The sequence below is a fragment of the Phocaeicola sp. genome (assembly GCF_057861905.1).
In genome coordinates, this window is sequence record NZ_DBMACV010000016.1 from 1 (window position 1) to 52055 (window position 52055).

A 52055-nucleotide genomic window follows, 5' to 3' on the forward strand; every position below is an offset into this window, starting at 1 on the left:
TGTTAATTTGTAATTAATTGTTTGTCAGACTTAAATATACAAAATAATTCGGTGATTACCAACTTTTAAAGATACTTTCTTATCCCGAACTCACGTAATTAGTTGGCTAATTTGAACAATATTTTTTAGTCTATAGATATTGTTATAGATAAAGCTTTGTCACGAACAAACGTTATTGGGGCAAGTATTGGTTCCAGTCCGGTGTCTGTGTGATACCAAATCCGGCATTGATTTCAGCATTTGGTACAGGGTAGCAGAACTGTGCAATATCGAAGTTGGTATACTTGTACGAAACCTGATCTTCGACGTTTGCATATACATCAGCCTTTTCACCCCAGCGGCGTAAGTCGTAGAAGCGGAAACCTTCCTGGAACAATTCGCGGGCACGTTCGTCTTTCAGGAATGCAAATACTTCGTCTTTTGTATTGCCCAAATCATCGGTACTGGTAATCTGTGAGTTTCTCTTGGCAACAGTCAGCAGTGCTTCCTTGGCACCGTTCAGGTCGGGCTGTGCGGCACGCAGTTTCGATTCGGCGATAATCAGTTCCATTTCGGGAGCATTGACGATGTAGTTGGTTGCGTATGCCGTGTTTCCTCCTCCGTACCAGAATTTACCACCGTATTGTAGCTGGGTATACGAGCCTTTCTTGATGGTAGGAAGATAAAGTGAACCTCTACAGTCAGTGTCTGCTATCAGGTTACGCATGCGCTGGCTTGGCAGACCTCCGTAGGTAGTCCATACGTTTCCGCAAGAGTTGGCAGACCAACTGTTGTTTACATCAATAGCCAGACGGAAGATACATTCCGAATTGCTGTCGCCACCGGCATACAGCTCTTTGTAGTCATCTACAGTATAAGCTTCTACCTTTTTACCTGAATGCAGGAGTGCATTCGATGCATATTTCTCGGCGTTGCTGAAGTCTTCCATATATAAATAGGTACGTGCCATCAGGCCTTCGACTGCTGCCATAGAAAGATACTGGTTGGCTCCTCTTCCTTCGGTTCCACTTTCAGTGTAACAAGTCAGGGCATTGTTAAAGTCGTCCAGTATAGCCTGGTAGCATTGTCCAACAGTCGAACGGTTCACTTCTTCGAAAGCTTTTACCGGTTCATCGACAATCACCACACCGATGGCATCACTATTATCAGTCGTTCCGTTTACCTTTATCTGCTTGCCGAAAATATTGGTCATGTACAGCATGGCATATCCTCTCAGTCCGTAGGCTTCGGCCATATATTGTTTCAATGCGGCTTTGTCGGCGTCAGCAACGGTTGCTTCCAGTTCCTTTCCCGCCTTGATGATACGTGAAGCATTATCTATTATTTTATAACCATATTCCCAAATACTGCTCAGGTATGTATCATCAGGGGTTACGTTATAGTGGTTGATGGTTATCCAGTGGCTGGCAGAGCCGTTCAGGTAAGCCATGTCGCCAGCCATATCGCCGATGGTAAGCGAATAGTTTCCGGCAAAATAGGACGTGAACAATTGATAATAAGTTCCGTTCAGTGCATATTTCAGGTTGTCTACACTTGTCAGTCCGCTGTCGACATCTATTCCTTCGTTGTACTCTGTATCGAAGAAATTGCTGCAGGAAGCAAAGCTCCCGGCCAGGGCTGAACAGATAAGCAGGCGAGTGATAAACTTCTTCATATTTCGTTCTTGTTTGATTCGTTAAACATATTTATTTAAAATCCGAGGGTGATTCCGGCAAGGAATGTTCTTGTAGATGGATACTGGTATGCAATCAGTCCGCTTGTATATGTTTCAGGATCGTAACCTACGAAATCCTTTGCCTTGAATGTATAGATGTTGTCAACAGATACATAGATGCGCATGTTGTCTATCAGCGCTTTTTTCAAAAGTCCTTTAGGCAGTGTATATCCCAGTTGCAGATTCTTTACGCGCAAGAAGTTTCCGCTATACAGAAAACGTGAAGAATGATTATTTTCTCCTGAAGTGTTTCCATATATATACTTTGGAACATCGGTATAACGGTTGTTTTCAGTCCATGCATTCTCATACAGATAAGTTGTTGGAGTAATGTTTCCTTTACTGCCGGCTGATAGATAGGAACGGTTTGAGGCGGCATAGACTTTACCACCCAGACGGTAATTGAAGTCGGCCGAGAAGTCGAAGTTCTTCCATTGTACGCGTGTGCCGAAACCACCATAGGCTTTAGGGTCGGCCGAACCAAGGTAACGTTTAGCACATTCGTTCCAGTTGGTTGTGGTTTCGTCGCCTGTAGCATTTTTATACCACAATGGTGCACCCGTATCCGGGTCTACACCTGCATACTCTACCATATAGAACTGTCTTAACGGGTAACCTTCCTGTTTGATGGTATAAGTATCTTCGATTGGTTTTCCACCAGAAAGCTCAGTGATTCTGTTTTGGTTGAGTGTAACATTGGCGTATGCAGTCCATGTCCAACCTTTGGTTTGCAGGATGGTGCCGTTCAGACCAATTTCTACACCTCGGTTTCTCATCGATCCGATGTTCTGATATACTTCGCTCAAGCCGGTAACCTGAGAAACAGGCAGCTCAAACAGCATGTTGGAAGTAGCCTCGTTGTAGAAATCTACAGTCAGGTTCCATTTCCTGACAAGTGTAATATCCAGTCCGATGTTCAGCTTCTTGCTGGTTTCCCATCCCAGGTCAGGAAGATTCAGTGATTCAGGAACGATACCCGGCGTGCTGTCATAGTTGTAGCCGGCGCTATAGAAACCACGCGCTGCATACCAGTCAATATCCTGATTACCTACCGTTCCGTAGCTTGCACGCAGTGACAGGTTGGTCAAGACCTCATTGTCTTTCAGAAATTCCTCTTCAGAAATACGCCATTTGCCGCCTAAAGACCAGAAGTTACCCCAGCGGTTGTTTTGTCCGAATACAGACGAACCGTCACGACGGAAGCTTACCTGTCCGTAATACTTGCCCTGATAGTCGTAGCTGGCATTCAGAAAGAAAGAAGCCAGACGTGCCTGACGGGTAACATACGACGGATTGCCGTAAGAAGAACCGGCCATATTCAGTTCTCGATACCCTCTCAGCGGGAAATTAATTCCAGCATATTTTTCATTCCAGTAATTCTTCCACTGTGCTTCCTGTCCGAGCATAATGTTCAGATTATGCTTTTCATTGAAAGTATGCATCCAGTTCAACGTATTGGTCCATGTGATGGTGGTGGTATTCGAATTATACTGTGTACCACGTCCGTTGTCGCTGGCCCCCTGATTATTGTACCAGCTCCAGAAATCGTACTGGCGTGTGCCGTACGAGTTGAGGCCTAATGAAGTCTTCAGCACAATACCTTTTCCAAAGTTGATGGCAAAGTACGGGTTCAAGTTGATGGTGGTTGTTTTGGTATTATAGATATCTCCTTCATCCTCGTCGTATACGGCAAGCGGGTTGTACATGATGCCGGTATTATAAGTGCCGTCTTCGTTGTAGAACGGATCAAGAGGAGTGGCTTTCAATGTACCACCAACAAACGGGTTCGAGTAAGAACCTCCGGTTGACTGCGAGAAGGCATCCATGTCGGCCAGCGCGAACGAGGTGTTGAATCCGAAGTTGAACCATTTGTATGATGTTTCCAGATTGAGGCGGGCAGAGTATCGTTTCATACCACTGTTGATGGCTACGCCTTCCTGATTTAGGTAACCTACACTGGCGTAGTAGCGTGTCTTGCCGTTTCCACCGTTGAAACTGAGGTTGTAGTCCTGATAATATCCGGTACGTGTGATGGCATCAATCCAGTCGTAGTTCTGGATGCCGTCCCAGTTGTAATCCGATTTGATTTTTGCCATTGCTGATTCGTAGGTATATTTCTCCGGGTTGCTGTTTACCAGTCCTTGAGCGAACAAATCAGCGGTCTGCTGTGCATTGCAGAAAGAGAAGTTGTTTGGAGCAATGGTTGTGAATCCCTGCTTGATATCCAGGTCGATGTGCATGGCACCTTCCTGTCCCTTTTTGGTCGTGATGACGATGACTCCGTTGGCTGCACGCGAACCGTAGATGGCCGTAGCGTTGGCATCTTTCAATACTGTAATGCTTTCGATATCAGCTGTATTGATGTTGGCCAGCGGGTTGAATGCACGATTGTAGCTCTCTGTTTCTGCATCCGTATCCGAATTCATCGGCATGCCGTCGATGATATAAAGAGGCTGCGTACCCGAGTTCACGGAACTTTCACCTCGGATGTAGACATTAGCCTGAGCACCCGGCATGCTTGTTGAGTTGTTCATCTGTACACCCGGCATGCTTCCTTCCAGTGCTTTCATAAAGTTGGCATCCGTATGTGATTCAAGGGTAGTAGGACTTGCCACGTTGGCGGCTCCTGTGAATGTGCTTTTCTTGGTCACTCCGTAACCGGTTACCACAACTTCATCCAGCACCTCCGTGTCCGATTGCAGTGTTACGCTTAATACCGGCTTGATGTCAAGTTCTCGGCTTTTCATACCGATGAACGAGATAACTACTTTTTTAGCATTTGCCTGTACATTGCCCAACGTGAATTTTCCATCCATGTCGGTAACTGTTCCCGTGTTGGTTCCTTTAATAAGAACGGAAGCTCCCACGATAGGGAGATTGTCTTCTTCTGAGATGACCACTCCTGTCACCGTCGATACCTGTGCCATCGCTATGCTGATGCAGGCAAAGAGACAAGTACAGATTAAAAACAATTTTTTTTCATAAAATCTCTCGTCTTTAAATTAAGTATAACTATTTAGAATTGTAAACAAGAAAGAATTGTCTGCTGCCTTTGTAATGGATGCAAAAAATTCTTTTCGCTTGCTGCGAAGAATATCGATGTCGATATTTTTCAGGTTTTTTGCCTTTGCACCTTTTATAAATATGTATCTACAGTCAGACATTCTTTAAACATCTTTTTATTTCAATTGGAAACTGATAATGATTTATTTCAAACTGTTTTTATTATTTGCTGGCAAAATTATAGATTATTTTTTCATTTTGTATCGTAAATACGACAAAATGTTATTCGGGAAGATGGATTTTTTTTTGATATGATATCTCCTTTCAGCATCTATTGCAATAAAAAAAACAGTCCAGATGGTAGTGATACGAATGTATTTCAGTACTATGGTGATTTTATGCTGATGTACTGCTGTAGGTGAATCGCGGCGGGTAGACTATGAAATTTCGCGGATTTACTGAAAAATTATAGCCTTTTATGGATTATGAAGCCGACAGTCTGCATAATCCATAAAAGGCCGTTCTGAAAAATATCGTTTCCTTTTATGACTTTTTCCGTCTGATGATATATCCTGAAATCAGACTCCATAATACGCCGATTCCGGCAAAAAAGATAAATACCAGCGTGCCCTTTCCCAATACGGTATAGATACGTCCTGTATGAATTTCCTGAGCGAAATTCCACAACGAGATAGGCATTGTTGCCAGATTTTCGGGCATGGGAGCAAAATTACTGCCTTCTTCGTACTCGGTTATGCAGTCTGTCCCATTGAAATCGTCGCTGTAGCCTGTAATAGCATGATTGCCGAAGGGCGGTCCTGCTGTTTCAGAAGCTGTTTCCCCGGTAAAGTAATCGGTTATATGGTTCGAGTTTCTGTTCCAGACAAACATTCCGCTGAAAGAGCCTGTAAGCCAGTCGCCTTGTTTGTCGCGTTGCAGTACGTTTAGTCCCATGACGCTGACGGGAGGGGTTTTGTGAAGCTTCACCGGAATAGCCTGAAGTGATGTCAGCGAATAGAATCCTTCTGAAGTGGAAAGCAGCCAGTCGCCTTGCTGTTCGTCGTAGCGGAGCATCCGCAACTTGTCGTTCCATGCGTTGGAAGAGTCGAGTTGTGTGAAAGGAATAGCAGGCACTTTTCCGTATACTAAGGCCAGAAGTACAGGTGGGCGCAGGCTCCATCCGGTCAGTGCAATGAAGAGTGTCAGCACGATAGTCGTTCTGCCTATTTTGTCGTGCCACGACAGGGATGTCTTCAGCAAGGAAACACTTGTCTTTGCTGAGCGTCCCGCCTGTTTCATCCGACGGATATATTTAGGTAAGATCCAGTAAATGATACCACTCACCGAGAGGATAATCAAAATGATTGCGAGGATATCCATAAGCAGTTTGCCGAAAATGCCAAACAGCTCGCCGCTGTGCAATAGCCAGACAGTACGGAAAAGCGATACCTTCCCGTCGTATCCTTCGGGAGCCTGTAGAGTGAGTTGCCGGAAGTACCGGTATGGGGTTGTGGCATAATACAGATGAGAGCGCCCGATGACAATCAGGCTGTCACCGTGTGTCGTGATATCCGAGATGCGCTCACCTTCCTGGAGAGGTAGGTTGACCGCTTGCCAGCCCGACTGCCGGTTGTAGCGGTAGAGTCCGAACTGACCGGCGGCGAACAAATCTTCTTGGGAAGTGATTGCCATACCCCGTATGTTGCGCCAGTCTACTCCGTGCGGAAATCCACGGTTGAAGTCATCGAATGTGGTTGCCCGGCTGTTCGTCAGAAAAACGCCGGCATTGCCATACAGCAACACGGCACTGTCTTCCTGACAGACACCGGGAGGGCAGGAGCGTGTTCCCCGCAGTAATCCATTGTTCCAGTTATGGTATCGGTAAACTTCGGGCAGCCATCTCCGGCTGATCTGGTAATCAGAAAAAAGCTGTCGGTGGTTCAGGATAATACCTGATACACAAAACAGGATGATAAAGACGGCCATAATCAGTCCGAACCATTTATGATGTTTTCTCCAGGTCGATTTTTTCATTTGCTTGAACTTTTATTGGTTTTAGAACCTCTGCGAAAGTTCTCGGATTCGTCGGGAAGTTGCTGATGCTTTTTGTACAAAAAAATCAGGTTTTGTACAAAAATAAAAATTTTTTGTACGAATTCTCCCGAAAATGTGCCGATGTTTTCCTTGATTTCCGCTCGTGTTTCGGACGTTTTGTCGGCAGGGGTTGCAAAAATCTGCTGCAAAAATATCGGTTCTGGCTGATTCTTGCAAATTCCTTTGACCGACTTTCACAAAGAAGGCAAACAGGGCATCCAAGTTATTAAAGCTCAATCATTCTGCGTAGCTTTGCGCTGTATCTCACTTTTTTGTATTATCTTTGTAGCCGATTAATTTTAAAATAGGTATAGAAAGAAATGATTACAGTTTCAAACGTAGCCGTTCAATTTGGAAAAAGAGTGTTGTATAATGACGTGAACATGAAGTTCACGAATGGTAATATATACGGTATTATCGGTGCCAACGGTGCGGGTAAGTCCACCTTCCTGAAAGTGATTTCGGGAGAGCTTGACCCCACGAAAGGAAGCGTGACACTGGGACCGGGCGAACGTCTTTCGGTCTTGAGTCAGGACCACTTTAAGTTCGATGCGCATACGGTGCTCGATACGGTACTGATGGGACATACGGTGCTGTGGGACATCATGAAACAGCGTGAGGCTCTTTATGCGAAAGAAGATTTTACCGATGAAGACGGCATCAAGGCGGCGGAACTGGAAGAAAAATTTGCTGAGCTGGAAGGCTGGAATGCCGAGAGTGACGCGGCTATCCTGCTGAGCGGACTGGGAATAAAGGAAGACAAGCACTATACACTGATGGGCGACCTGAGTGGTAAGGAGAAGGTGCGTGTGATGCTGGCGCAGGCGTTGTTTGGAAATCCTGACAACTTGTTGCTGGATGAGCCTACCAACGACTTGGATATGGACACGGTAACCTGGTTGGAAGAATATCTTTCCAACTTCGAACATACCGTGCTGGTAGTCAGCCACGACCGTCACTTCCTCGACTCTGTCTGTACCCATACGGTCGACATCGACTTTGGTAAGGTAAATCTCTTTGCTGGTAACTACAGCTTCTGGTACGAATCAAGTCAGTTGGCTCTCCGTCAGCAGCAGAACCAGAAGGCTAAGGCTGAAGAAAAGCGTAAGGAACTGGAAGAGTTTATCCGTCGTTTCTCTGCCAATGTGGCGAAATCGAAGCAGACGACGAGCCGTAAGAAAATGCTGGAAAAACTGAATGTAGACGAAATTAAACCGTCATCACGTAAATATCCGGGCATTATCTTCACTATGGATCGTGAGCCGGGTAACCAGATTTTGGAAGTTTCAGGACTGCGTGCCGAAACGGAAGACGGAACTGTCTTGTTCAACGATGTGAACTTTACCGTGGAGAAGGGGGATAAGATTGTATTCCTGAGCCACGACCCGCGTGCCATGACTGCCTTGTTCGAGATTATCAACGGTAACCGCAAGGCACAGGCAGGACATTATAACTGGGGTGTGACGATTACAACGGCTTATTTGCCGCTCGACAATACAGATTTCTTTAATTGTGACCTGAATCTGGTAGACTGGTTGAGCCAGTATGGTCAGGGTAACGAGGTAGAGATGAAAGGATTCCTGGGACGTATGTTGTTCTCGGGTGAGGAAGTCATGAAGAAGGTGAATGTGCTTTCGGGAGGTGAGAAGATGCGTTGTATGATTGCCCGCATGCAGCTTCGCAATGCCAACTGCTTGATTCTGGATACGCCGACCAACCATTTGGATTTGGAATCTATTCAGGCATTCAACAATAACCTGAAGACATACAAGGGTAACGTGCTCTTCTCGTCACACGACCATGAGTTCATCGAAACCGTGGCAAACCGTATCATCGAGCTGACTCCGAACGGTATCATCGACAAGATGATGGAATATGATGAATACATCACTTCCGATCATATCAAGGAAATGCGTGCTCGTATGTATGGTACAAATAAATAAACAAGTGATTCTCTAAATAGAAAACGGAGAAACGAAATCGCGGGTGATTCTGTTTCTCCGTTTTTATTTGGGCTTTCCTCGGAACCGAAACCTGTCCGGTGGAAAATCTTTGGAAAAGTAGTGTGTCTGCAAACGAAAAAACTATCCTTTCAAGTATTCACTTCCAAAGGAAAGCGGAAGCAAATCCTTAGTTCCTTCCAGCACATAAATGTCGTTTTTGCTGTACAGCAAGATTCGCATGGGATGACGGAAACGCTGTTCGGTTTCCAGAAGTACCTGACGGCAGGCACCACATGGCGGGATAGGCGACTCCAGAAAATCGGATTCATTGCGTGCGGCAATGGCAAGCGTGTCTACCGGCTGGTCGGGATACTGAGAATTGGCATAGAAAAGCGTGGTACGTTCGGCACATGTTCCCGACGGATAGGCTGCATTTTCCTGGTTGGTTCCGGTTACGATGACCCCGTTTGCCAGCAAGGCTGCTGCACCTACCGAGAAACGTGAGTAAGGAGCGTAGCTTCGTGCTGTAGCTTCCTTGGCTGCATCTATCAGCTTACGGTCTTTTTCATCCAGTTCTTCGTAGCGTAAGGCACGGATGTTTATTTCAATCTTTATTTCTTTCATATAGGTGAATATTAAAGTTCATACGAATGTAGGGAAAAAAAGGGAGATTTCCTATCATCTGTGGTATTATTCATGTAAATAGTTTATCTTTGCCCTGCTTTAATTTAAATGAAAAGAAAAATGAAACTTTCTCATTGGTTGATATTTATGTGTCTGATGTGTATCATTGTTCCCATGTCGGCACAGAAACGCAACAAGGCATACGAAGACTATATACATAAGTATCGGAGTGTTGCGGTAGACGAAATGAAACATTATCGAATTCCGGCGAGTATCACGCTGGCACAAGGGTTGCTGGAGTCGGGTGCCGGAAAAAGTGAGCTGGCAAGAAAATCGAACAATCACTTTGGTATCAAGTGTGGAGGCTCGTGGGACGGACGTTCCGTGCGTCACGACGATGATGCACGCAATGAGTGTTTCCGTGCTTACAAACATCCGAAAGAATCTTATCGTGACCATTCTAAATTTTTACGCTCTGGGGCTCGTTATGCTTTTCTGTTTCGTCTGAAAATAACCGATTATAAAGGTTGGGCAAGGGGACTGAAAAAGGCGGGTTATGCCACCGACCCGCAATATGCCAACCGCCTGATTAATATCATTGAACTATATGATCTGGATAAATACGACCAGAAGGGGGGACTGGAATGGGCGGAAGAATTTCCGAATCCTCACCAGCCTTATCTGGCCAACGAGCTGCTTTACGTCGTAGCTCGTCGCGGAGATACGTTCAAGTCACTGGGTAAGGAGTTTGATATCAGTCAGCGTAAACTGCGTAAATACAATGAACTGCCTAAAGATTATGTCTTCCGTGGAGGAGAAATCGTATATCTGGAGCAGAAACGTCGTCGGGCTACCAAAGATCATATTGCGTATGTGGTACGCAGCGGTGATTCGATGTACAGCATTGCGCAGAAGTTTGGTGTACGACTGGAGCGTTTGTATAAGATGAACAACATGGATCCGGATGCTCCGGCACCGAAAGTGGGTGATATTCTGCGTCTGCGCTGATTAATTGCAGACTGCAATTGAGTATACGGAAAAGCCCTGTCAAAACTCACATCAAGCAGAGTTTTGACAGGGCTTTTAGTTTGAATTGATATGAATATCGCTGTTGTTACTTGCTGAACTCTTTATGGAATTCTACTACAGCTTCTATACCTTTGCGGAAGATGTCGAGTGAGAAATTTTCGTTGGGTGAGTGAATGGCGTCACTTTCCAGACCGAATCCCATCAGGACCGTCTTGATTCCTAAAATCTGCTCGAAGTCGCTGATGATAGGAATGCTTCCTCCGCGTCGAACTGCCAGAGGTTTCTTTCCGAATGCTTTGGTAAATCCTTTTTCTGCTGCCTGATAGGCCGGGAGAGAAATCGGGCATACATAACCTTCGCCGCCGTGCATAGGTGTAACCTTGACTTGTACGTAATCGGGAGCGATGCTGTTGATGTAATCTACGAACAGCTTTGAAATGACTTCATGGTTCTGGTGAGGTACCAGACGACAGGAAACTTTGGCATACGCCTTCGAAGGCAGGACGGTCTTGGAGCCTTCTCCCGTATAGCCTCCCCATATTCCGCAGACATCGAACGACGGACGGCAACTGTTGCGCTCCAGTGTGGAATAACCTTTTTCACCTTTCAGCGCCTTTACGCCGATAGCTTCCATGTATTTCTTCTCATCAAAAGGAATATGGGCTATCATGTCACGTTCGGCAGCGGGCACTTCTTCCACGTCGTCGTAGAAGTGAGGAATCGTAATCCGACCGTCGGCATCAATAACTTGTGCAAGCATGCCGCACAGGGTGTTGATGGGATTGGCAACGGCTCCACCAAAGTGTCCGGAATGCAGGTCACGGTTCGGACCGGTCACTTCGATTTCCCAGTAAGCCAGTCCGCGCAGTCCGGTTGTCAGTGAAGGCAGATCAGCCCCCAGCATGCTTGTGTCTGAAACGAGGATGACGTCGGCTTTCAGCAATTCCTTGTGCTCTTTCAGGAAAGCATTCAGGCTGGGGGAACCGATTTCCTCTTCTCCTTCGAAAATGAATTTCACGTTGTGTTTCAGTAATCCTTCTTTGACTACATATTCGAATGCCTTTGCCTGAATCATTGCCTGTCCTTTATCGTCATCGGCTCCACGTGCCCAGATACGTCCGTCGCGAACTTCAGGTTCAAAAGGTTGGCTTTTCCATAGTTCGAGCGGTTCGGCAGGCATGACATCGTAGTGAGCATAAATCAGTACGGTGGGCGCATCGGGGCTGACACGCTTTTCGGCATATACCAGCGGATTGCCTTGCGAGGGCATAATCATCGCTTCGTCTGCTCCTGCTTCCAGCAACAACTGGCGCCAGCGTTCGGCACAGGCCAGCATGTCATCCTTGTGTTGAGGCAAGGCACTGATGCTGGGTATACGAATCAGGCTGAAGAGTTCGTCCAGAAAGCGAGATTCGTTTTCTTTGATGTATTGTTTTATTTCCATGATGATTATAATTTTGAGGCTTTGTTAAGTAAATAATAATCGAGCAGCGTCATGGCAGCCATCGCTTCCACGATGGGGACCGCACGGGGCAGTACGCAGGGGTCGTGTCGTCCACGGGCTTTCAGGATGGTTTCATTACCGTGGATGTCTACTGTAGGCTGTTCCATGAGTACCGTTGCCACGGGTTTGAAGGCTACGCGGAAGTAAATATCCTGTCCGTTGCTGATACCTCCCTGAATACCTCCTGAGCGGTTGGTGCGGAAGCCTATTTTTCCGTTGTCGTTGTAGAAGATATCGTTCTGCTGACTTCCTTTCAGTTCCATGTTGCTGAAGCCTTGTCCGTACTCAAATCCCTTTACGGCATTGATGCTCAGCATGGCATTTCCTAAGGCGGCATGCAGCTTTCCGAATACCGGTTGCCCAAGTCCGACGGGACATCCCTTGATAACGCAGCTTATTACTCCGCCGATGGTATCACCTTCTCCCTTGATGCGGAAAATAAAGTCGGCCATCTGGCGTGCCAGTTCCTGGTCGGGACAGCGCACCGGATTGTCTTCTATCGTCGTCAAGTCGTATGCCGTATAGTCTTTATCCAGCTTATACGGACCCACTTGCGAGGTAAATGCCGTGATACTGATGCCCAGTTGGCGCAAAGCAAGCTTGGCCAATGCTCCGGCTACCACACGGGCTATCGTTTCTCGTGCGGAGGAACGTCCGCCGCCCCGATGATCGCGTATTCCATATTTCTGGGTATAAGTATAATCTGCGTGCGAAGGACGGTAAACATCCTTCATATTGTCGTAATCGTTCGAGTGCTGGTTAGTATTCCATACAGCAAAGCCGATGGGACAGCCTGTTGACACTCCGTCGTAGATGCCTGAAAGGAATTCCACTTCGTCGGCTTCCTTGCGTGCGGTTGTGATGGCCGATTGTCCCGGACGTCGGCGGCTCAACTCTTGCTGAATGAACTCCATGTCGATGGCGATGCCCGCCGGAAATCCGTCAATCACCCCACCTATCGCTTTTCCGTGCGACTCACCGAAGCTGGTCAGACGGAATATGTTTCCAAAAGTATTGTTGTACATAGACTTTTTAATGTTCGTTTTTTAGTTAGAATTTGCTTCCTGCTCCTCCACCGCCGAAGCTTCCTCCACCGAAAGAGCCGCCACCAAAGCCTCCTCCGCCGCCACTTCCTCCGAAGCCTCCTCCGAAGAACGGTCCGCCAAGGAAAGGACCTCCGTTGCCTCCACGGTGATGGAAGTCGTCTTCGTCGCGTTTCTGGCGTTGCCGGCGGACCACATGTCCGCAGTTGGTGCACTGTAATACGATTTCTTCCGTACGGATGCCGTTGATGCGTGAAACTGTACGTACGGAGAGCTGGCGAAGTGTATGCTTATGGCACAACGGACATTTTTTGCGCTGGCGTACGCTGAACCATAAAAGTGCAGGGACGATGATGAAGCAGCATATCAGAATAATGAGAAGCAAGTAGCCGCTTTCTTCTTCCTGTCGGGGAACGGGAGGTTCTCCTGTTCCATCCAGTTGCCGGCTGACAGCCTGTATGCCTGCCAGCATGCCGGCATCCCAGTTGCCTTCTCCCAGATACTTGTTCATGTATCTCACTTGTATCTGTTTGCAGACTGCATCGGGGAGGACACCTTCCAGCCCATATCCTGTCGCGAACTGAATGCATCGTTCTTCCGTAACCAGTAATATAACCAGGCCGTTGTCTTTTTCTTTTTCGCCGACGCCGTTCTGCTTCCCAAGTTGATAAGCAAATTCAAAACAGTCGCCTCCGTCTATTTGTTTGACAGCTACTACGAGAGTCTGTACACCCGTACGCTGTTCCAGGGCAAAAAGGGTTGTGTCCATGGCAGCTACGGCACCGGCACTCAGTATTCCGTCAGGGTTGCTGACGTAACGGGTATGGTTCTGCAGGTGAACCATGGGAATTTCTTCTACCTTATAGGCGTGCGATTGTGCCCCGATTGTGATAACGAAGCAGCAAAGCAGCAGTGCGAGTGATATGATTCTTCTCATTCTTGTCAGAATTTAACTTCCGGAGCTTTTTCGGTACCTTCCTGGGCTTCGAAGTAAGGACGTTTTTCGAATCCGAACATGCCGGCAAAGATATTTTTCGGGAAGCGGCGGATGGATGTATTGTATTCGCGTGCCACATCGTTGAAGTTCCGGCGTTCCACGCTGATACGGTTCTCTGTTCCTTCCAACTGTGCCTGAAGTGTCTGGAAATTCTCGTTAGCTTTCAGTTCCGGATAATTCTCTGTTACGGCAAGCAGACGGCTTAATGCACTACCCACTTCGCCTTGCGCACGCTGGTATGCCTCCATCTTTTCAGGAGTCAGGTCGTCGATGCTGACTGTTGTCTGTGTCGCTTTTGCACGCGCTGACACAACGGCGTCGAATGTTTCCTTTTCGTGTGCGGCATATCCTTTGACGGTATTGACCAGATTCGGTATCAGGTCGGCACGGCGCTGGTATTGGTTTTCCACATTACTCCAAGCTGTACCTACAGCTTCTTCCTGCGATACCATTGAGTTATACGAAGAAACTCCGTAAACGGCAATAACTGCTATTACGGCAATAATGATAATCCATGTTTTTTTCATAAATGTAATGTTGTATTTGGTTTCAGTTACAAACATACATAAAATAACCCGTAAAAACGAACACCTTATTGAAAAATCGTTATCGGGTGAACAAAAGGACACTTAAAAGGGTTATATAGATTTAAACCTGTTTGATTTTTTGAAGGAAGTAGGGCGTATGTTCCTTTTTTTACTTGTTGGAGCGTCATTTTTTCGCATTTATTCGTTATGCGGACGACTTTTTGGGGAGCATCGGTGAAAGATGTTTCGGGTAAAATGCTTGCAAATAGGGACAAAAAGAGGCTTTACGCAGGTTGTGGTTATTGACTTATTTTCTTTTTATTGTATAGAGTATATGAATTTGAAATTGGCTTATTCTTTAATGATTGCGGGAGCAATACTATGCCTGCCGGCATGTAAGAAAGATCCGGTTGTGGAGAAACACAAACAGACCTCAACATCTTCGTCTGATAATAATTCGGGCGAAAATAACGGACAACAGCCTTCATCGCCGGATAAGGATGCTGTTCTTACACGTATAGAGGTTGTAAATCCTCCTGTTCAAACGACATATTTGCTTCGTTCCGAAGTGTCTGTCAATCTGGAAGGGCTGGTGGTAGAAGGAATATACAGTAATGGAGAACGGAAGAAGCTGGACATTACGTCAGAGAGTCTTTCCGGATTTTCTACGGAAAAGGCAATAGAGCAGCTTCCGGTCATTATTACCGTGGAAGAGAAGCAGACTTCCTTTATGGTGAAGGTTATCGATTACGTGATAAACAACGGCGTTCTTACTGAAGTTCTGGAAAAACAGGGAGAGGTTTACCGGGTTCCTGCAGAAGCGAAGGTCATCAGTCCGACAGCTTTTGCCGCTTCTACGTTCGATAAAATAATTCTTTCGGAGGGAGTGGAAGAGATTCAAGCCGATGCCTTTACAGGAAACTCAGTAAAGGAGGTCGTCTTTCCGAAAAGTCTGAAGACACTGGGTGAATATTGTTTTTACGGTTGTCGTAACCTGAGTCGGGTTGATTTGTCGGATACGCAGGTACAGATTATCCCTAAGCGGGCATTTTCGGAAGTCGGTGCCGAAGAAATCAAGTTGCCGGTTACGCTTCGTGAGATAAGCAGTCAGGCATTTTTGCATACCGACCGCTTACATTCGATGACCTTTCCTGAAGATTTGAAAACGATAGGTGTTGAGGCATTCCGTGAGTCGGGAGTGGAGAGTGTTACTTTGCCCGATAATTTAAATTTGTTGGAGGAGCGTGCGTTTTATTTGTGTCAGAATTTGCGTGAAGTACGTAGCTCTGGAAATGGTAGTCGGGAAACGGCTGGAGTCATAAAGGGTGGTGTGTTTCAGTATTGTCCGAAACTTACTTTGATTGAATTTCCAGAAAGTATTGAGTCGATAGGACAGACACTTTTTTCTGGCGTAGTAAATCTCGATGCTATTACATTGGGAAAGAATCTCAAGAAAATGGCTTTTAATGCGTTAGGCAATAGTACAGTGAAACTTTTGGCAGTAAAAACAGCAACTCCGCCCTCCTTACAGACTTATGCTCTCCCTCAGCAAGTTGATCGTGTGTCAGTTCCAAAAGGAACGTTGGAGCTGTTCCGTCAGCCTCTTGGTAATGTAAGTCTTCGTTCCAGTTGGGGAATATTAGCGACTAAGATGGAAGAGTTTTAGTCGTTTGGATAGGAAATGTAGAGAAGGCAACGGACATATTGGTTCAGAATGCTGAAATGTTTTCTTGGAAACAATGGCGTATTGTACAGATAAACTGTTGCCTTTCTTAGATTTTTTCTTGTTGATGTGCGGCAAATATCAGAGCGGATTTACTAACAGGACAGGTGTTTATAGTTCTGCTATAGGAAAATGACTTTCGGATATCAAGGTATATATTTCCCTGTAAAGCTTTTTATGCGGGCAGTATATTCTTCCGGATACCGGAAATAGGAGTTGGCGTGATCTACACCCGGAGCTATCCAGAGTTCTTTGGGAGCAGGTTTGGCATCGTATAGCTGATAGACCATGTAAGTCGGCACAAAATCATCTTGATCTCCATGAATGAAAAGCATCGGTTTCCGGCATTTTGCAACTTGTCTGATGGCGGAAGCTTCCTTGAAATTCCATCCGTTCTGCCATTCGCATAACCAACTGGCTGTATAAAGCAGTGGAAAGGCGGGGAGTCCGAACTGCTCTTTAAGTTCTTTCTTAAACTGTTCCCATACACTGGTATACCCGCAGTCCTCAACAAAGCACCGAATGTATGCTGGAAGAGTTTCACCGGAAACCATCATGGTTGTAGCAGCTCCCATTGAAATGCCGTGTACAACAGCCTGCAAGGAATCGCCGAAAAGTGAGGGGGCAACGTTAATCCATTGCATAACGTCTTTACGATCCAACCATCCCATCTGGATTGCATCACCTTCTGTCAGGCCGGTGTACCGTAAATCGGGCAGCAGGATGTTGTAATCCAGTGAATGGTTATAAAGGTATCCGATGTGAAACATGCGTATTGCATTGTCCGTATATCCATGTACAATGACAGCAGTATGCGAAGTCGGTCGCATAGCTCTTACATAAAAAGCGTGCATGCGTATGCCATCGCTGGCGGTAATAAACGTATCGCGCAGCGCCTTATGCTCTTGAAGGCTGTCCAGCCACGGATTTATCTGAGGATATTTTTCTCTCATAAAAGTCAGTGAGCCTTCCATGTCTTTTCCTCTGTTTTCCGGACGCAGGGAGTAATCTACCATATACCAGCTTCCTTCGGCGAGAATACCGGCCAAAAGTAATAATACGATTCCGATAACAATGGCAATTCGCTTCTTCATGTGATGTAAAGGATTTGTGCAGTCCTCGTAAGAGGTGCAGATAAATTTACTTATTCCAGATATCCCATGCTCCGAAGGCTTGCAGCAAAAGCATTTCAAGTCCGTTTTTTACCACGGCTCCGTGTTCACTTCCTTTTCTCATGAACAGCGTGGTATCTGGATTGTACAATAAATCGTAAAGCAGGTGTCTTGGAGTAAGACATTCATAAGGTATATCAGGACATTTATCGGCTTGTGGATACATACCGACAGGCGTACAGTTTACAATGACTTTATATTCGTCCATCAGGGCAGGCGTCAGCTCGTCGTACGTAATGGTATGGTCATTATGAGTACTTCGTGATACAAACAGCGTTTCCAGACCTAATTGCTTCAACCCGTAATTGATTGCTTTCGAAGCTCCTCCCGTACCTAAAATGAGTGCCTTGGTATGATAGGATTCCAGTAAGGATTCGATGGAACGTGTGAATCCGATGACATCGGAGTTATGTCCAATTAATTTAAGCTTGCCTTTGTTGCGTTCGAATTTGATAACGTTTACCGCTCCGATGGCAGCAGCGTCGGGTGCTACTTCATTCAGATAAGGGATAACCTTTTCTTTATAAGGAATTGTTACGTTTAACCCTTCCAGCGTAGGATTGGCCGCGATAATTCGTGGAAAATCCTCTATGGTAGGAATTTCAAAATTAACGTACTCCGCATCGATATTCTCCGACTGAAACTTTTCGTTGAAGAAGTTTCTGGAGAAAGAATGTCCGAGCGGGTAGCCTATCAAACCGAATTTTTTCATAAAAGCAATATTTGAAGTTCAGATTATTTTGTAGCAAAGTAGAGTGTGCAGATGCCTAAAGTCAGTCGGCGAAAAGACACTTGGCTAAATCCAGCTTTACGGATAATACCTTGCATGACTTCGCCTTGCGGAAAAGCCTTGATAGACTGAGGAAGATAAGTATAGGCACTGCGGTCTTTCGAAAAGAGTTTTCCCAGGGTAGGTATTACCATTTTGGAATAGACTGCATATAATTGCTTCATGGGGAACCACTCAGGTTCGGATAATTCCAAAATTACAAGATGTCCTCCCGGTACTAATACGCGATACATTTCCTGCAAGCCTTTATCCAGATTCTCAAAATTGCGAACTCCGAACGCTACAGTGATGGCGTCGAAACGCTGGTCGGGGAAGGAAAGAGCTGTGCAGTCTTCTTTGGCAAAGGTAATGTGTTCGGAGAATCCGGCTTGTTTTACCTTTTCACGTCCTATGTTCATCATTCCCTCAGAAATGTCAGTTCCTATCAGTTCCTGCGGGCGAAGTGTGCCGAATGCCTGCAGAGCAAAGTCACCTGTACCGGTTGCAACGTCCATGATATGCTGTGGACGATATGGTTTCAGGCAGTGAATAGCCTTGCGTCTCCAGCTTTTGTCTATTCCCCATGAGAGTACATGGTTCAGATTGTCGTAGGCAGGAGCAATATTGTCGAACATCTTCTCTACTTGTACAGCTTTGCTTTCGTTCTCGTTGTAGGGCTTTATTTCTTCTTGTGGGTAATGAGGCATAAGATAAAAAATGAAAGATTAAGTATGAAAAAACGAAGAATGAAGAATTGTGAGGAATAAAAAACATCCTCACTTTCAATTCTTCATTCCTCATTCAGATTTATCCTAAATATTCAGTAACGTTCTTTTCGATACGTTCTGCCAGGTGATCTGTGTCTGCTTTGACGAAAGTTTCACCTGTGATGTGCTCGTACAGTTCGATATAGCGGTCGCTGATGGAAGCAACGATTGCAGGAGTCATTTCAGGAACAGTCTGTCCTTCTTTACCCTGGAAGCCGTTTGCCATCAACCATTCACGAACAAATTCCTTAGACAATTGCTTTTGAGGTTCGCCGTTTTCAAAACGATCCTGATAACCTTCTAAGTAGAAATAGCGGCTTGAATCGGGAGTATGGATTTCGTCCATCAGGTAAATTTCACCATTGTGCTTACCAAATTCATATTTTGTATCGACAAGTATCAGGCCACGTTCTGCTGCCATCTGTGTTCCGCGTTCGAACAAAGCCAAAGTGTAGCGTTCCAGTGTTTCATATTCTTCGGGTGTAGCCAGACCTCTTGCCAGAATTTCTTCTTTAGAGATGTCTTCATCGTGCATACCCATTTCGGCTTTTGTAGTCGGAGTAATGATAGGATGAGGGAATTTTTCGTTTTCACGCATGCCTTCGGGAAGGCGAACGCCGCAGATTTCGCGGATACCGCTGTTGTATGCACGCCATGCACTTCCACACAAATAGCCACGTACAATCATTTCTACAGGGAAACCTTTACACATAACTCCTACGGTTACCATCGGGTCGGGAGTAGCCAGTTTCCAGTTAGGGCAGATATCTGTAGTAGCATCGAGGAATTTTGCTGCAATCTGGTTCAGCATTTGTCCTTTGTAAGGGATACCTTCGGGTAATACGACATCGAATGCAGAAATACGGTCGGTAGCAACCATTACTAATTTTTCATCGTTGATGTTATAAACATCGCGCACTTTGCCATGGTATACACTTTTCTGTCCCGGAAAGTGATAGTCTGTTTTAGTTAAAGCTTTACTCATTTTCTTTATGTATTTAGTAATGAATGATGTTTCTTTTTATTAAGGTATAAGTTTTTGTCTTATTCTTCTGTTTTCTTGTTTGGAACCTTTTCCGCATTTTTTGCGGCTTTTGTCTTTTCTTCAAACTTCTCGTACGCTTCGACAATACGAGTTACCAGTTTGTGGCGGACAATATCTTTTTTGTTCAGTTCAACAAAACTGATTCCTTTTACTCCTTTCAGAATACGGAGAGCTTGTATCAATCCTGATGTTTGTGATGAGGGAAGGTCTATCTGAGTCATATCTCCCGTAACAATCATTTTGGTATTTGTACCCATACGGGTCAGAAACATTTTTATCTGTTGGGTTGTGGTGTTCTGTGCCTCATCCAGAATGACAATTGCATCGTTCAGTGTACGTCCGCGCATAAAGGCAAGAGGAGCAATCTGTATGATATTCAGTTCCATGTATTCCTTTAATTTTGCAGCGGGAATCATGTCTTGAAGTGCATCGTATAATGGTTGCAGGTAAGGATCGATTTTATCTTTCATATCTCCGGGCAGGAAACCCAGCTTTTCTCCCGCTTCCACAGCCGGACGGCTTAATATGATTTTCTTGATTTCTTTATTCTTTAATGCCCGGACAGCCAGCGCGATTGCCGTATATGTCTTTCCCGATCCTGCCGGTCCAATAGCAAAAATCATGTCATTCTTGTCGAATTCTTTCACAAGTTTCAACTGATTGGTGCTTCGCGGAGTGATGGGTTTGCCGGTAACACTATATACTATTACGTCGCCCGTCTTTTCGATTGGCGGTTTGTTACCTTTTATGATATCCAGAATGGCTTCCTCGTTCAGTGAATTATAGCGTGCGCAGTGTTGTTCCAGAGCTAAGATAGCCTCTTCGAATGCACACATTTCCTCTTCGTCCCCCATTACTTTAATGACATTACCTCGTGCTACAATACGAAGTTTAGGGAACAAAGCCTTGATCATTTGCATGTTGGCGTTGTTTACGCCATAGAAAATAACCGGATCAATATCCTCTAATACAATATGTTTTTCGATCATTCAGTTTGTTTTGATACGCTCGTTAGTCTTATTTCTTCTGCAAATTTAATCATTCCTTTTTATCTGTACACGATATAGGATAAATTAATTTTAGCTTTTCATCAGGCAATTTGTCGACTGTTTTGCTTGAATTTTTAAAAGGAAGTATCCTTCTTCTCTGTTTTCGCCAATATTTTTTATCTTTGCAGCTCTTAATTATATTATCGAGAGAAAGATTTGACAGTAAATATGAAAAGACTGACAGGAATAGCATGGGCGATTACTTTGGGCGCGGCTGCTGTATTGGGCGGCTGTAAGCAGGAAGACAAGTCTATTAAACTAAATAATCCGCACAATATTCGTGGGGTAGTAAGCTACAAGAGAAGTTTTGGTGATTTGAATGACGTTCAGCTGGCGGTAGCACGCCGCATAGGGATACGTCCAATCTCATCGCGGGAGGCTGCCGTAAACTTAGACGGTGATTTGAAAGAAATCGTTTCGGGCGAGCACTACGATGTGGATTCTCTTACTCACTCTATCCCGTTCCTTGTACCCCGTGCTGCTGCTTTGCTTGATACCATTGGAATAAATTTTCTGGACTCGCTGGAGAACAAGGGCTTGAATCCTAATAAGGTTATCGTGACATCTGTATTGCGTACGAAAGATGACGTTAAAAAACTTCGTCGTACAAATGGAAATGCTTCACTGAATTCCTGCCATTTTTATGGAACGACCTTTGATGTAAGCTGGAAACGTTTTACGAAAGTGGAAGATCCTGATGGGCGTCCGATGCAGGATGTCGGAGCTGATACATTGAAGTTGGTGCTTTCGGAAGTCTTGCGCGACTTGCGTGAGGCAGAACGTTGCTATGTGAAGTATGAATTAAAGCAAGGATGTTTCCATATAACGACCAGATAGTGAATATATGTTCAGATATTTTATTTATTTAGCCTACGACGGAACAAATTATCATGGCTGGCAGGTTCAGCCTAATGGTGCCAGTGTACAGGAAACCCTTACTCGTGCATTGACAACTTTTCTGCGTGATGATGCCATCGAAGTAACAGGGGCGGGAAGAACGGATGCAGGAGTACATGCCCGTTTGATGGTTGCCCATTTTGATATCGGCTGGATGCTTGACTGTGATGTTGTGACCGATAAGCTGAACCGGTTGCTTCCGCCAGATATATCGGTTTATGAGGTTAGGAGAGTCATGCAGGATGCACATGCTCGTTTCGATGCAACTTATCGTACTTACAAATACTATATTACTACCCGTAAGGACCCTTTTATCCGGCGTTATGCATGGAGAGTGTTTCAACAGCTGGATTTTGACAAGATGAACGAAGCGGCGCAAACTTTGTTTGACTATACCGATTTTACCAGCTTCAGCAAGTTGCATACAGATGTAAAGACAAACAATTGCCGTATTATGCATGCTCGCTGGGAGCAAGCCGAACCTTATGAGTGGGTGTTTACCATTCAGGCCGACCGCTTTCTGCGGAATATGGTTCGTGCGATAGTCGGTACATTGGTAGAAGTTGGGCGTGGTAAACTTACGGTAGAAGGTTTCCGTAAGGTAATAGAAGAGAAAAACCGTTGCAGTGCAGGTACGTCTGTACCGGGCAATGCCCTGTTTCTTGTCGATATAGGCTATCCTGATGAATTGTTTCTAAACGTCTGATCAGTTTTTTTCTGTCAGGTATTTCCAGTATCGTACAGGCATGTCTTTCTTGTGCTTTACAGGATTTAATCTTTCTTTGATGCAGATTGATTTAAAATAGCTTTTCCAGAGTGTCTGGAAGAGCTTTTCGTCTTTATCCAATAACTTATCGTCCAGCTTCCCTGTCAGTAAATGAGTTTGAAAAGGATTGGTAAACGTTATTTCGTCGACCTCTTTTCCGTTGTAATAATAGCCATATTTTCTCTTAATGTCGTAGATAAGCCATTGCTGATCGGCAAATCTGTCACGAAAATGATTAATCGTCAATGGGAAAACATCATATAGAGGTTCCATGGCTCCATAATAAATACCTTCGGCTGTCTTCTGAAAACGCATAAACTGCAGGATACGATATCGTTCGTCGGCAACTTTTTTCCCTAATTTTGTAACTGCAAGTATATCGGCATCAGTGAAATTTGTTTCTATAGACTGTGATGAGTTGGTTATTTTCCGTATGTAGCGGAATAATAACATAGCCACGTCTGGTGCTTCGGACAGCCAGCAATAAGTTAAGTTGGTCAATGCTCCTTTTGATAATTTTCTGACGAGTGATTTCCATACTCGCTCTGCCTTTTCGTAATCGGTAAGTACGATATAGGTTTCATCGTAAAAAAGAGGAAGAGGTTCTCCGATTTTTAGAATAGAGTCGGGAAACGACTTACGGCTGTATGCGTCAAATACAGCCGTAAGCAGTCCCTCAAAAGTCTGGTCATATTGGAATATGGTCATGACAATCGGGTGAGATAATTATTTTACATCTTCCAGAATGATAGAATAACCGGCTTCAAAGCTCTTGCCCGGAGCAAGGTGTTGCATCCATTCTCTGTCTTTGAATTCGCCTTCGTAGCCTACAGTATCACAACGTCCGTACCATGGCTCGATGCAGACAAAAGGAACATTGGGGTGAGCGGCGCTTGGAGACCATATTGCTACCAGCGGACTATTGAATTCCAGACTGATGTATGGCTGCTGCTGTTTATCAAGGAGTGTGATTTTTTTCAGCTGGCTGTTGTCGAACATATAGGTATCACATGCAAAAGTATCACGTGTTAGCTCCATCAGACCGTCGTGCAGTGTAAGAGTACGATGTTCGGGCAATACACATCCCTTTTCGGCCGGTGATATATATTCCAGCTTTTGAATCTTTTTTCCGAAATCAAGAAATCCTCTTTCATTGGTTTCAGTATTCAGGTCACGGTAGTAAAATGCCGGATGTGCACCTATCTGGAAGTGCATTTCCTTGGTACCTGTATTCTGTACACTCCACATTACTTCTATACGATTGCCTTTCAGGCGATATCCCACTTCGAGAACAAAGGGAAACGGATAGAGCTTCAGGGTTTCTTCGTTGCTTTCCAGTGTATAAATAGCGGCATTTTTCTCTTCATAGGTCAGCTGAAAATCCATATCGCGGGCAAAACCATGCTGCCCAAGTGAATATGTTTTTCCTTCATGACGGTAAGTATTGTTCCATACCCTTCCTACGATAGGAAACAAAACCGGAGAGTGCCGTCCCCAGAACTGAGGGTCTGCCTGCCATAGATATTCGGTTTCGTTTGCACAGATACTGATTAACTCTGCTCCATGATCAGCGATTTGAATACTGATTTTATCATTCGATAATTCTTTCATAAGTTTATGTTTTTGTTGTCTATTTACAATAGTTGTGATGTATGTCGGTAATCCAACAGTTAAATGAGGTTAGATACACCATTCAAAAATAGTAATTTTATAAGTCGATAGCTATAAATTTTGAACTTATTTTTGTCTGCTGTCTTTTTTTACATACATTTGTCAAGCTATTAAAACCTTAAGAGAGAATATGGCGTGTAAATTACACCTTATATTATATAGTTGTATTGTTGTTTTATGTACGTGCTGTTTTCATGATAAGGATGGGAAAGCACACTCTGTCGGTGCAGAAGTACGGATGATTGAGCAATTGGATTCATTGCTGGAAGCTGATCCGACAAGGGCATTGTCGAGGATGGATAGCCTGTTGCCCCATTTGACTGACAGTGTCTTATATTATCGTGGCATTGTTTTCAAGGCAAAAGCCTATATGCTGATGTCGCAACCCGACCATGCAGACCGCATGTTGAAAATGGCAGGACGCTTTTGTCAGGCTTCTAAACAGGATAAAGATGTGCTGGCTTTGCAGGCATCGGTATATAATATGGAGGGAAACCAGCTGGCACGTCAGACCAAATTCGATTCAGCTCGTGTAAAATTTCTGAAAGCATATCATTTATATACAGAAAATGGCGGAGGTATAAGGCGTTTCAATATCATGTTGAATCTGGCAGATGCATATCTTCGCGAAGGATATTACGATAAGGCTTCTTTATGGTACCATAATTCACTGGCATTTGCCGACTCTTTACGGTTGCCCGAAACGCAACGCTTTTCTGCATATTATGGGCTTGGGCAGGTTTATATGGAACTTCGTGACTTTACACAGTGCGACGCTTATTACGACCGTGCCGGCAAGTTTTTTGAAAGCATGAAGCCTTTTGAAAAACACATCTATCTCAACAATCGGGGCAATTCGTATTATTTCCGTCAGGATTACAAAACCGCACTGAAATACTTTCGCCGGTCGTTGGCTTATGTTTCTTTACATCCGGAAATGGAATATGAACGTAATCTGACAATGGTGAATATGGGGGAAGTTTTTCTGCTGATGAACCAGACCGATTCGGCTTCTTACTACTTGTCACGGTGCTATAAATTTTTCCAGAAAGTAGACAATAACAGTGCGTTGTACTATATCGACACCCAGCTTATCGAGCTGGCACTGAAGGAAGGCAATCTGCCTTTGGCAAGAAAACGGCTGGATGAGGCTGTCGTTCCTCGTTTTGTGGAACCGAATATGGTGCATATTCGTAACCGTTATCTGCAGCATTATTTTGAAGAAAGTAAGGATTTCCGTCAGGCCTATTACTATCAACGTGAAAATAGCCGGATTGATGATTCCATCCGAAGCGAACGTATTAAAATGCGGGCACAGGAAGCTGCCCTCAGGTTTCAGCGCGACAGTACACTGATGCATAAAGAAATACTTATCCAACAGGCGGAAAATAAAGTGCTTCTTTTGCATGAATGGCTGTATGTAGGCGGACTGATTATATTATTGCTTATCGTTGCTGCGGGAACATGGCTGATATACAGGAAACGAAAGCGCAGTATGGAAGAATTGAAGATGCGGACGGCCATTACTTCATTGCGGCTTAAGAATATCCGTAACCGCATTTCGCCTCATTTTGTCTTTAATGTACTGAGCAGAGAAATTAGTTCACTGAAAGACAAGGAGAGCAATATGCATTTGCATGAACTGATTAAGTTGATAAGACGTAATCTGGAACTGACAGAAAGTATGACGGTAACCTTGGCCGACGAGCTGGATTTCGTAAGAACTTACATCGGACTTGAAGAACGTGTCTTGTAGCCCGATTTCGAAATGCACATTGACATATCTCCTTCTGTTGATCCGGAAAAGGTAGAAATACCGGTCATGCTGTTGCAGATACCTGTAGAGAATGCTGTGAAGCATGCATTGGTAGATAAGGAGGGCAAGCGCATGCTTTGGATAGAGGTGAAAGACTGCAAGGAATATATCGAAGCTGTTGTGCGTGACAACGGAGGTGGTTTCCGGGTATCGACGGGCAGTTACGGTACAGGTACAGGAATGAAAGTGCTGGCACAGACTATTCAGTTGCTCAATTCCTACAATCGCAACCCGATAATTATGACAATAAACAACGTTAAGATAGAGGGAAGAGAAGAAACAGGATGTGAAGTGAAATTTGTCATTCCGGTAGATTACTCATACCTGTTAAGAAGAATAAAGAGGACTAATTTATGGAGAAGGTTTACAGAACGGTTATCATTGATGACGAAGAAAGCGCAATAGATAATCTGTGTTTTGAATTACAACGCTACACATATATATCGATAGAGGGAAAAGCGCGGAATGGTGCTGCTGGAATAAAGATGATAGAGAGATTTCATCCTGATCTTGTATTTCTGGATGTGGAATTGCCCGACATGCAGGGTATGGATGTTGTGTCGAAACTGGAGGGGTATGTTTCGTGGAATATGAATATCGTCTTTTATACGGCTCACGACAAGTATGTGATTGATGCTCTTCGTGCCAAAGCCTTCGACTTTCTTTTGAAGCCGGTTGATTCGGAGGAACTTCAGACTGTCATTTCACGTTTATGCAAGCGTGAGTATACTGTTCCCAATTATACTCCGCCAATGTTACCTGATACGGGAAAACCTTTTGTTGTGACTACTCCGACGGGAGATCTGCGGTTCCTGCATACTTCCGAAATCGGTTATTTCCGTTATCAGTCGGCTCGTAAGATATGGGAAGTGGCCCTTACCAACGGAACATTCCTTCCGCTGAAAAGAAATACGACTGCCGAACAGCTTTGTGCTTACGATAAGGCTTTTGCCCAGATACATCAGTCGTACATTATCAATATGCATTATCTTGTCATGGTTCAAGACAACCATTGTATAATGTATCCTCCTTTCAATTCTTTGGAAGAAGAACTTCAGGTTTCGAAGAAATACAGGAAAAAGCTGATAGATTGTTTCTACCAGTTGTAAGTAGCTCTCATGATATTCTTGTAGTAATGTCATGTTATCAGATACGGATTGTTCCCTGCCGGAGTCGTACATTGACGTATGTTTTCCGGCAGAGCATAGTCTTATCGTCCATGCGTCTTGAGGGCTATAATTTTGTGCGACTAAGTTCTCTTAAAAATCTCGTGACGTTTTCGGAAAATTTGTACAAATTTTCTGTTTTTTTGTACAAAAAATAAGCGACTCCTGAGAGTGTTTTGGAAAAAGGTTCTGTGAAATAGAAATTCCTGATTCGAACTTTACTGGTGGATTCTGTTTTCTTTCTTCATATATGTTAGGTTCTTTCTTGGAAATATATACTTCTTTATAAATGTTTTTTTTCATTTAGTTGCATATTTTGATTGCTTATCCCAATATTCGGCCCGTTTAGTAAGATTGCTCAATTTTCGTTTTTATTTGTTAATTAAGGGTTCCTTATTTTTGTATCAAAACCAAACAATAAAAAACGACTATGTGGACTAATTCATTTAAGAAGGCATTATTTATTGCAGGGGGATTGATTTTTATGGGAACTGCTCATGCACAGTATCTTCGTACCTCTTATTTTATGGAAGGAACCAGCTCGCGTTTGCAACTGAATCCAGGTTTACAGCCTACAACCGGATATTTTAATATACCTGTTATCGGCTCTTTTAATATTGGCGCCTCTTCTAATGTGCTGGGAATAAGTGATATTATTGCCGTACTTGATTCGGGTTCCGACTTGTTTTCAAATGATGACTTATATGGCCGTTTGAAAGAAGATAATCGGTTGAATGTAAATCTGAATACCGATATTCTTTCGTTTGGATGGTATAAAGGGAAAGGTTTTTGGAGCGTGAATGTAGGGTTGCGTACAGACATAGGGGCTTCCATTCCGAAGAATATGTTTGAATATTTGCGCGATGCCGACCGTTTTAATCTGGAAAACGGGACGCTTCAGGGAAATATCTCGAACATGAATCTTGACATAAACGCTTATGCTGAGGTAGGGCTGGGATATTCTCGCCCTGTAAACGATAAATTGACGGTCGGAGGGCGTGTGAAAGTTTTGCTGGGTATTGCCCGTGCCGAAATGCAGGTTGATGAATTTACTGTCGATATGAATATTCCGCAGAATCCGGAAAATCCTGATAGCTGGAACAGCTCTTATGGAGGATATACTAACGCGAGAGCACATATCCTGACTTCAATCAAGGGAGGAGGATTGAGTTTTGCCGATGCACATGACAGTTATGGGAACGCAATACGTCAAATTAATGGTTCCGATTTCGATGGAAGTGGATTTGGTATTTCGGGAGCTGGTTTTGGGGTTGATCTGGGAGCAAGTTATAAGCTGTTGGATAACCTGACATTCTCGGCTGCTGTGCTTGATCTGGGATTTATAAACTGGAAGGGTAGTTCTACTACTGTAGCTTCTATTGATGAAAACAGCAAGATTGAGATTAATCAGAATAATTATCAGGAATATTTAAGTGGTGATTTCCTGAATCTGGAACGATTTAATCTGGTAGAAGACAAAGAAGCTGCTTCTTCGTATAAAACGAGATTGTCGTCAACATTTTTACTTGCGGGTGAATATGCTTTCTTAAATAATAAAGTAAGTGTAGGCGCTATGTACAGTGTACACTTCGTGCAGCCGAAAACATTGAATGAACTTACATTGTCGGCAACAGTGCGTCCGAAGAGTTGGTTCAATGCCGCATTCAGTTATTCTCCGATTCAGGCTGGCGGTAAATCATTCGGTCTTGCGCTGAAATTAGGTTCTTTCTTTATAGGTACTGACTATATGTTTTTTGGTAACAGTTCGAAAAGTGTAAATGGCTTTATCGGTCTTTCGGTACCGATGGGCGGAAGTAAATCTTCGGCAGATGAAATTGGAATTTAATGTAGTGATATATTAAAATTTTAGTTGGTTGATTTTTTATAGGAGAGGCTGTTTCTCATTTCATGTTTCTTTCTTATCTGTCTTAATAGAAACTATGATATGAGTACAGCCTTTTATTTTTCATGTAGTGTACGCAGTATCAGCATTCTTTCAGAAGAGTGCCGTTCAGCTCATAGACTGACACCTTTCCGTTTTCGTAGACTGCAAAAGTTGGCAAGTTTCCTCCTTTGGGAAAGGTTATCGATCCTGTGTTACAGACCGTCATGCCTTTTTCTCTTTCCAGTTTCCAAAGATGTGTATGTCCGTAGAATAAGTAATCATGCTTCCCTTTGGGGAGTTTATCCTCATTATAAATATGTCCGTGAGTCAGAAACAGTCGTTTTCCGTTGTCTACAATCAGGGCGTAGTCGGATAAGATGGGGAATTCCAGCAGCATCTGGTCTACTTCAGAATCACAGTTTCCGCGTATGGCGATTATTGAGTCGGCCATTTCGTTTAATCGGTTTGCTATTTCTTTAGGATTGATTCCTTCCGGAATACTGTTACGCGGTCCGTAGTTCAATATATCTCCTAATATAAGCATCATGTTGCAGTGTTGCTCTTTGTAGAAATCCAAAACTTTCTCTAAGGCAGGCAGTGAGCCGTGGATGTCAGAAACGATTAAATATTTCATGATGAAGTGTATTATAAATTTTCGCAAAAATAGGAAGTTTCTTGAAAACACGCAGATGTCCTTAGGGGATTTTTCTGAAAGACTGTATTTTCTCCAGTGTCATAAAGGAAACGGTTGGTGAGATGTCCTCCGATTGTATAAAACAGTCAAGCGAGCTTTATCGTACTCAGAAAAAAGAGTACTGGATAAAGTTCGCTTGACTGTTTTATGGCTGTTGTACCTTTTTAGGCAGAACTACCGTACTTGAGAAGGAGTTCTCTGTATCAATATACTAAACATACATTGTCTATCCATAACTTATTTCCTGGAGAGCCAACGAAAGCACCTCCCAGACTGGATGTAAACTGCAATATAAGATGGGTAGGAGTTTCATCTGCATCGGCCCATCCGTTTTCCTGTATCAGTACACTTTCTCCTTTGCTGTTTCGTGCATAATAGCCACCTACTCCCAGTTTCATAAGTTCAGCTTCGTAGCCGGCATCATGTGTAATATCACCATATTTTATTTCGTAGGTTGCCTTATTGTTCCATCCTTCTGTTTTGCTATAGCGCACAACTGCAGTTCCTACACGTTTAGCGATAATGTTGCCGTTGGCATCTTCCGTACGTTTCTGAAGAAGGCAGGTCATAATTGCACAATCTTGTCCCGGTACAGTACTTTTACGGCTGAAACCCGTCTGACGGATACGGTTGGGAGCACCAGACATCTGCACTTTATAGTCATATCGTACAGCTTTGGGGCGAGAAGTGAATTTTACTCCTGAGTTAAGAGCCTTTTCTCCATCTTTTGTGCCCGTGATAGGTTCTTTCATGTCGCCTAAGAACATAGAACCTGAAGCGAGTACGGTGATATTGACAAGCCCCAGAACTTTTACGCTCTCAATGTGCGTTTCCAGACGAGCACAATATCCGTCGCCACGATGTTCGGGATATACACTGGTGTTAGTCTTAACGATCCCCATGACTTTCGCCATAACGTTAGAGTTTCCCCATGGCGATCCCCCTTGATTTACGTAGGCTTCATTTCCGTCGATGACTTTTGTCGGTCCTAATTCGTATAGTAACTTAGTATCTCCTCCGATAACTCCCGATTCGTGTATTTTACGAGTTACCCATTGGTCCATGTTTCCATATTTTAATGGCACGACTTTTTCCTGTGCCTCTGCAATAAAGGGTAGAGCTACAAGGGTAAGTGCAGCTATAAGTCTAATTTTCATAAATTATGTATTATTGTTTTTTTGTCGGGCAAAGGTACAAAAAAAAGCGATAGTCTGAACACTATCGCTTTGAATCCGTTTTATAGAATAATATTTCTGACTTATCGGCAATATTATTAGAGCTTATACAGCAGCCATGCTCCCTGGAAATCTTTGCGGTTAGGATATTTAGCCTTGAAAGCATCTCTTGCACGTGCAGCTTCATCACGTGTGTCGAAAGATTCTACAATGACGCGATACATATTGTTTTGTGCATTGTAAACAACCTTTGCGTTATAGCCTTCGTTATCCATTTGTGCCTTCAACCCTTCAGCGTTTGATTTTACGCCAAAGCTTCCGCATACTACACTATAGGCTCTCAATCCTTCACCTGAAACTAATTCCACTTTTTCTTCACGAACCGGAGCAGAAGAAACAGGGGCAACAGGTACGGTTTCTACTGGAGTTACGACCTCTGCAGGAGCTTCTGTGCTTGTACTTGCATTTGATGCGTCGGCCAGTTCTTGCTGTTTAGCTTTTTCGTACGCTTTTTTGTAAGCACTTTCACTTGATTTACAGGAAGAGAACGCCAAAGCGACGCATAATCCCATTCCTAATACAACGATCTTTTTCATGTTGACTGAAATTTATTTAAGTTTATGTTTAAACTCACTTTAATTTTACCTGCAAAAGTAGTAATATAAAAGCAGGTAAGTATAGTCATGATATTAAAATCTGTTAATATTTGGCGGTTCTTGATCTAAGAAAAAGTTTTTACGTCTAAAAGAAATAATATTTCAAAGATTTTCCTATATTTGTAAATGTAATAACAATAAAGACCATACTTATGAAAGCATTGAATGTTGTAGCTGCATTCTTAGGCGGATTGGCTCTGGGAGCAGCAGCAGGTGTTTTATTTGCACCTGAAAAAGGTGAAGATACTCGTAATAAAATCGCAGAACTTTTGCGTAAAAAGGGTATTCGTTTAAACCGTGAAGAAATGGATGATTTGGTAGACCAGATCGCATCGGAAGTAAAAGATGCAGAATAAACTGATTATTGACGATGGAGAGGCGGACTTTTACTTAAAAAAGCAAAGTCTGCCTTTTGTTTTATTAAAACGAAGTATATGTTTGCTAACGACAAAAGTATCGACAATCTGACTGAGCTTTTTAAGGAGGTTAAGAACTATCTGAAGTTGCAGGGGGAGTACACAAAGCTGGATTTGGTTGAAAAACTTACAATCTTGCTTTCGACACTAACGCTCATATTTATTCTTATTGTTTTGGGTACTATGGCTGCTTTTTACCTCTCTTTTATGCTGGTCTATGTTTTGGCATCGGCCACGGGAAGCTTGGTCGCGGGATATGCTATTATCGGCGGGCTGCTGATTTTAATTGCACTTGTGGTTTACAGACTGCGCAAGCGGCTTATTTTTCAACCAATGGTCAATTTTTTGGCTCGACTATTCTTGGATAATTCTTCAAATTCACTTTAGTCATATATTGAGGAGAAAATAATATGGAACAACGGATATCGTATACAATTGAAGGTATTAGAGAACGCCGGCTGGCTAAGCGGGAGGAGTTGAAACAGTCTAAAGATCGTATGCAGAATTTGTCTCAGCAACTATTTGCTCCCCAGCAAGGTAAAAATAAAATAGATAGTTTGATGCAGCAGGTGAATATGGGTATTGCGGCATATGATGGACTGATGACGGGGATAAAAATATTGCGTCGGGTGCGGGGCTTTTTTGGTGATAAAAAGAAGAAACGCTAATTAGGTAAGTAAAAGAAAAATATGGTAACGGGTGCTTTTTTCTACGGGGGTAAGCGAAAAGTATCCTTTTGCCAGTTTCTCGTCTTGTAGCTTTAAAGGATGTGTGTATAGATATTGTTGATGTACTTCCAGAGCTTCTCCGTCTGTAGCATAGTATTCTACTATATACTTACCATGCGCTTGGGGGTGGACATAGCGTTCGAATATCAAATGAGATACGACTCCCATATTCATACGTAAATTAACTTCTACGCAGGGGTGAAGCTGATAATTGTAATTGCCGGATGCACGACAGATCATCATATCTACTCCTAAATATCCATGATATGCTGTTCCTATCAGGTCTGACAGTACTGTTTCTAACGTTTGGCGGGTGTTGTGTAAGGTCGCAGTTGGAATGTAATATGATAGGATTTGTTCTATTTGCTTGTCTGATGATAGAATATTGGCTTTGTAATTGCCGTGTATGTCTGTTTCAAATAATGAATATCCTATAAAATGTGTATGTCCTTTTTCGTCTGAATAGAATTCCATTGCAAAATCTTTCACCTTATTATATAGAGGTTCTGCCATGATGTTACCCTGTACACGTAATATACGTTCGGCCCATCCTTCGATAGAGGATGTCCAGCTTGTCGGTGAAACATGTACAAGCCCTCTTCCGCTGCCAGACCAAGGAGCTTTTAAAATGCATTCCCCTGTGTTGCGAACATAATTTTGAATTTGTGAAAGAGTGTCGCATATCATTGCTTCTCCGCATAATAAATTGCTGTCAGTAAAAGATTGTAAAATCTCGGTGCAACGCTGGCGTCCTGATAGGAAACGAAGTCTTTGGATCTGTTCGTCCGACAAGAGAAAGTTCTCATTAACTCCAGATTGTCTTAGTGTATGTAAAAGAGAAGGATTCCATCCCCATGGACGGTAAGGTGCGTTTTCCCATGTATCACACCATTCTACTTGAGGCGTAAGTTCGGGGACAGGACATTGTCTTTTCTGTAGGTCAGCCTGTAAGAGTGAATTGACTTTTATTATGCTTCCTTCGGGCGCGTACCATGAAGGCAGAACAGATAGGTCGTTTGCCATGCGGATGATCTCCTTTGGAGCTTTATAATAAGGAGTAAAATTGGCTAATGCCATATCGTTTTCAGGATTAAAGAGATAGATTTCTTTTGTCATACAACACCTGTTTTTGTGTTTGCAAAGTTAGTGTAAAAAATAATATTTTGTCAACTCCAGTTTGCAAATTGAGGAACTATTACTATATTTGCAGCGAAGAAACAGAATTTCATGGAAGTATTTTACAGAACACATAATTATTTGGTCGAACATACCAATGCCCCTGTGCGACGCGACCTGATGGATGAAATAGACTGGAGTGCTCGCCTGATAGGTATTAAAGGTACGCGGGGAGTTGGCAAGACAACTTTCTTGTTGCAATATGCAAAAGAAAAGTTCGGTTTCGATCGTTCGTGTTTGTTTGTAAACATGAATAATTTCTATTTTTCTCAATGTAGCTTAGTGGATTTTGCGGGAGAGTTTGTCAAGCGAGGTGGAAAAGTCTTGCTAATTGACCAAGTATTCAAGTTGCCGGACTGGAGCCATGATCTTCGTACATGCTATGAACGTTATCCTAATTTGAAAATTGTTTTTACAGGCTCATCTGTTATGCGTCTGAAAGATGAAAATCCTGAATTGAATGGTATCGTACGTTCCTATAATTTACGTGGATTTTCTTTCAGGGAATTTTTGAATCTACAGACTGGTAACCATTTTTCTTCTTATACCTTAGAAGAAATATTGAACAATCATGAACATATTGCTAAAACGATTCTGCCTCATACCAATCCGCTCAATTATTTTCAAGACTATATTCATCATGGTTTTTATCCGTTCTTTCTTGAGAAAAGAAACTTCTCCGAGAATCTGTTGAAGACTATGAATATGATGATAGAAGTGGATATTCTTCTTATCAAACAAATTGAATTGAAATATCTGTCGAAAATAAAAAAATTATTATATTTGTTGGCAGTAGACGGTCCTGTTGCTCCTAATGTCAGCCAGTTGGCCGCCGATATACAAACCTCTCGTGCAACAGTAATGAACTATATAAAATATCTTGCTGATGCGCGATTGATTAATATGGTTTATCCAAAGGGTGAAGTGTTTCCGAAGAAACCGGCAAAGATTATGATGCACAATACGAATCTTATGTATAGTATTTATCCGGTAAAGGTAGAAGAGCAAGATGTGCTGGAAACTTTTTTTGTAAACTCGTTGTGGAAAGATCATAAAGTAAATAAGGGGGAAAAAGGTACTTCATTCTTGGTCGACGAAAACTTGAATTTTCGCATATGTAGTGAAGGTTATAAGCTAAAGAATAATCCTAATGTCTATTATGCGATGCATAAATCAGAGTTAGGACACGGAAACCAGATTCCATTATGGCTATTTGGTTTTCTGTATTAGTGTGGTGCATTAATATTGGAATAGATTTTATTACCTAATAATAATTAGTAATTGTATGACTAAACAAAAAAAATTTATCACTTGTGATGGTAATGAGGCTGCTGCTCATATCTCGTATATGTTTACAGAGGTAGCTGCTATCTATCCTATCACTCCGTCATCTACAATGGCTGAACATGTAGATGAATGGGCTGCCGCAGGTCGTAAAAATATCTTCGGTGAAACTGTCTTGGTTCAGGAAATGCAATCTGAAGGTGGTGCTGCCGGTGCAGTACATGGTTCTCTTCAGGCTGGTGCATTGACAACTACTTATACTGCATCTCAGGGTCTTTTGCTGATGATCCCTAATATGTATAAAATCGCAGGTGAGTTCTTGCCATGTGTATTCCATGTTTCTGCACGTACATTGGCTTCTCATGCTCTGTGTATCTTCGGTGATCACCAGGATGTAATGTCTTGCCGTCAGACTGGTTTCGCTATGTTGTGCGAAGGATCTGTACAAGAGGTTATGGACTTGGCTGGTGTTGCTCACTTGTCTACAATTAAATCTCGTGTTCCGTTTGTAAACTTCTTCGATGGTTTCCGTACTTCTCACGAAATTCAGAAGATTGAAAAGCTGGATAACGAAGATTTGGCTCCGCTTATCGACCAGAAGGCTTTGGCTGAGTTCCGTGAACGCGCACTCAGTCCTAACAAACCGGTTGCTCGCGGTATGGCTGAAAACCCGGATCATTTCTTCCAGCACAGAGAATCTGGTAATCCGTTCTACGATGCCGTTCCTGCTATCGTAGAAGAATATATGAACGAAATTAACAAGATTACAGGACGTAATTACGGTTTGTTCGATTACTATGGTGCTGAAGATGCTGAGAACATCATCATCGCTATGGGTTCTGTAACAGAAGCTACTCGTGAGGCTATCGACTATCTGACTGCTCAGGGTAAGAAAGTTGGTTTGGTTGCTGTTCACTTGTATCGTCCGTTCTCTGCTAAGCACTTCTTGGCTAAAGTGCCTAAGACAGTAAAACGTATTGCTGTTCTGGATCGTACTAAAGAACCGGGCGCTAACGGCGAACCTTTGTATCTGGATGTAAAAGACGTATTCTACGGACAGGAAAATGCTCCGTTGATCGTAGGCGGACGTTACGGTCTGGGTTCAAAAGATACTACTCCGGCTCAGATTCTGTCAGTATACGAAAATCTGGAACTCCCGATGCCGAAGGATCACTTTACTATCGGTATTGTGGATGATGTTACTTTCACTTCTCTGCCTCAGAAAGAAGAAATCGCTCTTGGCGCAGAAGGTGTATTCGAAGCTAAATTCTATGGATTGGGTGCTGATGGTACTGTAGGTGCTAACAAGAACTCTGTAAAAATCATCGGTGACAACACTGATAAATACTGCCAGGCTTACTTCTCTTACGACTCTAAGAAATCTGGTGGTTTCACTTGTTCTCACTTGCGCTTCGGTAATCACCCGATTCACTCAACTTATCTGGTAACTACTCCGAACTTCGTTGCTTGCCACGTTCAGGCTTACCTGCACATGTACGATGTAACTCGTGGTCTGCGCAAGAACGGTACTTTCCTGTTGAATACTATCTGGGAAGGTGAAGAACTGGCTAAGAATTTGCCGAACAAGGTTAAGAAATATTTCGCAGAAAACAATATTACTGTTTACTATATCAACGCTACACAGATTGCACAGGAAATTGGTCTGGGTAACCGTACCAATACTATCCTTCAGTCTGCATTCTTCCGTATCACAGGCGTTATTCCTGTAGACTTGGCTGTTGAACAAATGAAGAAGTTCATCGTGAAGTCTTACGGTAAGAAGGGTGAAGATGTAGTCAACAAGAACTACGCTGCCGTTGATCGTGGTGGTGAATACAAGCAGTTAACTGTAGATCCGGCTTGGGCTAACTTGGAAGTTGAAGCTGCTGCTGCCAACAATGATCCTGCATTCATCAACGAAGTTGTTCGTCCGATCAATGCTCAGGATGGTGACTTGCTGCCGGTATCTGCATTCAAGGGTATCGAAGACGGTACATGGCATCAGGGAACAGCTAAATACGAAAAACGTGGTGTAGCTGCATTCGTTCCGGAATGGAATCCTGAAAACTGTATCCAGTGTAACAAGTGTGCATACGTTTGTCCTCATGCTGCAATCCGTCCGTTCGTTCTCGATGCAGAAGAACAGAAGGGTGCTAACTTCCCGATGCTGAAGGCTGTCGGCAAACAGTTCGACGGTATGACATTCCGTGTACAAGTAGACGTTCTCGACTGTCTGGGTTGCGGTAACTGTGCTGATGTATGTCCGGGTAACCCGAAGAAGGGTGGCAAGGCTTTGACTATGAAACATCTGGAAAGTCAGTTGCCTGAAGCTGCTAACTGGACTTATTGTACTGAAAATGTGAAGTCTAAACAGCACCTGGTTGACATCAAGGCTAACGTGAAGAACTCACAGTTCGCTACTCCGTTGTTCGAGTTCTCTGGAGCTTGCTCTGGTTGTGGTGAAACACCGTACGTAAAACTGATTTCTCAGTTGTTTGGTGACCGTGAAATGGTTGCTAATGCTACTGGATGTTCTTCTATCTATTCTGGTTCTGTTCCTTCAACTCCGTATACAACTAACGAAAAAGGTCAGGGTCCTGCTTGGGCAAACTCATTGTTCGAAGACTTCTGTGAATTCGGTTTGGGTATGGAATTGGCTAACAAGAAGCTGCGTAACCGTCTGGAAGATGCTATGAAGGCTGCTATCGCTGCTGAAGGTACTCCGGCTGAATACAAGGAAGCATTCCAGGAATGGATTGACGGACGTAACGATGCAGACAAGAGCAAGGCTGCTGCTGAAAAGATTATTCCGCTGGTAGAAGCTGCAAAAGATAAATGTGCTTATTGCGCTACTATCGATGAATTCAAAGATTATTTGGTTAAACGTTCTCAGTGGATTATCGGTGGTGATGGTGCTTCTTATGATATCGGTTACGGAGGTTTGGATCACGTTATCGCTTCTGGCGAAGATGTAAACATCTTGGTATTGGATACAGAAGTTTACTCTAACACAGGTGGTCAGTCTTCTAAGGCTACTCCGCTGGGTGCTATCGCTAAATTTGCTGCTTCTGGTAAGCGTGTACGTAAGAAAGACCTGGGTCTGATTGCTACTACTTACGGATATGTTTATGTTGCTCAGATTGCAATGGGTGCTGACCAGGCTCAGACTTTGAAGGCTATCCGCGAAGCTGAAGCATATCACGGACCTTCTTTGGTTATCGCTTATGCTCCATGTATCAACCACGGTTTGAAAGCTGGTATGGGTAAATCTCAGGCTGAAGAGGCTAAGGCTGTAGAATGTGGCTACTGGCACTTGTGGCGCTTCAACCCGGCTCTGGAAGAAGAAGGTAAGAATCCGTTCTCACTCGATTCTAAAGAACCGAACTGGGATAACTTCCAGGATTACCTGAAGGGTGAAGTTCGTTTTGCTTCTGTAATGAAACAGTATCCTGCTGAGGCTGCCGATTTGTTCAATGCTTGTGAAGATATGGCTAAGAAACGTTATGCTTCTTACAAGCGTATGGCTGCTATGGACTGGAGTGAAGAGAAATAATCTTCTGTTACATAAACAAACATTCTGATAAATTAAAAGGAGAGGGCATACCGTGGGTATGTCCTCTCTGTTTTTATTGGATGGAAAGTTTTGTCGGCAGGTAGTATGTATTTGTTGGTTCTATAGCTTTTCGTGGTGAAAAAATATAAAAACCTTTTCATGTTGTATCCTGTTTACGCCAATTTTTGTATTTTTGCCGACAACTATGAGTAGAATTTTAGCGATAGACTACGGAAAAAAACGTACGGGCATTGCTGTATCTGATCCGATGCAGATTATTGCCAATGGACTCACGACTGTGCCCACGCATCAGTTGGTGGATTTCTTATTGAACTATGTACGGCAAGAGGAGGTTGAACGTATAATTATCGGGCATCCTAAGCAGATGAATAATGAGGATTCTGAAAATATGAAGAATATTATACCTTTTATGAATCGTCTGAAAAAAATCTTGCCAGATATGGCTGTTGAACTGGTGGATGAGCGCTTTACGTCTGTTTTAGCGCATCAGGCAATGCTGGCTGGTGGCTTAAAAAAGAAAGACCGTCAGAACAAAGCCTTGGTTGATGAAATAAGTGCTACGATAATTCTACAATCTTATCTTGAATCCAAACGAATTTAAAACTTCAAAAAAATAAAAACGATGATTTTACCTATTTACGTATACGGTCAGCCTGTACTTCGTCAGGAGGCCGAAGACATAACTCCGGATTATCCCAATTTGAAAGACTTGATTCAAAATATGTTCGAAACGATGGATCGTGCAGATGGCGTAGGGCTTGCTGCTCCTCAAGTTGGGCTTCCTATTCGAGTTGTGGTAATCAACTTGGACGTACTATCCGAGGATATGCCGGAGTTTAAAGATTTTCGTCATGCATATATTAATCCTCATATTTTGGAAGTCGGGGAAGAACTCGTTTCTATGGAAGAGGGCTGTTTAAGCTTGCCGGGAATACACGAGAGTGTGAAGAGACCTGACAAAATTCATGTTACTTATTTGGATGAAGAAATGAATCCGCATGATGAATGGGTTGAAGGATATCTGGCACGTGTTATGCAACATGAGTTTGACCATTTGGAAGGAACTATGTTTATCGATCATTTGTCTGCTCTTCGTAAACAGATGATAAAAGGTAAACTGAACAATATGCTGAAGGGAAAAGCGCGGTGTGCTTACAAGGTGAAAACAGTAAAATGATTCGAAAACTTCTCTATATATTATATATAATAGGTGTCTTTTCTCCTTTGAGTTCGTGGGGACAGATTAATACGGACCGGGTAATGACTATAGGACGGAATGCATTGTATTTTGAAGATTACGTACTTTCCATTCAGTACTTTAATCAGGTAATCAATGCTAAGCCTTATTTGGCAGAACCTTATTTTTATCGCGGGCTTGCTAAAATGAACTTGGATGATTATCAAGGCGCTGAAAATGATTGTACCGAGGCTATTGAACGTAATCCTTTCGTACCTAATGCATATCAGATACGAGGTATTTCTCGTATTCGTCAGGAGAAATTTAAAGAGGCCATTCAGGACTATGAGAAAGCTTTAAAACTTGATCCTGAGAATATCAGCTTGTGGCATAACTTGGCGTTGTGTCGTATGCGGGAAGAAGATTATGCTTTGGCAAAAGCAGACTTGGATACATTGATCCGTATAGCTCCTCGTTATACAGATGCTTATCTGATGCGTACAGAGGTTTCTCTGAAGCAAAAAGATACGCTTCAGGCAATGACCGATGCAGATAGGGCGATAGATATGGATCGCTATAATTCAGATACGTGGGCTTCCAGGGGAATGTTGTTTTTGCAGCGTGAAAAATATGCTGATGCAGAAAGTGATTTGACGGAGGCTATTCGTTTGTCGGTCCGTAATGCAGGTTTGTTCATTAATCGTGCTTTAGCTCGTTATCATCAGAATAACTTGAGGGGAGCAATGCAGGATTATGATTTAGCATTGGATATAGATCGTAACAATTTCATAGGCCATTACAATCGAGGATTGTTGCGTGCGCAAGTTGGAGATGATAATCGTGCGATTGAAGATTTTGACTTTGTTTTGCAGATAGAGCCTGATAATATGATGTCTGTATTCAATCGTGGTTTATTGCGCGATAAAACAGGTGACTATGCTGGAGCAATAGCAGATTACACTGCAGTTATTAATGAGTATCCGAATTTTTTGGCTGGATATCAATATCGGGCGCAGGCGCGTAGAAAAACAGGCGATTTGAAGGGAGCGGATGAAGATGAATTTAAGGTACTGAAAGCCCAGCTTGATGCCCAAAACGGGAAGTCAAACCAGCGTCAGACTGCAGCTTCGGGAGATAAAACTCGTAAGAAGTCGGATAAGAATATGAATAACTATCGTAAGATTATCGTTGCTGATAATGAGGATGAAACTACGAAGTATAAGACCGATTATCGTGGACGTGTGCAGGATAGAAATATCACTATTCTTCCGCAGCCCATGTTTGCTTTGACATATTACGAGCGTCATGAAGAGGTGAAACGGCAAATTAATTATTCCAAGTATATTGATGATTTGAATAACCGTCATGTACTTCCTCTTCCTTTGTTGATTACTAATAATGAAGCTTCGTTGACGGAAGAACAAGCTAAGTTGCATTTTGCTTCCATTGATGAGGAAACAGAAAAAATAGTGAAGAATCCGGAAGATATGATGCATTATTATGCGCGTGCGATGGATTTCTATTTAGTGCAGGATTTTGATAATGCCTTGAAGGATTTAGATGCGGCAATAGAACGTGATTCAACTTTCTTCCCATCCTATTTTATGCGTTCGCTTATTCATTATAAGCAGTTAGAATACCGTAAGCGTGATAAGAATGATGAATATGAGGCAAAAATAGATGTGGGCGGACAACCGCAAGTACGTGTATTGGATTATGCAACCATTCGCCGGGATTTGGATGAAGTAATTCGTTTGGCTCCTGATTTTGCCTATGCTTACTATAATCGTGGTAATATACTGGCTGTGATGAAAGACTATCATGCTGCGTTGGTTGATTATAATAAAGCGATAGAGTTGGATCCTCGTTTTTCTGATGCTTATTATAATCGTGGCTTGACGAATGTTTTTCTGGGAAACAACCGCCAGGGAATACAGGATTTGAGTAAGGCAGGGGAGCTTGGTATTTTCTCGGCTTATAGTGTGATAAAACGTTTTACTTCGGTAACGGAAAAACAGAATGAATAATAAATTGAAGTGTAAAGGATGAAGAATTTGCAGGTGAACTGTTTAAAATTCTTCATCCTTCATTCTTTATTCTTCATTTATTTGTTTAATTTTGCGACTCAATAATAGATCAATAACATAAAGATTATGATTAAGATTACTTTTCCTGACGGCTCTGTTCGTGAGTACAACGAAGGAGTAACTGGTCTGCAGATTGCAGAAAGTATCAGTTCGCGTTTGGCGCAAGATGTATTGGCTTGTGGCGTAAACGGTGAAACTATTGATTTAACTAGACCTATTAACGAAGATGCTGAATTCGTACTTTATAAGTGGGATGATGAGCAAGGCAAACATGCATTTTGGCATACAAGTGCTCACTTGTTGGCTGAAGCATTGCAGGAGCTGTATCCGGGTATTCAGTTTGGTATTGGTCCGGCTATTGAAAACGGTTTCTATTATGATGTAGATCCGGGAGAGGCTGTAATAAAAGAAAGCGATCTGCCGGCAATCGAAAAGAAGATGATTGAATTGGCTGCCAAGAAAGAAGAATTGGTACGCCAGAGCATTTCTAAAGAGGATGCTTTGAAGATGTTTGGTGAAAGAGGCGAAACTTATAAATGTGAGCTGATTTCAGAACTTGAAGATGGCCATATTACAACATATACCCAGGGAGCTTTTACTGATCTTTGTCGTGGCCCGCATTTGCCTTCTACGGCCCCTATTAAAGCTATAAAATTATTGTCTGTTGCGGGAGCTTATTGGAGAGGACAGGAAGACCGTAAACAGATGACACGTATTTATGGTATAACATTCCCTAAAAAGAAAATGTTGGATGAATACCTTACATTGTTAGAGGAAGCCAAAAAACGTGACCACCGTAAAATCGGTAAGGAAATGGAATTGTTTATGTTCTCTGATATGGTAGGTAAAGGTCTTCCTATGTGGTTGCCAAAGGGTACTGCATTGCGTATTCGTTTGCAGGATTTCTTGCGCCGTATTCAGGCTCGTTACGATTATCAGGAAGTTATGTGTCCTCCAATTGGTAATAAATTGTTGTATGTAACTTCAGGACACTATGCAAAATATGGTAAAGATTCATTCCAGCCTATTCATACACCGGAAGAAGGTGAAGAGTATTTCTTGAAGCCGATGAACTGTCCTCATCACTGTATGATTTATAAGAATACACCGCGTTCTTATCGTGATCTGCCTTTGCGTATTGCAGAATTTGGTACAGTATGCCGTTACGAGCAGAGTGGTGAACTTCACGGATTAACTCGTGTACGTAGCTTTACTCAAGATGATGCGCACATTTTCTGTCGCCCTGATCAGGTAAAAGATGAGTTCTTGCGCGTTATGGATATTATCTCTATCGTATTCAGATCTATGGGGCTTGAAAACTTCGAAGCTCAGATTTCTTTGCGTGATAAAGTTAATCACGAGAAATACATTGGTAGCGATGAAAACTGGGAAAAAGCAGAAAGAGCTATTGTCGAAGCTTGTGAGGAAAAAGGACTGAAGGCAAAAGTTGAATATGGAGAAGCTGCTTTCTATGGTCCTAAGTTGGACTTTATGGTGAAAGATGCTATCGGTCGTCGTTGGCAGCTGGGTACTATTCAGGTTGATTACAACTTGCCTGAACGTTTCCAGTTGGAGTATATGGGCGCAGATAATCAGAAACATCGTCCGGTTATGATTCATCGTGCACCGTTTGGATCAATGGAACGTTTTGTTGCCGTATTAATTGAGCATACTGCAGGTAAGTTCCCGTTGTGGTTGACTCCTGATCAGGTTGCAATTTTGCCTATCTCTGAAAAATTTAATGATTATGCAAATCAAGTTCGTCAGGAACTGAAGAAGAGTGACATCCGCGCCATCGTAGACGATCGTAATGAAAAGATTGGTCGTAAGATTCGTGATAACGAAATGAAACGTATTCCTTACATGTTGATTGTCGGAGAAAAAGAGGCCGAAAATGGAGAAGTCGCTGTACGTAAACAAGGAGAAGGCGATAAAGGAACCATGAAAATCGAAGAATTTGCAAAAAATATTGCAGAAGAAGTTCATAATATGATAAATAAATGGTAACTTTGCAACCGTTTGTGGAAGTAATGTTATATTTGCTTCCACAAATAGCCAACTTTAAGAACAATAATTTATAATTAAAAAGCAAACAAAAAGGAAGAAAAAGAATTTTTTAATGAAGAATGACACTTTAAAAGGGCAGCATCGAATCAATGAACAGATTCGCGCCAAAGAAGTACGTATTGTGGGAGATGATATCGAATCGGCTGTATATCCGATAGCACAAGCTTTAAAACTGGCTGAAGAACATGAAGCTGATTTAGTTGAAATTTCACCCAACGCTGTTCCTCCAGTTTGTAGAATTATAGATTATTCTAAATTCCTTTATCAGTTAAAGAAACGCGCAAAGGAACAAAAAGCAAAACAAGTTAAAGTTAATGTAAAGGAAATCCGTTTCGGACCTCAAACAGATGAACATGACTATAACTTTAAACTGAAGCATGCTATTGGCTTTTTGCAGGATGGTGATAAGGTGAAGGCTTATGTCTTCTTTAAAGGACGTTCTATCTTGTTTAAAGAACAAGGGGAAGTTTTGCTTTTGCGTTTTGCTAATGATTTGGAGGAATATGCAAAGGTTGAGCAAATGCCGTTGCTGGAAGGTAAGAGAATGACAATCTCTTTATCGCCTAAAAAGGCAACAGCACCTAAAAAGCCGGCTAAACCGGCAGCTCCAAAGGACGAAGAAGCTGAATAATGATAAAAGAGTGTGTAACGCGCCGGTATAGTGCGTTGCCACTATTGAGTAATAATAATTAAAATTTAATAAGATGCCAAAGGTAAAAACTAACTCCGGTTCTAAAAAAAGATTCGCTCTTACCGGAACAGGTAAAATCAAGAGAAAGCACGCTTTTCACAGTCACATTTTGACTAAGAAGACTAAAAAGCAGAAAAGAAACCTTGTACATGCAGGATTGGTACACAGTGCTAACCTGACTCAGGTTAAGGAACTTCTTTGCATGAAGTAATCTTGAGAGGAAAAAGCGTAAACGTATCATTTTAAATTATTAACCGAATGCATTAGCTTCAAGTTCGATTGTAAAATATCGGCGCTATCATTCAAAAAAGAATTAAAACTATGCCAAGATCAGTAAATCACGTTGCTTCTAGAGCAAAAAGAAAGAAAATTTTAGGTTTAACCAGAGGTTACTTTGGTGCAAGAAAAAATGTTTGGACCGTTGCTAAAAATACTTGGGAAAAAGGTCTGACTTATGCATACCGTGACCGTAAGAACAAAAAACGTAACTTCCGCGCATTGTGGATTCAGCGTATCAATGCTGCTGCTCGTTTGGAAGGTATGTCTTATTCTAAGTTGATGGGTGCATTGCACAAAGCAGGTATTGAAATCAACCGTAAGGTTTTGGCTGATTTAGCTGTAAACCATCCTGAAGCATTTAAGGCTGTTGTTGCAAAAGCAAAAGCTGCTTAATCAGGAGAACGATTAAAAGAATAGGAGGGATATCACATAGGTGGTATCCCTTTTTTATTGGGGTAATGTCAGGTTTTGGGATGAACTCGTTTAGAAGCCTTTGCAAAATGTGATAAATGGAGAATAGGTGATAAGGAGGATATCTTCATATGAGGTCGTTGCTTTAAAAACTGCAATGGAAGGGAGAGGAAAGTTTGTAGTAGTCTGTAGATATCTGTAAAATTAAGTAGCTAAGATTTTGTTATTTCAGATTAAAGTATTATTTTTGTAATACAAAAATGAAGCCGCACTTGCAGAATCGGGAAACTCATCAAATTATAAGAAATACCGAGAACAGCTTCATCTTCCAATGGCGGGCCACGCCTTCGGGTAGCATTTATGCCGGTGGATTACAAAGGGGGAGAGCACTCAAATCATGTTTATCGGAGTTTCGTCACGCCTCGGGTGCGGCTTTTCTTTTTAGGTTAAGCGATGGTTTTATTTCAGGGGAATATAAAACTTCGCTTTTGTTTTTTCTGGACTATTCATTTTTTATTAATCTGCTTTAATATTCCTTTTATGATATTTTATTTTTCCGGTACAGGCAATTCTCGTTGGGTCGCAGAGCGCTTAGGTGAACTTTTGGAGGAAGCTGTTTGTTCTATAGCAGATATACTGGCGAAAAAGAACAGCTTTGTTGCTGAGGAGAATACAATAGGTATTGTTTTTCCTGTCTATTCGTGGGGACCTCCTGCGGTTGTTCTCCGTTTTATAGCTGAACTTCAGACTATATGTAAGCCTGAGTATGTATATTTTGTTTGTACTTGTGGAGATGACACAGGTAAGACGCCGCAGCTTATTCGTCGTGCTTTTGAGAGAAAAGGCTGGATATGTAGTGCGGGTTTCTCTGTGATTATGCCGAATACATATGTGGCTTTACCCGGTTTTGATGTCGATCCGTTGCCGGTAGCACAAGAAAAGCTGAAAAAGGCAGAAGATAGAGTTAAAGAGATTGCATGTAAACTGGCAGCACGTGAGCATCTGATGGATTGTTGTGAAGGATCTCTGCCTTGGGTGAAGACGTATATTGTTCACCCTTTGTTTGCGCACTTTTTGGTGTCGGCTAAACCTTTTCGGGCGACAGAAGCTTGTATATCATGTGGAAAATGTGAGGCAGTCTGTCCGCTTCATAACATCCGTCTGACAGATGGAAAACCTGAATGGGGAAATCATTGTGCGATGTGCTTGGCCTGTTATCATCATTGCCCGAAGCATGCCATTGAATATGCTAAGGTAACCCGGAAAAAAGGACAATATGTGTTTACCAAAATAAAAGGGAAATAGCCCTTCAAGGAAGAAGGGCTGGTACTATAGCTTCTATTTGATTTTCTACTTTGTCGGGCAAGCGGGAGAAGAAATCTAAACCTGTAACACTTTCTACGGAATCTACAGAAACCATATATTTCTCCAGTTTGTTATGCCCTGCTTTATTGTTGAATAGAAATCCCATTGCTACCGGATTCTTTCGATTATAAATTAATATCACTTTAAAGAAACGGTCAGGCACAGCCACTTTGTGTTGCCCGATACGCTTGGGAGTGGGAGAGTCATAGATTGGTCCGCAAGCAATATAGATGCTGCCATATTTTTTAGCCCATCTGCGGCATTCCTCTTCTAAGTTCCCCCAGTCATCGCGGTTCAGTTTCTGGTTTTGAGGGCAAATATTGCTCATATAGAACGACTCTTGCATTGCTTTTTCACTCCATTTCATGTCGGCTGCCGGAGCCATGTGCCCTCTGTCGTAGCCCGAATGTGTATAATCGGAATGTTCTACCCGAGGTTCTGGCAAATCAGGGTCAGGAAGAAATTTATTCTTTCGCTCTTCATTGCCACTTGTTTCCTGACGTGTCAGTTCCCATGCAACCCAGTTAGGTGTTTTGTAGAAGTTATTATACGAAATAGTGAAAGCGGTACGAGTCAATCTGATTTCATCACGTTTCTGGGTGGAAACAGGAATTTCCAGCTTCGATGCAATATCTTTTTGCCTGTTCTCTTTCGCATCTTCCGATATTTTTTCAACATACTGAGTTGCATTGTCCACGGTTTGTTCTACCTGCTGTTTTAGGGAGGCCGATCTTGCCGTATCATTATTCTGATACAAATAGAGAGCGGCAGCTATGATTATGACAAGAAGGATAAAACCTTTCAGCGAGCCGGTAGAATTGTTCTTCTTTTTACTCATGTTCTGCCAGTTAGGACAATTTAAAACGAATACGGAAAATTCCCTCTTTATAGTCGGAACTGATGATACGGAAGGTACCTATTTCCGATGTATTAGTTACGTGCAGTCCGATACACAGGCATTCGTCATAGTCGCCTACTCGTACAACCCGAACGGTATCCGAAGCTCCGTCGGGCAGTCTTTTTAAGTCGAACCGTCCCTTGGCCTCTTCTTGGGTGATGTATTCAGTAGTAACAGGCAAATGTTGTGCTATTACTGCATTTACCGTACTTTCTATGCGTGCGATATCCTCTTCTGTAGGGGCCTGAGGTAAAGCAAAGTCGAGTTTGCTCTTTTTCTTTTCGATATGAGCCGAAACAGCGCGTCCACATCCAAAGAGGTTTACCATTGTACGGTTTACAATATGTTCGCAGGTATGCATAGGCGGATATTCCTGCTTGTTATGTTCATTCAGTTGAAGTTCTTCCATGATTAGTTTTTTATTGTTTATATTGTTATTGGTCTTTGCGGTTACATCATTCTATATCTGGTAGAATGATGAATTTTTATTTTCAATCGGAATGCAAATATATGCGATTTTTCGGGGAAAATATTCATAGAAATATTCTTATCTTCACGTATGGGCATAAAAAAAGGAGTACCGCTGTACTCCAACCTTTTGTTAACCTTAAATCTAATACTATGAAAAACACATTGCAAAGGTAGGGACTTTTTGTGATTCTACAAATATAAAAGATGATTTTTTCTGCTGTATAACATTGTTTAAGAATTACCTTGCTGTAAAGGCTTTTCATTAACATCTGTTTTACGTACCTTTGCCTCACTAAAACTCATAATGATATGGCATTTGAAGCGACGAAAAGAGAATGGGGCGAACTATATGCATTTTTTCGCCTTCTGGCAGACGGTTATGTGTATGCCGGAACTCCCGATGTGAAAAGAAATGAACAGCAGCGCATTCCTGTAGCAATGGTACAGCGAGAAGAGCATGATGGCACGCGCCAATATATTGTAGAAAAAGACAATATCCATGTGAAGGGAGAGAAAATGGACAAGCTTGTACCGCGCGAAGACTTTGAGACTGTTGCCGAGTTGATATTACAGGCCATTCGTAACAGCCGGCAGGATGATGTGACTTCGCCCGATGGAGTGGAAGAGTTCCTGGATGAAGTGGCTATTTATGATCTGGAGGCTAAGACTGACGACCGCACGGACTTTAGTGTTGCTTTCTATGATGTTACTGCGCCGCTTACCGGCTTTTGTGTTCGCTCTCGACTGGGGATGATGTTTCCGCTGCTTGATGGTGGGCGTACGGCCAATTTTAAGTTTGAACAGACCGGCGTAAAGTTTGCTGTACCGACAATAAATAAGATAAATGCGGAGGGGGAGGAAGATGATGTGATTGCCCGTATGCTGATGATTGAACGCTTGGGAGGCGTTTTAAAGTATAACGATGTAGCCGACAAGATATTCCGCAGTAATCTTGCAATGCTGGACTTGCATATGGGACGTCTGCTTGCCGAAATGACGCGCTTAATGTGGTTGGACGGCATTACCAAGGTTTCAGATCTGACGGAGGAAGTGAAGCGCTTGAATCCGCTTAAGATTAAGGATGAACTGATAAACAAACATGGCTTTTACGAATATAAAATAAAGGAGTTTCTTTTGGCATTGGCTACCGGTATGCGTCCGGCTAAATTGTACAACGGTACCGAATCGGCTATCAGTGGCTTTTTGTTTGTGACGGGCGAAGGCGAAGTGTTGTGCTATCAGCGTGCTTATCGTCAGGTATTTGCCGATTTCCTGTTCTATAATTCTCGTCTTGAAAAAGGCTCTACGGAAAAAGATAAGTATGGTTATCTGGAACGTGAAAACGGAGTTTATTATTTTAAGCTGAACCTGAAAATCGGCTTGTTGAAACGTTGACTCTGATGTATATGCCATAGGGCGTATGCAGGCTTTAAATAATTAATGATCTATAGATCAAGAAGTATCCCGTCGTCGAATATTTTTCGGCGGCGGGATATTTTCTTTGGAGTATTTTCTCCTAAGAACGTCACCGTCTTTTTTTATTTTCTGTACAAAAAATAAAAATGTTTGTACAAATTTTTGTTTCCTTTTCCGCATCTATAGAAGAAAAGCTGCGAGGGAGATTCTTTTTTTTCCCTTATATTGCTTCAATAGTATTTGCAAGCCAGATTGTCGGGTGCCTGCGCTTTCATCTCTTTTCTCTTGAATTCTCTGAATTTGTAACTGAAGGAGGGTGTATCTTTATGACGAGGTTTAGATGCTTTTTGATATCTTGAATCATGTTTGTGTATTTGTCTGTCTTTTCATTCTGTTTGATGACTTTGCTGAACTTTTCGTAAGTTAGCTTCCTGCTTGCCTGGTGCATTCTTCCATGCAAGAAGCTTGATTGGTATAGCAGATGAAATTCTTGGAAAATCCTTTTAGATTTTTGTTGTAGCAGGTAACGGCATTCTTGCATTGGTGGAGCTGGATATAGCTTACGGTAGCATGTTTCATGCGGTAAAGTTCTCTGCTTTTATGTTATTTCTATTTTGCTTTCTATCATTTTCAGCTATGACAGGATATAAGTATTATTCGTTCCATCGTGATATCTTCTGTGGTTCTTGTAGACAGTTTGGGCGTTTTTCATTTCTGTCTGGAAGAGATTTCTGTTTTGTTCGACTTTGTTTTCTATTTTTGAGAATCTTTTTCTCGTTCTGTTGGGATAATTTTTGTGCTTTTAGTGGGAAGTTCGTTAGGAATTTCTATTCTATCTGCCGTTTTTTTTACCAGCCATTCCGATATTTTTCGGTCCCTGGAGCATTTTTCTGCCTATTTTGTGTAGGCATCTGCCGTGTTTTCCCCGTAATTTTGATTTTTCATCCGGAATCTTTTACATTTTGCGGATGTCGCCTGTCGTTTTTTTATCGGCTATTTCGGCATTTTTCAGTTCTCGGAGCATTTTTTCTGCCTGTTTTGTGCAGGCGCCTGCTGTGTTTTTTCCCGTAATCTTGATTTTTCATCTGGAATCTTTCGTGTTTTGTGGGTACTGCCTGCCGTTTTTTCATCTCATTCCCGTATTTTTTGTGCTTCTCCTGAATTTTTTTCTAAGGAAAAGCCTACTATTTTCGGCTTTCGCTTCCCATTCTCGGGTATTTTTCCCTCACCTTTCGAATCATTTTCAAGCTTTTTTCCGTGCAGTGTGGGAAATTTTTCTCTCCATATCCATAATTTTTCCACTTTTCTCAGGACTTTCCGGAGGGAATTTATCAGCCATTCCGGTATTTTTCGGTTTCCGAATCATTTTTTTTGTCAGTCTTGTGCAGGCTCTTGCCGTGTTTTTCCTCCGTCATCCCGATTTTTCTCCGGAATCTTTTGCGTTTTACGGATGCTGCTTGCTGTTTTTTTTATCAGCCATTCCGGTATTTTTCGATTCCCGGAGCATTTTTTTCTGCCGGTCTTGTGCAGGCGCCCGCCGTGTTTTTTCTCCGTCATCCCGATTTTCATCTGAAATCTTTCACATTTTACGGATGCTGCCTACCGTGTTTTTTCCAGCCATTCCGGCATTTTGGGGTTCCCGAAGCATTCTTTTCTGCCGGTCTTGTGCAGGCGCCTGCCGTCTTTTTTCCCCGTCATCCCGATTTTTCTCCGGAATCTTTTGCATTTTGCGGATGCCGCCTGCCGTGTTTTTTCCAGCCATACCGGCACTTTTCCCCCTTTTTCTGCCTTTCCCGCTTATGGAAAATCTCCTGCTTTCCTGCTTTTGTACGGACTTTCTGCATGGAACCGACGCGCGCGCATTCGCACGCGCGTAATAATATATTGAGTAGCCTTTCCGGCTTTCTTTTCCTTCTTCCGCAAGACATGCCGTAAAACATACCTGAAACACAGCCGTTTATGAATTTTCTTGCAAAAGTCTTGAAAAAAAGTGTTTGTAAAAGTTGGAGTTTGCGAAAAAGAGCGTAATTTTGCACCCGCTTTCGAGAGGGAAAGACGTTGAAGAGATGACATTCTGAAAGGAAAGGGAGCAGGAAGCAGCGGTTCTACGGTACCTCCAAGTATCTTACCTTAACGGCGTTAAGGGAGCGAGAACGGCAGCCGGTTGATGCCGACTTCCGCCGCCAAAAAAAACTTTTTGAAAAAAAACTTTCGAAAAAGTTTGGTGGTTACGAAAAAAGCTCTTACCTTTGCAAACGCTTTCGACAACGAGTGGAAGCAGAAAGA

46 protein-coding genes are annotated in these 52055 nt (G+C 42.7%); 23 read left to right on the forward strand and 23 right to left on the reverse strand.

Annotation, left to right across the window (positions count from 1 at the left end):
* Nucleotides 1-172 precede the first annotated feature (172 nt).
* The 3 genes from ACZM60_RS04990 to ACZM60_RS05000 all read right to left on the reverse strand — a co-directional run bounded on the left by ACZM60_RS04990 (nt 173) and on the right by ACZM60_RS05000 (nt 6751).
* Complete coding sequence (locus ACZM60_RS04990) at nt 173-1654, reverse strand: RagB/SusD family nutrient uptake outer membrane protein (protein WP_340319766.1); 1482 nt, start codon at nt 1652-1654, stop codon at nt 173-175.
* Nucleotides 1655-1689: 35 nt separating this feature from the next.
* Nucleotides 1690-4641 (reverse strand): SusC/RagA family TonB-linked outer membrane protein, encoded by a 2952-nt coding sequence (locus ACZM60_RS04995; RefSeq protein WP_489520923.1) that lies wholly within the window; start codon nt 4639-4641, stop codon nt 1690-1692.
* A gap of 619 nt (nt 4642-5260) precedes the next feature.
* Nucleotides 5261-6751, reverse strand: coding sequence for a PepSY domain-containing protein (locus ACZM60_RS05000; protein WP_489520924.1), 1491 nt, complete (start codon nt 6749-6751; stop codon nt 5261-5263).
* Nucleotides 6752-7131: 380 nt separating this feature from the next.
* Between ACZM60_RS05000 and ACZM60_RS05005 the strand changes: the two genes are divergently transcribed.
* Nucleotides 7132-8754, forward strand: a complete 1623-nt coding sequence (locus ACZM60_RS05005) for an ABC-F family ATP-binding cassette domain-containing protein (RefSeq protein ID WP_021971949.1) — start codon at nt 7132-7134, stop codon at nt 8752-8754.
* A gap of 141 nt (nt 8755-8895) precedes the next feature.
* Here the strand turns inward: ACZM60_RS05005 and ACZM60_RS05010 are convergent, their stop codons facing one another.
* Nucleotides 8896-9378, reverse strand: coding sequence for a cytidine deaminase (locus tag ACZM60_RS05010; protein WP_021971948.1), 483 nt, complete (start codon nt 9376-9378; stop codon nt 8896-8898).
* 120 nt (nt 9379-9498) lie between these two features.
* Between ACZM60_RS05010 and ACZM60_RS05015 the strand changes: the two genes are divergently transcribed.
* Complete coding sequence (locus tag ACZM60_RS05015) at nt 9499-10386, forward strand: glucosaminidase domain-containing protein (protein WP_489520925.1); 888 nt, start codon at nt 9499-9501, stop codon at nt 10384-10386.
* A 106-nt stretch (nt 10387-10492) separates the two neighbouring features.
* On the opposite strand, the gene ACZM60_RS05020 is transcribed toward ACZM60_RS05015, so the two are convergent.
* Genes ACZM60_RS05020 through ACZM60_RS05035 form a run of 4 tightly spaced genes read right to left on the reverse strand, consistent with a single transcriptional unit; the run spans nt 10493 to nt 14478 of the window.
* Nucleotides 10493-11851, reverse strand: coding sequence for a dipeptidase (locus tag ACZM60_RS05020; protein WP_489520926.1), 1359 nt, complete (start codon nt 11849-11851; stop codon nt 10493-10495).
* A gap of 5 nt (nt 11852-11856) precedes the next feature.
* A complete protein-coding gene (gene aroC / locus ACZM60_RS05025; RefSeq protein ID WP_489520927.1) occupies nt 11857-12936 on the reverse strand; it encodes a chorismate synthase in 1080 nt (359 codons plus the stop codon).
* A gap of 25 nt (nt 12937-12961) precedes the next feature.
* Nucleotides 12962-13891 (reverse strand): TPM domain-containing protein, encoded by a 930-nt coding sequence (locus ACZM60_RS05030; protein WP_489520928.1) that lies wholly within the window; start codon nt 13889-13891, stop codon nt 12962-12964.
* A gap of 5 nt (nt 13892-13896) precedes the next feature.
* The gene (locus ACZM60_RS05035; RefSeq protein WP_021971943.1) at nt 13897-14478 is read right to left on the reverse strand and encodes a LemA family protein; all 582 of its coding nucleotides are present in this window, start codon (nt 14476-14478) and stop codon (nt 13897-13899) included.
* A gap of 334 nt (nt 14479-14812) precedes the next feature.
* On the opposite strand from ACZM60_RS05035, the gene ACZM60_RS05040 reads away from it, so the two are divergent.
* Nucleotides 14813-16144 carry a leucine-rich repeat domain-containing protein gene (locus ACZM60_RS05040; protein WP_489520929.1) on the forward strand — a complete coding sequence of 444 codons (1332 nt, stop codon included), beginning with the start codon at nt 14813-14815 and terminating at the stop codon, nt 16142-16144.
* A 203-nt stretch (nt 16145-16347) separates the two neighbouring features.
* Here ACZM60_RS05040 and ACZM60_RS05045 read toward each other — a convergent pair whose 3' ends face one another.
* From ACZM60_RS05045 to ACZM60_RS05065, 5 genes are all read right to left on the reverse strand, one after another.
* A complete protein-coding gene (locus ACZM60_RS05045; RefSeq protein WP_489520930.1) occupies nt 16348-17295 on the reverse strand; it encodes an alpha/beta hydrolase in 948 nt (315 codons plus the stop codon).
* 46 nt (nt 17296-17341) lie between these two features.
* Nucleotides 17342-18085: a shikimate dehydrogenase family protein gene (locus tag ACZM60_RS05050; RefSeq protein ID WP_021971940.1), complete on the reverse strand. Its 744-nt coding sequence runs from the start codon at nt 18083-18085 to the stop codon at nt 17342-17344.
* A gap of 23 nt (nt 18086-18108) precedes the next feature.
* Complete coding sequence (gene ubiE / locus ACZM60_RS05055) at nt 18109-18849, reverse strand: bifunctional demethylmenaquinone methyltransferase/2-methoxy-6-polyprenyl-1,4-benzoquinol methylase UbiE (protein WP_021971939.1); 741 nt, start codon at nt 18847-18849, stop codon at nt 18109-18111.
* Nucleotides 18850-18949: 100 nt separating this feature from the next.
* The gene (locus ACZM60_RS05060; RefSeq protein WP_021971938.1) at nt 18950-19894 is read right to left on the reverse strand and encodes a phosphoribosylaminoimidazolesuccinocarboxamide synthase; all 945 of its coding nucleotides are present in this window, start codon (nt 19892-19894) and stop codon (nt 18950-18952) included.
* 59 nt (nt 19895-19953) lie between these two features.
* The gene (locus ACZM60_RS05065) at nt 19954-20943 is read right to left on the reverse strand and encodes a PhoH family protein (protein WP_489520931.1); all 990 of its coding nucleotides are present in this window, start codon (nt 20941-20943) and stop codon (nt 19954-19956) included.
* A gap of 228 nt (nt 20944-21171) precedes the next feature.
* Between ACZM60_RS05065 and ACZM60_RS05070 the strand changes: the two genes are divergently transcribed.
* Both ACZM60_RS05070 and truA read left to right on the forward strand, forming a co-directional pair.
* Nucleotides 21172-21840 (forward strand): DUF5715 family protein, encoded by a 669-nt coding sequence (locus ACZM60_RS05070; RefSeq protein WP_021971936.1) that lies wholly within the window; start codon nt 21172-21174, stop codon nt 21838-21840.
* A 7-nt stretch (nt 21841-21847) separates the two neighbouring features.
* Nucleotides 21848-22606: a tRNA pseudouridine(38-40) synthase TruA gene (gene truA, locus ACZM60_RS05075; RefSeq protein WP_489520932.1), complete on the forward strand. Its 759-nt coding sequence runs from the start codon at nt 21848-21850 to the stop codon at nt 22604-22606.
* Here truA and ACZM60_RS05080 read toward each other — a convergent pair whose 3' ends face one another.
* Both ACZM60_RS05080 and ACZM60_RS05085 read right to left on the reverse strand, forming a co-directional pair.
* Nucleotides 22607-23374, reverse strand: coding sequence for a TIGR03915 family putative DNA repair protein (locus tag ACZM60_RS05080; protein ID WP_489520933.1), 768 nt, complete (start codon nt 23372-23374; stop codon nt 22607-22609).
* Between the two features lie 18 nt (nt 23375-23392).
* The gene (locus ACZM60_RS05085; RefSeq protein ID WP_489520934.1) at nt 23393-24277 is read right to left on the reverse strand and encodes an aldose 1-epimerase family protein; all 885 of its coding nucleotides are present in this window, start codon (nt 24275-24277) and stop codon (nt 23393-23395) included.
* Nucleotides 24278-24575: 298 nt separating this feature from the next.
* On the opposite strand from ACZM60_RS05085, the gene ACZM60_RS05090 reads away from it, so the two are divergent.
* The 4 genes from ACZM60_RS05090 to ACZM60_RS05105 all read left to right on the forward strand — a co-directional run bounded on the left by ACZM60_RS05090 (nt 24576) and on the right by ACZM60_RS05105 (nt 29165).
* Entirely contained in the window at nt 24576-26093 is a 1518-nt protein-coding gene (locus ACZM60_RS05090; protein ID WP_489520935.1) for a tetratricopeptide repeat protein, read from the forward strand.
* A 12-nt stretch (nt 26094-26105) separates the two neighbouring features.
* Nucleotides 26106-26558 carry a hypothetical protein gene (locus ACZM60_RS05095; RefSeq protein ID WP_489520936.1) on the forward strand — a complete coding sequence of 151 codons (453 nt, stop codon included), beginning with the start codon at nt 26106-26108 and terminating at the stop codon, nt 26556-26558.
* Entirely contained in the window at nt 26507-27262 is a 756-nt protein-coding gene (locus ACZM60_RS05100) for a LytR/AlgR family response regulator transcription factor (protein ID WP_418587292.1), read from the forward strand. The genes ACZM60_RS05095 and ACZM60_RS05100 overlap by 52 nt, the downstream gene beginning before the upstream one ends.
* Nucleotides 27263-27749: 487 nt before the next feature.
* Nucleotides 27750-29165, forward strand: coding sequence for a DUF5723 family protein (locus ACZM60_RS05105; protein ID WP_489520937.1), 1416 nt, complete (start codon nt 27750-27752; stop codon nt 29163-29165).
* A gap of 139 nt (nt 29166-29304) precedes the next feature.
* Here ACZM60_RS05105 and yfcE read toward each other — a convergent pair whose 3' ends face one another.
* The 3 genes from yfcE to ACZM60_RS05120 all read right to left on the reverse strand — a co-directional run bounded on the left by yfcE (nt 29305) and on the right by ACZM60_RS05120 (nt 31669).
* Nucleotides 29305-29838, reverse strand: coding sequence for a phosphodiesterase (gene yfcE, locus ACZM60_RS05110; protein ID WP_489520938.1), 534 nt, complete (start codon nt 29836-29838; stop codon nt 29305-29307).
* Between the two features lie 263 nt (nt 29839-30101).
* A complete protein-coding gene (locus tag ACZM60_RS05115; RefSeq protein WP_418586982.1) occupies nt 30102-31055 on the reverse strand; it encodes a PCMD domain-containing protein in 954 nt (317 codons plus the stop codon).
* 116 nt (nt 31056-31171) lie between these two features.
* Entirely contained in the window at nt 31172-31669 is a 498-nt protein-coding gene (locus ACZM60_RS05120; protein ID WP_021971926.1) for an SPOR domain-containing protein, read from the reverse strand.
* 212 nt (nt 31670-31881) lie between these two features.
* Between ACZM60_RS05120 and ACZM60_RS05125 the strand changes: the two genes are divergently transcribed.
* From ACZM60_RS05125 to ACZM60_RS05135, 3 genes are all read left to right on the forward strand, one after another.
* Nucleotides 31882-32085, forward strand: a complete 204-nt coding sequence (locus tag ACZM60_RS05125) for a YtxH domain-containing protein (protein WP_021971925.1) — start codon at nt 31882-31884, stop codon at nt 32083-32085.
* A gap of 78 nt (nt 32086-32163) precedes the next feature.
* A complete protein-coding gene (locus tag ACZM60_RS05130; RefSeq protein ID WP_021971924.1) occupies nt 32164-32532 on the forward strand; it encodes a phage holin family protein in 369 nt (122 codons plus the stop codon).
* 23 nt (nt 32533-32555) lie between these two features.
* A complete protein-coding gene (locus ACZM60_RS05135) occupies nt 32556-32813 on the forward strand; it encodes a hypothetical protein (RefSeq protein ID WP_021971923.1) in 258 nt (85 codons plus the stop codon).
* On the opposite strand, the gene ACZM60_RS05140 is transcribed toward ACZM60_RS05135, so the two are convergent.
* Nucleotides 32814-33989 carry a hypothetical protein gene (locus ACZM60_RS05140; protein ID WP_021971922.1) on the reverse strand — a complete coding sequence of 392 codons (1176 nt, stop codon included), beginning with the start codon at nt 33987-33989 and terminating at the stop codon, nt 32814-32816. It abuts the gene before it with no gap.
* A 111-nt stretch (nt 33990-34100) separates the two neighbouring features.
* On the opposite strand from ACZM60_RS05140, the gene ACZM60_RS05145 reads away from it, so the two are divergent.
* From ACZM60_RS05145 to ACZM60_RS05190, 10 genes are all read left to right on the forward strand, one after another.
* A complete protein-coding gene (locus tag ACZM60_RS05145) occupies nt 34101-35279 on the forward strand; it encodes an ATP-binding protein (protein WP_021971921.1) in 1179 nt (392 codons plus the stop codon).
* A gap of 55 nt (nt 35280-35334) precedes the next feature.
* Nucleotides 35335-38886, forward strand: a complete 3552-nt coding sequence (nifJ, locus tag ACZM60_RS05150) for a pyruvate:ferredoxin (flavodoxin) oxidoreductase (RefSeq protein WP_489520939.1) — start codon at nt 35335-35337, stop codon at nt 38884-38886.
* Between the two features lie 205 nt (nt 38887-39091).
* A complete protein-coding gene (ruvX, locus tag ACZM60_RS05155) occupies nt 39092-39508 on the forward strand; it encodes a Holliday junction resolvase RuvX (RefSeq protein WP_340319790.1) in 417 nt (138 codons plus the stop codon).
* A 21-nt stretch (nt 39509-39529) separates the two neighbouring features.
* Complete coding sequence (def, locus tag ACZM60_RS05160; RefSeq protein WP_340319791.1) at nt 39530-40084, forward strand: peptide deformylase; 555 nt, start codon at nt 39530-39532, stop codon at nt 40082-40084.
* Nucleotides 40081-42111, forward strand: a complete 2031-nt coding sequence (locus ACZM60_RS05165) for a tetratricopeptide repeat protein (protein WP_489520940.1) — start codon at nt 40081-40083, stop codon at nt 42109-42111. Before def ends, ACZM60_RS05165 begins: the two co-directional genes overlap by 4 nt.
* A gap of 126 nt (nt 42112-42237) precedes the next feature.
* Nucleotides 42238-44178, forward strand: coding sequence for a threonine--tRNA ligase (gene thrS / locus ACZM60_RS05170; protein WP_021971916.1), 1941 nt, complete (start codon nt 42238-42240; stop codon nt 44176-44178).
* Between the two features lie 112 nt (nt 44179-44290).
* Nucleotides 44291-44869, forward strand: a complete 579-nt coding sequence (gene infC / locus ACZM60_RS05175) for a translation initiation factor IF-3 (protein ID WP_340319793.1) — start codon at nt 44291-44293, stop codon at nt 44867-44869.
* A 73-nt stretch (nt 44870-44942) separates the two neighbouring features.
* A complete protein-coding gene (gene rpmI, locus ACZM60_RS05180; RefSeq protein WP_022233768.1) occupies nt 44943-45140 on the forward strand; it encodes a 50S ribosomal protein L35 in 198 nt (65 codons plus the stop codon).
* 110 nt (nt 45141-45250) lie between these two features.
* On the forward strand, nt 45251-45601 hold the full coding sequence (gene rplT, locus ACZM60_RS05185) for a 50S ribosomal protein L20 (protein ID WP_007564746.1): 351 nt from the start codon (nt 45251-45253) through the stop codon (nt 45599-45601).
* Between the two features lie 558 nt (nt 45602-46159).
* On the forward strand, nt 46160-46924 hold the full coding sequence (locus ACZM60_RS05190; RefSeq protein WP_489520941.1) for an EFR1 family ferrodoxin: 765 nt from the start codon (nt 46160-46162) through the stop codon (nt 46922-46924).
* 4 nt (nt 46925-46928) lie between these two features.
* On the opposite strand, the gene ACZM60_RS05195 is transcribed toward ACZM60_RS05190, so the two are convergent.
* Both ACZM60_RS05195 and ACZM60_RS05200 read right to left on the reverse strand, forming a co-directional pair.
* Complete coding sequence (locus ACZM60_RS05195) at nt 46929-47822, reverse strand: DNA/RNA non-specific endonuclease (RefSeq protein ID WP_021970146.1); 894 nt, start codon at nt 47820-47822, stop codon at nt 46929-46931.
* A 10-nt stretch (nt 47823-47832) separates the two neighbouring features.
* The gene (locus ACZM60_RS05200; RefSeq protein ID WP_021970145.1) at nt 47833-48291 is read right to left on the reverse strand and encodes an alanyl-tRNA editing protein; all 459 of its coding nucleotides are present in this window, start codon (nt 48289-48291) and stop codon (nt 47833-47835) included.
* A gap of 371 nt (nt 48292-48662) precedes the next feature.
* On the opposite strand from ACZM60_RS05200, the gene ACZM60_RS05205 reads away from it, so the two are divergent.
* Complete coding sequence (locus ACZM60_RS05205) at nt 48663-49748, forward strand: HpaII family restriction endonuclease (protein ID WP_021970144.1); 1086 nt, start codon at nt 48663-48665, stop codon at nt 49746-49748.
* 1395 nt (nt 49749-51143) lie between these two features.
* On the opposite strand, the gene ACZM60_RS05210 is transcribed toward ACZM60_RS05205, so the two are convergent.
* Both ACZM60_RS05210 and ACZM60_RS05215 read right to left on the reverse strand, forming a co-directional pair.
* Nucleotides 51144-51338, reverse strand: coding sequence for a hypothetical protein (locus ACZM60_RS05210; RefSeq protein ID WP_489520942.1), 195 nt, complete (start codon nt 51336-51338; stop codon nt 51144-51146).
* 10 nt (nt 51339-51348) lie between these two features.
* Nucleotides 51349-51531 (reverse strand): hypothetical protein, encoded by a 183-nt coding sequence (locus ACZM60_RS05215; protein ID WP_489520943.1) that lies wholly within the window; start codon nt 51529-51531, stop codon nt 51349-51351.
* Nucleotides 51532-52055 lie beyond the last annotated feature (524 nt).

What these genes read in the sequence shown, in the direction of transcription:
- ACZM60_RS04990 (WP_340319766.1), bottom strand. Translation starts at nt 1,654, where the DNA reads ATGAAGAAGTTTATCACTCGCCTGCTTATCTGTTCAGCCCTGGCCGGG.
- ACZM60_RS04995 (WP_489520923.1), bottom strand. Translation starts at nt 4,641, where the DNA reads ATGGCACAGGTATCGACGGTGACAGGAGTGGTCATCTCAGAAGAAGAC.
- ACZM60_RS05000 (WP_489520924.1), bottom strand. Translation starts at nt 6,751, where the DNA reads ATGAAAAAATCGACCTGGAGAAAACATCATAAATGGTTCGGACTGATT.
- ACZM60_RS05005 (WP_021971949.1), top strand. Translation starts at nt 7,132, where the DNA reads ATGATTACAGTTTCAAACGTAGCCGTTCAATTTGGAAAAAGAGTGTTG.
- ACZM60_RS05010 (WP_021971948.1), bottom strand. Translation starts at nt 9,378, where the DNA reads ATGAAAGAAATAAAGATTGAAATAAACATCCGTGCCTTACGCTACGAA.
- ACZM60_RS05015 (WP_489520925.1), top strand. Translation starts at nt 9,499, where the DNA reads ATGAAACTTTCTCATTGGTTGATATTTATGTGTCTGATGTGTATCATT.
- ACZM60_RS05020 (WP_489520926.1), bottom strand. Translation starts at nt 11,851, where the DNA reads ATGGAAATAAAACAATACATCAAAGAAAACGAATCTCGCTTTCTGGAC.
- aroC (WP_489520927.1), bottom strand. Translation starts at nt 12,936, where the DNA reads ATGTACAACAATACTTTTGGAAACATATTCCGTCTGACCAGCTTCGGT.
- ACZM60_RS05030 (WP_489520928.1), bottom strand. Translation starts at nt 13,891, where the DNA reads ATGAGAAGAATCATATCACTCGCACTGCTGCTTTGCTGCTTCGTTATC.
- ACZM60_RS05035 (WP_021971943.1), bottom strand. Translation starts at nt 14,478, where the DNA reads ATGAAAAAAACATGGATTATCATTATTGCCGTAATAGCAGTTATTGCC.
- ACZM60_RS05040 (WP_489520929.1), top strand. Translation starts at nt 14,813, where the DNA reads ATGAATTTGAAATTGGCTTATTCTTTAATGATTGCGGGAGCAATACTA.
- ACZM60_RS05045 (WP_489520930.1), bottom strand. Translation starts at nt 17,295, where the DNA reads ATGAAGAAGCGAATTGCCATTGTTATCGGAATCGTATTATTACTTTTG.
- ACZM60_RS05050 (WP_021971940.1), bottom strand. Translation starts at nt 18,085, where the DNA reads ATGAAAAAATTCGGTTTGATAGGCTACCCGCTCGGACATTCTTTCTCC.
- ubiE (WP_021971939.1), bottom strand. Translation starts at nt 18,849, where the DNA reads ATGCCTCATTACCCACAAGAAGAAATAAAGCCCTACAACGAGAACGAA.
- ACZM60_RS05060 (WP_021971938.1), bottom strand. Translation starts at nt 19,894, where the DNA reads ATGAGTAAAGCTTTAACTAAAACAGACTATCACTTTCCGGGACAGAAA.
- ACZM60_RS05065 (WP_489520931.1), bottom strand. Translation starts at nt 20,943, where the DNA reads ATGATCGAAAAACATATTGTATTAGAGGATATTGATCCGGTTATTTTC.
- ACZM60_RS05070 (WP_021971936.1), top strand. Translation starts at nt 21,172, where the DNA reads ATGAAAAGACTGACAGGAATAGCATGGGCGATTACTTTGGGCGCGGCT.
- truA (WP_489520932.1), top strand. Translation starts at nt 21,848, where the DNA reads ATGTTCAGATATTTTATTTATTTAGCCTACGACGGAACAAATTATCAT.
- ACZM60_RS05080 (WP_489520933.1), bottom strand. Translation starts at nt 23,374, where the DNA reads ATGACCATATTCCAATATGACCAGACTTTTGAGGGACTGCTTACGGCT.
- ACZM60_RS05085 (WP_489520934.1), bottom strand. Translation starts at nt 24,277, where the DNA reads ATGAAAGAATTATCGAATGATAAAATCAGTATTCAAATCGCTGATCAT.
- ACZM60_RS05090 (WP_489520935.1), top strand. Translation starts at nt 24,576, where the DNA reads ATGATTGAGCAATTGGATTCATTGCTGGAAGCTGATCCGACAAGGGCA.
- ACZM60_RS05095 (WP_489520936.1), top strand. Translation starts at nt 26,106, where the DNA reads ATGCACATTGACATATCTCCTTCTGTTGATCCGGAAAAGGTAGAAATA.
- ACZM60_RS05100 (WP_418587292.1), top strand. Translation starts at nt 26,507, where the DNA reads ATGGAGAAGGTTTACAGAACGGTTATCATTGATGACGAAGAAAGCGCA.
- ACZM60_RS05105 (WP_489520937.1), top strand. Translation starts at nt 27,750, where the DNA reads ATGTGGACTAATTCATTTAAGAAGGCATTATTTATTGCAGGGGGATTG.
- yfcE (WP_489520938.1), bottom strand. Translation starts at nt 29,838, where the DNA reads ATGAAATATTTAATCGTTTCTGACATCCACGGCTCACTGCCTGCCTTA.
- ACZM60_RS05115 (WP_418586982.1), bottom strand. Translation starts at nt 31,055, where the DNA reads ATGAAAATTAGACTTATAGCTGCACTTACCCTTGTAGCTCTACCCTTT.
- ACZM60_RS05120 (WP_021971926.1), bottom strand. Translation starts at nt 31,669, where the DNA reads ATGAAAAAGATCGTTGTATTAGGAATGGGATTATGCGTCGCTTTGGCG.
- ACZM60_RS05125 (WP_021971925.1), top strand. Translation starts at nt 31,882, where the DNA reads ATGAAAGCATTGAATGTTGTAGCTGCATTCTTAGGCGGATTGGCTCTG.
- ACZM60_RS05130 (WP_021971924.1), top strand. Translation starts at nt 32,164, where the DNA reads ATGTTTGCTAACGACAAAAGTATCGACAATCTGACTGAGCTTTTTAAG.
- ACZM60_RS05135 (WP_021971923.1), top strand. Translation starts at nt 32,556, where the DNA reads ATGGAACAACGGATATCGTATACAATTGAAGGTATTAGAGAACGCCGG.
- ACZM60_RS05140 (WP_021971922.1), bottom strand. Translation starts at nt 33,989, where the DNA reads ATGACAAAAGAAATCTATCTCTTTAATCCTGAAAACGATATGGCATTA.
- ACZM60_RS05145 (WP_021971921.1), top strand. Translation starts at nt 34,101, where the DNA reads ATGGAAGTATTTTACAGAACACATAATTATTTGGTCGAACATACCAAT.
- nifJ (WP_489520939.1), top strand. Translation starts at nt 35,335, where the DNA reads ATGACTAAACAAAAAAAATTTATCACTTGTGATGGTAATGAGGCTGCT.
- ruvX (WP_340319790.1), top strand. Translation starts at nt 39,092, where the DNA reads ATGAGTAGAATTTTAGCGATAGACTACGGAAAAAAACGTACGGGCATT.
- def (WP_340319791.1), top strand. Translation starts at nt 39,530, where the DNA reads ATGATTTTACCTATTTACGTATACGGTCAGCCTGTACTTCGTCAGGAG.
- ACZM60_RS05165 (WP_489520940.1), top strand. Translation starts at nt 40,081, where the DNA reads ATGATTCGAAAACTTCTCTATATATTATATATAATAGGTGTCTTTTCT.
- thrS (WP_021971916.1), top strand. Translation starts at nt 42,238, where the DNA reads ATGATTAAGATTACTTTTCCTGACGGCTCTGTTCGTGAGTACAACGAA.
- infC (WP_340319793.1), top strand. Translation starts at nt 44,291, where the DNA reads ATGAAGAATGACACTTTAAAAGGGCAGCATCGAATCAATGAACAGATT.
- rpmI (WP_022233768.1), top strand. Translation starts at nt 44,943, where the DNA reads ATGCCAAAGGTAAAAACTAACTCCGGTTCTAAAAAAAGATTCGCTCTT.
- rplT (WP_007564746.1), top strand. Translation starts at nt 45,251, where the DNA reads ATGCCAAGATCAGTAAATCACGTTGCTTCTAGAGCAAAAAGAAAGAAA.
- ACZM60_RS05190 (WP_489520941.1), top strand. Translation starts at nt 46,160, where the DNA reads ATGATATTTTATTTTTCCGGTACAGGCAATTCTCGTTGGGTCGCAGAG.
- ACZM60_RS05195 (WP_021970146.1), bottom strand. Translation starts at nt 47,822, where the DNA reads ATGAGTAAAAAGAAGAACAATTCTACCGGCTCGCTGAAAGGTTTTATC.
- ACZM60_RS05200 (WP_021970145.1), bottom strand. Translation starts at nt 48,291, where the DNA reads ATGGAAGAACTTCAACTGAATGAACATAACAAGCAGGAATATCCGCCT.
- ACZM60_RS05205 (WP_021970144.1), top strand. Translation starts at nt 48,663, where the DNA reads ATGGCATTTGAAGCGACGAAAAGAGAATGGGGCGAACTATATGCATTT.
- ACZM60_RS05210 (WP_489520942.1), bottom strand. Translation starts at nt 51,338, where the DNA reads ATGAAAATCGGGATGACGGAGAAAAAACACGGCGGGCGCCTGCACAAG.
- ACZM60_RS05215 (WP_489520943.1), bottom strand. Translation starts at nt 51,531, where the DNA reads ATGGCTGGAAAAAACACGGCAGGCGGCATCCGCAAAATGCAAAAGATT.